The sequence below is a fragment of the Haloferula sp. genome, from assembly GCF_049672945.1.
Classification (GTDB): Bacteria; Verrucomicrobiota; Verrucomicrobiia; order Verrucomicrobiales; family Akkermansiaceae; genus Haloferula.
In genome coordinates this window covers 1-46,705 of the sequence record NZ_JBATWY010000171.1, presented here as the reverse complement: position 1 = coordinate 46,705, position 46,705 = coordinate 1, and the positions used below count along the sequence as shown (strand labels likewise).

The 46,705-nt window shown below is 59.0% G+C and carries 33 protein-coding genes and 1 tRNA gene; 17 read left to right on the top strand and 17 right to left on the bottom strand.

All coding sequences use genetic code 11. From position 1 onward, the window contains the following. The coding region (locus WBG04_RS15240; RefSeq protein ID WP_424315312.1) for a serine hydrolase domain-containing protein at nucleotides 1-928 on the top strand (928 nt) is incomplete at its 5' end. Nucleotides 929-1,053: 125 nt separating this feature from the next. Here the strand turns inward: WBG04_RS15240 and WBG04_RS15235 are convergent. The 4 genes from WBG04_RS15235 to ilvB all read right to left on the bottom strand — a co-directional run bounded on the left by WBG04_RS15235 (nucleotide 1,054) and on the right by ilvB (nucleotide 5,322). Next, nucleotides 1,054-1,707: a PEP-CTERM sorting domain-containing protein gene (locus tag WBG04_RS15235; RefSeq protein ID WP_424315311.1), complete on the bottom strand. Its 654-nt coding sequence runs from the start codon at nucleotides 1,705-1,707 to the stop codon at nucleotides 1,054-1,056. A gap of 168 nt (nucleotides 1,708-1,875) precedes the next feature. Next, nucleotides 1,876-2,601 carry a PEP-CTERM sorting domain-containing protein gene (locus tag WBG04_RS15230; protein ID WP_424315310.1) on the bottom strand — a complete coding sequence of 242 codons (726 nt, stop codon included), beginning with the start codon at nucleotides 2,599-2,601 and terminating at the stop codon, nucleotides 1,876-1,878. A gap of 359 nt (nucleotides 2,602-2,960) precedes the next feature. Continuing rightward, nucleotides 2,961-3,497 (bottom strand): acetolactate synthase small subunit, encoded by a 537-nt coding sequence (gene ilvN, locus WBG04_RS15225; protein WP_424315309.1) that lies wholly within the window; start codon nucleotides 3,495-3,497, stop codon nucleotides 2,961-2,963. Between the two features lie 97 nt (nucleotides 3,498-3,594). Continuing rightward, nucleotides 3,595-5,322: a biosynthetic-type acetolactate synthase large subunit gene (gene ilvB, locus WBG04_RS15220; protein ID WP_424315308.1), complete on the bottom strand. Its 1,728-nt coding sequence runs from the start codon at nucleotides 5,320-5,322 to the stop codon at nucleotides 3,595-3,597. Between the two features lie 405 nt (nucleotides 5,323-5,727). On the opposite strand from ilvB, the gene WBG04_RS15215 reads away from it, so the two are divergent. From WBG04_RS15215 to WBG04_RS15205, 3 genes are all read left to right on the top strand, one after another. Next, a complete protein-coding gene (locus WBG04_RS15215) occupies nucleotides 5,728-12,858 on the top strand; it encodes an SdrD B-like domain-containing protein (protein ID WP_424315307.1) in 7,131 nt (2,376 codons plus the stop codon). 91 nt (nucleotides 12,859-12,949) lie between these two features. Beyond that, complete coding sequence (locus WBG04_RS15210) at nucleotides 12,950-13,636, top strand: hypothetical protein (RefSeq protein WP_424315306.1); 687 nt, start codon at nucleotides 12,950-12,952, stop codon at nucleotides 13,634-13,636. 6 nt (nucleotides 13,637-13,642) lie between these two features. Continuing rightward, the gene (locus WBG04_RS15205; RefSeq protein WP_424315305.1) at nucleotides 13,643-14,539 is read left to right on the top strand and encodes a hypothetical protein; all 897 of its coding nucleotides are present in this window, start codon (nucleotides 13,643-13,645) and stop codon (nucleotides 14,537-14,539) included. 60 nt (nucleotides 14,540-14,599) lie between these two features. On the opposite strand, the gene WBG04_RS15200 is transcribed toward WBG04_RS15205, so the two are convergent. Next, on the bottom strand, nucleotides 14,600-15,583 hold the full coding sequence (locus WBG04_RS15200) for a glycosyltransferase family protein (protein WP_424315304.1): 984 nt from the start codon (nucleotides 15,581-15,583) through the stop codon (nucleotides 14,600-14,602). A gap of 52 nt (nucleotides 15,584-15,635) precedes the next feature. Next, nucleotides 15,636-16,676, bottom strand: coding sequence for an ROK family protein (locus WBG04_RS15195; RefSeq protein WP_424315303.1), 1,041 nt, complete (start codon nucleotides 16,674-16,676; stop codon nucleotides 15,636-15,638). A gap of 174 nt (nucleotides 16,677-16,850) precedes the next feature. On the opposite strand from WBG04_RS15195, the gene WBG04_RS15190 reads away from it, so the two are divergent. Further along, on the top strand, nucleotides 16,851-18,575 hold the full coding sequence (locus WBG04_RS15190) for a hypothetical protein (protein ID WP_424315302.1): 1,725 nt from the start codon (nucleotides 16,851-16,853) through the stop codon (nucleotides 18,573-18,575). A gap of 51 nt (nucleotides 18,576-18,626) precedes the next feature. Beyond that, nucleotides 18,627-19,700 (top strand): glycosyltransferase, encoded by a 1,074-nt coding sequence (locus WBG04_RS15185; RefSeq protein WP_424315301.1) that lies wholly within the window; start codon nucleotides 18,627-18,629, stop codon nucleotides 19,698-19,700. Nucleotides 19,701-19,764: 64 nt separating this feature from the next. On the opposite strand, the gene WBG04_RS15180 is transcribed toward WBG04_RS15185, so the two are convergent. Together WBG04_RS15180 and WBG04_RS15175 are read right to left on the bottom strand one after the other, a co-directional pair. Further along, nucleotides 19,765-20,379, bottom strand: a complete 615-nt coding sequence (locus WBG04_RS15180) for an HAD family hydrolase (protein ID WP_424315300.1) — start codon at nucleotides 20,377-20,379, stop codon at nucleotides 19,765-19,767. A 105-nt stretch (nucleotides 20,380-20,484) separates the two neighbouring features. Beyond that, nucleotides 20,485-21,588: an MGDG synthase family glycosyltransferase gene (locus WBG04_RS15175; protein ID WP_424315299.1), complete on the bottom strand. Its 1,104-nt coding sequence runs from the start codon at nucleotides 21,586-21,588 to the stop codon at nucleotides 20,485-20,487. Between the two features lie 74 nt (nucleotides 21,589-21,662). Between WBG04_RS15175 and WBG04_RS15170 the strand changes: the two genes are divergently transcribed. The 4 genes from WBG04_RS15170 (at nucleotide 21,663) to WBG04_RS15155 (ending at nucleotide 25,769) form a co-directional block, all read left to right on the top strand. After that, nucleotides 21,663-22,760 carry a hypothetical protein gene (locus tag WBG04_RS15170; protein ID WP_424315298.1) on the top strand — a complete coding sequence of 366 codons (1,098 nt, stop codon included), beginning with the start codon at nucleotides 21,663-21,665 and terminating at the stop codon, nucleotides 22,758-22,760. Continuing rightward, nucleotides 22,753-24,999: a sulfatase family protein gene (locus WBG04_RS15165; RefSeq protein ID WP_424315297.1), complete on the top strand. Its 2,247-nt coding sequence runs from the start codon at nucleotides 22,753-22,755 to the stop codon at nucleotides 24,997-24,999. The genes WBG04_RS15170 and WBG04_RS15165 overlap by 8 nt, the downstream gene beginning before the upstream one ends. Before the next feature lie 136 nt (nucleotides 25,000-25,135). Continuing rightward, the gene (locus WBG04_RS15160; protein WP_424315296.1) at nucleotides 25,136-25,609 is read left to right on the top strand and encodes a hypothetical protein; all 474 of its coding nucleotides are present in this window, start codon (nucleotides 25,136-25,138) and stop codon (nucleotides 25,607-25,609) included. Between the two features lie 85 nt (nucleotides 25,610-25,694). Continuing rightward, a tRNA-Thr gene (locus WBG04_RS15155) sits at nucleotides 25,695-25,769 on the top strand. A 69-nt stretch (nucleotides 25,770-25,838) separates the two neighbouring features. On the opposite strand, the gene WBG04_RS15150 is transcribed toward WBG04_RS15155, so the two are convergent. Together WBG04_RS15150 and WBG04_RS15145 are read right to left on the bottom strand one after the other, a co-directional pair. Next, the gene (locus WBG04_RS15150; protein WP_424315295.1) at nucleotides 25,839-26,918 is read right to left on the bottom strand and encodes a hypothetical protein; all 1,080 of its coding nucleotides are present in this window, start codon (nucleotides 26,916-26,918) and stop codon (nucleotides 25,839-25,841) included. Beyond that, nucleotides 26,915-28,192: an amino acid permease gene (locus WBG04_RS15145; RefSeq protein WP_424315294.1), complete on the bottom strand. Its 1,278-nt coding sequence runs from the start codon at nucleotides 28,190-28,192 to the stop codon at nucleotides 26,915-26,917. The genes WBG04_RS15150 and WBG04_RS15145 overlap by 4 nt, the downstream gene beginning before the upstream one ends. 91 nt (nucleotides 28,193-28,283) lie before the next feature. Between WBG04_RS15145 and WBG04_RS15140 the strand changes: the two genes are divergently transcribed. Beyond that, nucleotides 28,284-28,739, top strand: coding sequence for an EVE domain-containing protein (locus WBG04_RS15140; protein WP_424315293.1), 456 nt, complete (start codon nucleotides 28,284-28,286; stop codon nucleotides 28,737-28,739). 89 nt (nucleotides 28,740-28,828) lie between these two features. Here WBG04_RS15140 and WBG04_RS15135 read toward each other — a convergent pair whose 3' ends face one another. Then, a complete protein-coding gene (locus WBG04_RS15135; RefSeq protein ID WP_424315292.1) occupies nucleotides 28,829-29,554 on the bottom strand; it encodes a hypothetical protein in 726 nt (241 codons plus the stop codon). Between the two features lie 31 nt (nucleotides 29,555-29,585). Continuing rightward, nucleotides 29,586-30,926, bottom strand: coding sequence for an LptF/LptG family permease (locus WBG04_RS15130; protein WP_424315291.1), 1,341 nt, complete (start codon nucleotides 30,924-30,926; stop codon nucleotides 29,586-29,588). Nucleotides 30,927-31,161: 235 nt separating this feature from the next. Here WBG04_RS15130 and WBG04_RS15125 point away from each other — a divergent pair, with 235 nt between their 5' ends. From WBG04_RS15125 to WBG04_RS15115, 3 genes are all read left to right on the top strand, one after another. Beyond that, nucleotides 31,162-33,159: an ATP-dependent DNA helicase gene (locus tag WBG04_RS15125; RefSeq protein ID WP_424315290.1), complete on the top strand. Its 1,998-nt coding sequence runs from the start codon at nucleotides 31,162-31,164 to the stop codon at nucleotides 33,157-33,159. A 315-nt stretch (nucleotides 33,160-33,474) separates the two neighbouring features. Then, nucleotides 33,475-34,362, top strand: coding sequence for a hypothetical protein (locus tag WBG04_RS15120; RefSeq protein WP_424315289.1), 888 nt, complete (start codon nucleotides 33,475-33,477; stop codon nucleotides 34,360-34,362). Nucleotides 34,363-34,558: 196 nt separating this feature from the next. Further along, nucleotides 34,559-34,735, top strand: a complete 177-nt coding sequence (locus WBG04_RS15115; protein WP_424315288.1) for a hypothetical protein — start codon at nucleotides 34,559-34,561, stop codon at nucleotides 34,733-34,735. Between the two features lie 304 nt (nucleotides 34,736-35,039). On the opposite strand, the gene WBG04_RS15110 is transcribed toward WBG04_RS15115, so the two are convergent. The 3 genes from WBG04_RS15110 to pgsA form a co-directional block, all read right to left on the bottom strand. Then, complete coding sequence (locus WBG04_RS15110; protein WP_424315287.1) at nucleotides 35,040-35,603, bottom strand: anthranilate synthase component II; 564 nt, start codon at nucleotides 35,601-35,603, stop codon at nucleotides 35,040-35,042. A 173-nt stretch (nucleotides 35,604-35,776) separates the two neighbouring features. Further along, nucleotides 35,777-37,276: an anthranilate synthase component I gene (gene trpE, locus WBG04_RS15105; protein ID WP_424315286.1), complete on the bottom strand. Its 1,500-nt coding sequence runs from the start codon at nucleotides 37,274-37,276 to the stop codon at nucleotides 35,777-35,779. Nucleotides 37,277-37,485: 209 nt separating this feature from the next. After that, the gene (pgsA, locus tag WBG04_RS15100) at nucleotides 37,486-38,118 is read right to left on the bottom strand and encodes a CDP-diacylglycerol--glycerol-3-phosphate 3-phosphatidyltransferase (RefSeq protein WP_424315285.1); all 633 of its coding nucleotides are present in this window, start codon (nucleotides 38,116-38,118) and stop codon (nucleotides 37,486-37,488) included. A gap of 72 nt (nucleotides 38,119-38,190) precedes the next feature. On the opposite strand from pgsA, the gene gnd reads away from it, so the two are divergent. After that, entirely contained in the window at nucleotides 38,191-39,624 is a 1,434-nt protein-coding gene (gnd, locus tag WBG04_RS15095) for a decarboxylating NADP(+)-dependent phosphogluconate dehydrogenase (protein WP_424315284.1), read from the top strand. Nucleotides 39,625-39,779: 155 nt separating this feature from the next. After that, nucleotides 39,780-40,151, top strand: coding sequence for a VOC family protein (locus WBG04_RS15090; protein ID WP_424315283.1), 372 nt, complete (start codon nucleotides 39,780-39,782; stop codon nucleotides 40,149-40,151). Between the two features lie 75 nt (nucleotides 40,152-40,226). Here the strand turns inward: WBG04_RS15090 and WBG04_RS15085 are convergent, their stop codons facing one another. Continuing rightward, the gene (locus WBG04_RS15085) at nucleotides 40,227-41,690 is read right to left on the bottom strand and encodes a Gfo/Idh/MocA family protein (RefSeq protein WP_424315282.1); all 1,464 of its coding nucleotides are present in this window, start codon (nucleotides 41,688-41,690) and stop codon (nucleotides 40,227-40,229) included. 318 nt (nucleotides 41,691-42,008) lie between these two features. Here WBG04_RS15085 and WBG04_RS15080 point away from each other — a divergent pair, with 318 nt between their 5' ends. Next, nucleotides 42,009-45,122: a matrixin family metalloprotease gene (locus WBG04_RS15080; protein WP_424315281.1), complete on the top strand. Its 3,114-nt coding sequence runs from the start codon at nucleotides 42,009-42,011 to the stop codon at nucleotides 45,120-45,122. On the opposite strand, the gene WBG04_RS15075 is transcribed toward WBG04_RS15080, so the two are convergent. Next, nucleotides 45,123-46,705, bottom strand: a 1,583-nt coding sequence (locus WBG04_RS15075; RefSeq protein WP_424315280.1) for a sulfatase family protein, incomplete at its 5' end; no start/stop codon positions are given.

Genomic DNA, 46,705 nt, shown 5'->3' with positions numbered 1-46,705 from the left:
TCTTAGCGCCATGGATCAGGTGATGCGTCGCGACGGCTGCCGGGGGTGGGGGGCTTGGGAAAACGGAAGCTTGAGGGAATCGTGGCGGACGCATGAGAGTGGCGGGATTCTGAGTATCACGAAATCCATCGCCGGCTTGGCGTGTGCGCGGGCGGTGGGTGAGGGCTGGTTGCGGGTGGATGAAAAAGTGGCGGCGACGATTTCCGAGTGGCAGGGAGAGGGTGGCAAGGAGGCGATTACGGTGGCGATGCTGCTGCAGATGACGGCGGGCCTGGAAGATGGGGCGCGCGCACTTTATCGGCGGGATATTTCTGACAAGGGGAAGGTGGCGCTTGGCTTGAAACTGGTTGATACGCCGGGGGTACAGTTTCGCTATGGACCGGCTTGCTGGGAAGTTTTGGCGGAGCTGCTGCAGCGCAAGTCGGTGGCGCGTGGCGAGACGCTGGAGAGATTTTTGCAGCGGGGAGTGATGCGTCCGATTGGGCTGCAAAGCCGGGACTGGCGGTCCGATGGGAAGGGGCGGTTTTTTCTCTCCACCGGGGCGGAGCTGAGCGTGACGGATCTGGGTCGGCTCGGAAGAACGCTGGTGGAGCTGCTGTCCGGCCGGGATGCGGCGGGCATTCGGGCCGGGGATTTCCGGATGGTGACGAGAACCTCATCGGCCAATCCGATCTTTGGCGGTGGGCTATGGCGGAATCGGAATGCGGGACGGGGTCGACCGGTGGAACTGGAGGATGTGCTGGATTCCCCGCGACCTGCGTCGTTTTGGAAGGCGGCTTGTCTTTCGAATCGTCAGCCGAGTTCGATGGTGGCGCTGATCGGCTCCGCGGGTCAGCGGGTGTTCATTTGGCCGCAGGAGGGCAAGGTCCTCGTGCGACTCGGGTTTTCCGGAAGCTGGAAGGACCTGCCGCTGATGGCGGTGGTTTAAAACCGCTGAAGGCCGAAAAGTAATGACCCCGATCGGCCCAGTGGCCGAGCGGGGTCATCATCTGTGAGGGGAGAAGAGGGGAGACGGGGGGTTACCTAATGGGGGGCATTAGGGGGAGAATCAATTCAACGGCGGCGGCGAAGCATGCCGAGGATTCCAAGGCCACCGAGAAGGGCGACGGAGGGCTCGGGGACCGGGGCGACACCAAAGCCTTCAAGATCCGGGCCTGTTCCGCTGTCGAGAGGATCCTGCGCCACGAACTCAAAGCGCTCGCTTGGATCGGTCCAGCCGTCAGCGTCGCCAGTGGTGATGCCCGCCTTGAGTTGGATGTTCTGGTCGCGGGTGTCGACGCCTCCGCCTGTCCAACTGCTTCCAGGATCGTTGCCAACCAAGCCGAACATATCGATCACCACCCCGCCAAGGCTAAGGGTAAGAGCGTCATCGCCGTTGAAACTGAAATTGGCTTCCTCGAAGGTGATTCCACTGTCTGCCCAAATGGAGTTCATGGAGCCGTCTGCAAACACGAGCACTTGGCCAGTAGTGATAGAACCAGAACTTTTCGAGAAGGTAAACGTGGGTGACGTGACACCACCATTGTAGTTGCTTATTTCGAGAAGGTTGGTGGTCGCATCGAAGGTAATGGTCGATGGACCGCTGTTCCAGATTTCCACACCTTTAATATCTCCGTCTTCTGCGTATTGGCTGATAATGAGGGCTGACTGGGCGTGGCCGAGAAGCGCGAGGGTGGCAAAGGCAGTACCGAGGATTTTTCGTTTCATGGGGATCATTGGGATAGTATTATTCTGCTGTTAGAGACAAGCCTGTTGAAGAATTCGAGGGGAGGAAAGCAATCGATGGCTATGTACTGGTAAGTATTAGAAAATGTGGTGGAAGGTGATTGAATGGCCTTGGCTAGAGCGTTTGGAGGTCTTTCAGGTGGTAGTCACTTAGCGCCGTCGACAACCAAGGAAACCTAGAATACCAAGTGCGCTAAGGATCATCACAGACGGCTCGGGAACGTTCGTCGCTCCAGGTGTGGCTATCGAATCGCCCAATTCAAGGGGCGGCTCGAAGGTGCTTTGGGTCAACCAATCTCCAGCGGAGTCAGTATCGACTCCGTTGGGAATTCTGGATGCTGTATCAATCGCGAAACCTGATCCATCGCTGATATCTGTGGCTCCGAAGTAAATGTCGTCGTCAGCAGCGTCAATGTTGCCAACTGCGTCGATGAGACTTGCCGTGATAGCGTCGACGGAGGCTTGGGTCAGTTCATCCGTATCTACCAAGTCGTAAGAAATGTCGGCGGTTGGAACGAGTGCGTATGTCTGGCTGCCATTCTGGAGGAAGCTGGAGGTCTCAACCAAGTCGGCGACACCCGGTGCGAGTCCGAATCCAATTACAAAGAAGCCATCTGATGGCATTACCTCAGTGGTGAAGTCGTATTGTTCATTTACCCGCCTATAACTTGAACTGTCGGTTGATCCGCCAGTGTCTCCATCGACGACTATAAAGCTTAGCCCGCTGAGGCTTTCACCTGGGAGACCGAAGAGTTCTACAAATTCAGCGTCATCGCCAAATGCATCGTCAGCAAATATCTCGTTGATGACGATCGCAGAGTGCGCTGTGACTGCCAAACAAACGGCTGAGCAGCTAGTTAGGAAAGTTAGTTTCATGATGGTCGGTGTTGTTTGTTTGTTGTTTCGCTGGAAAGCAACCAGCTGGCGACGATCTCTTCGAACCTTCGAAGGGAACGAAACTGTCACGATCGGGTCAAGCAGGGAAGGGGCCAAATCTTAGAGAAAGCTCAGAAAAGCCGATGGAAGGTGAACAAAGCGGCCTTGGGAAGGGCTCTTGTTGAGCTTTTAGGGGAGCTGGCACAGGTTTTCGAAAGGTCGTCGGAACGAGCTTGCGGAAGGGTGTGTTTGGGGCGGGAAGCCTTCTCGGATAAGGATTCCCGAGGGCTTTTTTCGGGCTGGGCAAGCGGATTGATGCGGACCCGTCGACTCTTTGAGCAACGGGGGCGTCGATCCTCCTAGGTCGCGAGCTCACCGCGGGCCATGACGACTTTTCCGGTGCGGACGGTCTCGATGATCTCGAATTGAGAGAACATGGTCAGGGCGGCATCGACCTTGATGGTGTCGCCGGTGATCATGACGATCATGGAAACGGGGGTCAGATCGACGGTTTTTCCATTGAAATGCTCGCAGATCTGAAGGGCTTGGGAGCGGTCGGCCTGAGAGCACTTCAATTTGAGCATCATCAGCTCCTTGGAAACGGCGTTGTCGCTGGTGTGTTCGAAGCAGTGGATCACGTCGATCAGCTTGCCGACCTGCATGATGATCTGATGGAGGCCGGAAGGGTCGCCGGTGATGCCGATGGTCATGCGCGAGAAGCAGCGGCTGCGGCCCTGGGAGACGACGAGGGAGTCGATGTTGAAGGCGCGTCGCGAGAAGACCTGGCAGATGCGCATCAGCACGCCGGGCTCGTTGTTGACGAGGACGGAGAGCGTGTGGCCGGAGCCGGATGGGGTTTCCGTAACAGGGGTATCGGTGGTGGTGATGGTGGGCATGGAGTTAGTGCCGAGTGAGAAGTGAAAAGTAACAAGTGGGGATCAGCGGCGCGAGGCGCCGGTTGAAGATGGGCAGGGCGGGAACGCCCTTGCTCCCTCAGGTGGAACCGGTGGGTTTGGCCATCTTGTGCTTGGGTGGCTCGGTGAGCATGTCCTCGAGGGCGGCGCCGGCGGGGATCATCGGGAAGACGTTGTCGGTCTTGACGCACTCCGCATGGATCAGGATCGGGCCGTCGTTGTAGTCGAGGGCTTTCTGCAGCATGCGGGTGACATCAGCGGGGCGCTTGATGTTGACACTAGGGATGCCGTAGGCGGCGGCGAGCTTGCAGAAGTCCGGGTTGCCTTCGAGATCGACGCCGGATTCGCGGTTTTCGAAGAACAGCTCCTGCCATTGGCGGACCATGCCGAGGTAGTGGTTGTTGAGCACCACGATCTTGATCGGCAGCTTGTGAATGGCGGCGGTCGCGAGTTCGAAGAGGGTCATCTGGAAACCGCCGTCGCCGGAGATCGAGATGACGGTCTTGTCCGGGCAGGCGAGCTGCGCGCCGATGGCGGCCGGGAAGCCGAAGCCCATGGTGCCGGCACCGCCGGAGGAGAGCCATTCGTAGGGGCGGTCGTTCTTGAAGAACTGGGCGGCCCACATCTGGTGCTGGCCGACGTCGGTGGAGACAATCGCCTTGCCTTCAGTGAGCTGGTAAAGCTCGTCGATGACCTGCTGCATGCGCAGGCCACCCTGCTTCTTGTAGCTGAGCGGGTATTTCTTTTTGTAGCCGTCGAGCTTGGCGAGCCACTCGGAAGTCGGCAGGGCCTCGGCATGCTTGTTGAGTTCGATCAGTGCCGCTTTGGCGTCGGCGATGATCTGAATGTCCGGGCGGATCATCTTGTCCATTTCGGCCCCGTCGATGTCGATGTGGATGATTTTGGCGCTGGCGCAGAACTTGTCGGCCTGGCCGATGATGCGGTCGTCGAAGCGCGAGCCGATATTGATCAGCAGGTCGCATTCGACCATCGCCTTGTTGGCGTAGGCGGTGCCGTGCATGCCGAGCATGCCGAGGGAAAGCGGATGGGTTTCCGGGAAGACGCCTTTGCCGAGAAGCGTGGAGGTCACCGGGCAGTTGAGGCGTTCGGCGAACTTGATCAGCTCTTCCGCAGCACGCGAGATCATGGCGCCTTGGCCGGCGAGAATCACCGGGCGCTTGGCCATGCTGATCATCTGGGCGGCTTCGGTGATGAGGTCGGCGTCGATGTCGAAAGCGACCGACGGATCGTAGCCCGGGAGGTCGAAGGTCGGGTCGAGATCGCCGGTGAAGGGGCCTTGGGAAATGTCTTTCGGCACGTCGATCAGCACCGGACCGGGGCGGCCGGTGGTGGCGATGTGATAAGCCTCGCGGGCAACGCGCGGCAGGATGTTGGTGTCCTTGACGAGGTAGTTGTGCTTCACCACCGGGATGGTGATGCCGAAGATGTCGGCTTCCTGGAAGGCGTCCTTGCCGAGCATCCAGGTCACTTGCTGACCGCAGAGCACGATCATCGGCACGGAGTCCATCATCGCGGTCATCAGGCCGGTGACCGTATTGCCAGCACCCGGACCGGAGGTGACGAGCACGGCGGCCGGCTTGCCGGTGGCGCGGGCGTAACCATCGGCCATGTGGACCGCTCCCTGTTCGTGGCGGACGAGAATGAACTTCATCTTCGTCTTGACCGTTTCCAGAGCGTCGAAGATCGGGATGGCGGCGCCACCGGAGTAACCGAAGATGTATTCGATGCCGAGGTCGTCGAGCGTTTTGATGAGCGCTTGAGCGCCGTCGAGTTGTTCCTTGCTCATGAAGATTGGGGTTGGGCGGCGAAGTTGGGCTCTTTTGGCTGAATAGCAATCTGAAAATAGGGTGTTTTTGTTCAAGTTTGCCTTTTTTGGTGATTTCGAGTCATCAAAGTTAACGATTTCTCCAAGAGTTGGGTCTGAGTGGTTGGTGGCGCGGTCTGGTAGCGGGTGGGGCGCTTGGTCATGCCTGAAAAAATCAAGGCGGCAAAAATGGCGGGCAGGGAGAAACTTTTTTTAGAATCGGGTTGAAAATTTAGGAAAACTTAACAATAAAGCTTTCCGTTACATCGTTCCCCTCCTTCGTTGAAGCTTGATGAATTCCCAAACTGGTGCCGCGTGAGTGGGTGTCGGCGAGGGATTTCGGTCGGTTTGAAGATGAAGGCATCGCCCCACCCATTACTTGAAACCATGACGAATTGTCGCCGCCTTTTTGGCTGCCCCCTGCTTTCTGCTCTCGCGGTCTCGGCGCTCGTTTTCGCGGTGCCTGCGGTCCACGGACAAAACCCACCGCCGACGCAGAGTTTTTACATTCCGTTCTCGGAGGACGATCAGCTGGATGCGTTTGCTGCGATCAATGCGGCAGCCGGGAATCCGCTGGCGGTGTTCGTGACCTTCTCCACCGCCGCCGACAACACCGTGATTTACTATGATCACTGGGAGGACGGCTATGAGGTCAATCTGACCAATCCGACGCAATCGACGACTCTGGTCTTCGGTGATGGGAATCCATCGAATGGTTATCCGCCGGGGAATGCGGCCGACCTGATTCCGGCGGGGACGGTTTTCAATCTGCGGAACTTCGTGGATGTCGACACCCTGCAGGGTGTTCTTGATTTCGATGCGCGGGACAAGGTGGCGTCGTTCAAGCCGATTTCGCTGACCAAGACGACCTTCCCGGCCGGGACGAACACGCTGTTGGCCGGGTGTGTGGAGATTTTCGAGTACGGGCTGTGGGGGACCGACTACCGGGTGCCGGTGGGCGAGGACATGCCGACCACGACGGCTTCCGGAAACCTGACCTTTGATGAGGACTGCTTCAGCTATGTGGGCATCTCGGTTTCGGCCGGACCGGGCGGCGCCAGTGTCCAGATCGACAAGGACAACAACGGCAGCTACGAGGAGACGATTTTTCTGGCGGAGGGTGAGACGGCCTTCCGCGAGGACGTTTTGACGGGAGCCCGGGTGACTTCGGACAAGCCGGTGCAGGTCGTGCTTTTCACCGGAACGGTGGGTTCGAACTACGCGAGCCGGGACACGATGCTGCTGCCGGCCTACCGCTGGGCCACGAACTACTACGCGCCGGTGACCACTGATACCTCGGGCGGGACGGTGACCTTCCTCTATAATCCGGGGGCATCAGCCATCACGGTGAGCTACGACTACCGCGACAGTGACTCCAGCTACGTGACTGGCACGGTTTCGGTGCCGGCAGGCGGGAATGCGCGGGTGGTGATGAGTGAGAGCAATGGCACGAGTCATTTCGGGGCCTACCGGTTTTACACCACGGGTCCAAACCCCGAGGCATTTTACGCGATCAGCACCATCGATGCGGATGATGCGGCCGGGGACAACCAGGCGTGGGACGGTGGCTTCACGCTGGTAGGCGAGCCATCGCTGACGACTCAGGCTTTGGTCAGTCTTGGCATTGGTCGGGACCCGTATTCCTCGGTCAATCCTGACGAGAACGGCAACCCGGTGTGGGTCACGACGGCCGGGAACGGCAACTCGGTCGAGCGCGTGTATGTCGACTACAATGGCGACAATGCCGGTCTGCTGAGCGACCCGAACGGGAATCGCTACGACGTGCACTTCGATGTCCGCGAACTGGAGCAGCTCAAGCTGCTCGATCCGGATGGCGACCAGAGCGGGATGCTGATTTACACGCTGAATGCCTCGGTGAAGATCGCGGCGGTGTGGGGTCAGGACCCGACGCTTGCGGCAGGCGGACAGCCGGGTCTCGATGTCGCCGCGCTGGTGCCACCGCTGCGAGAAGGAAGCGCCGGCAAGACCTCGCGTCTTGGAGATGATGTGGATGGCGATGGCGTGGTCAGTGCGGGTGACGTGCTGGATTACCGGATCAGCGTGGTGAATACCGCGCGAACCGATATCCCGGGGCCCTTCCTGGTGACGGACCAACTCCCGGCGGACACCACGTATGTGGCAGGCAGCACCCGCTACCGCTTCACCGTCGGCGGTGCCTGGGGCGACTGGATCAACGTGCCCGATGATGCTTCGGGCACCGCCTTTCCGCTGGATGACTCCGGATTCCCGATCGCCATCGGCGCGGGCCTCAAGGTCGGTCAGGAAATCGAGATCGCATTCGATGCGGCGATCGATGACTACGGCGACCTGGATCCCTCGCGCACGGCGATCGTGAACACCGGGGATGTTGAAATTTCCCCTTACGGCTTGGTGATCCCAATTGAATGGTCCGACCCGCTTTATGGAAGCATCGGTGACCGGATCTGGGATGACCTGGATGGAAATGGAATCCAGAACGGCGGGGAAGCCGGGATCAATGGGGTCTTCGTGTTTGCGGATCTGAACGACAACGGCGTCCACGACACCGGTGAACCTTTCGATACGACGGCGGGTGACGGGGACTATCTGTTAGGTGGTTTGGTGGCGGGAAGCTACACGATCCGGGTTCGTTCGGCCGATCTGGCCGGGATCGATCCAGGCTACGGCCCGACTTATGATCTGGATGGAACGGTGACCCCTCATGTCGCGGTGGTGTCGCTGCTGACTGCGGAGTCGCGCCGGGATGTCGATTTTGGCTACAAGATCGACTCGAGTTTCGGGGATCGTGTCTGGGCGGACTACAATGGCGATGGTCAGCAGGATAACGGCGAACCGGGAATCAACGGCGTCCGGGTTTACATCGATGCCAACGGCAACAACAGCTTTGATAGTGGAGAGATCTTTGCGATCACCTCAGGAGACGGGGACTACTTCATCGGGAATCTCGAAGACGGGACCTACGAGGTGCGGGTCGATCTCACGACGCTTCCAGGTGGCGCGGCGCAGACGCATGACTTCAACGGCGGGCTCGATCACGAAGCTTCGGTGACCCTTGCCGGGGTGCAGCACGATGATCGTCTGGACTTCGGCTACCGCGGGGCGCTCTCGATCGGAGACCTCGTCTGGGAAGACACCAATGCCGATGGCGTCCGGGGGCAGGCCTACGATGTGATCAACGCTCGGATCGACATCAACCGCAGCGGAGGCGTCGGCAACTCGGACGATGGATTCATCGACGGATTTGAGATCATTGATGGCTATGTGGACATCAATGGGAGTGGAAGTATCAGCAACTCGGACGATGGCGTCTTTTTTGGGTTCACCGTGATCAACGGCGAAATCGATGTGAATGGAAGTGGCGGCACTTCCAACTCGGATGACCTTACAGATGCCGTCGGTGGCGAAGTGGGGATTCCCAATGTCCGGGTTTATCTGGATTCGAATGGCAACGGTGCGTGGGATGCCAACGAGGTGTCGGCCATCACGGATTCGAACGGGAACTACAGCATCGGGAACCTGTTCGATGGCGATTATCTGGTGCGGGTGGACTCCTCCACGCTGCCGGCGAGTTATGTCCAGACCTACGATTTGACCTTGCCGACGGATGACGACACGGCGGAAGTGGTGCTTGCGGGTTCCAGCCGCACGGATGTGGATTTCGGCTACCGGAATGATGCCTCGATTGGCGACCTCGTCTGGAATGATCGGGATGGCGACGGGATTCGTGATCCGGGTGAACCGGGAATCGAGGGCGTGCTGGTTTACATCGATGAAGATGGGGACAACGCCTTTGATCAGGGGGTGGAGCGTTTCACCTACACGGCGAATGACGGAAGCTATCGCTTCGAGAATCTGGCCGATGGCAGCTATGTGGTCCGGGTGGAGATCAGCACGCTTCCCCAGGGTGCGACGCAAACCTACGACCTCGACGGCTTGGGCTCCGGACATGAAGCGACACGGACGCTTGCCGTCAGCGAGGATGCCGTTGATGTGGACTTCGGTTATCGCGCTTCGGCGTCGTTCGGGGATTTCGTATGGAATGATGCCGATGGCGATGCGCAGCAGGATCCGGGTGAGGTGGGGATTCCCGGCGTCCGTGTTTATCTCGATGTGAATGGCGACGGCCTGTTTGATCCCGCGACCGAACCGTCGGACATCACGGATGGGAATGGGGCGTATCTCATCGGCAATCTGGTCCCGGGCACTTACACGGCCCGTGTCGATACCAGCACGCTTCCTGCCGGGGTGGTGCAGACCTTCGACCTGAGTGGACTGCTGGATCACTCGGCGACTTTCTCCCTGAGCAGCACCCAGCAACGGGCGGATGTGGACTTTGCCTATGCCGTGCCGATCACGATCGGGGATCTGGTTTGGAATGATCTCAACGGGAATGGGCAGCAGGATAGCGGCGAGCCCGGTCTGGAGGGAGTCACGGTGACCTTGCATGCCGCGTCGGATGACTCGGTCATCGACACGGTGGACTCCGCTTTGGATGGCTCGTACTCATTCACCGACCTGCCTCCGGGTTCCTATTATGTCAGCTTTGGTGAGCTGGATGGGTTTGTCCGGACGCTGGCGAATCAGGGAAATGATGCGAGCGACAGTGATGCGGATGCGTTGACGGGTGCGACCGACCCGGTGACCCTGGCGGCTGGAGGCTCGGACCTGACGCTGGATGCGGGATACTACCAACCGGCGGTTCTCGGCGACTTCGTGTGGCTTGATGCGAATGCCAATGGCGTTCAGGATCCGGGGGAACTGGGTCTTGAAGGCGTCGACGTCGAGCTTTTCCGCCCCGGTTTCGGTCCCGATGGGATCGCGGGCAATGGCGACGACGATGATCCGGTCGGCACCACGACGACCGATGTGGATGGAGCGTATGGATTTGGAGGGCTTGCTCCCGGCGACTACGTGGTTTCCTTTGGCGACGTGAGTGGCTACGCCCGCTCGGCCCAAGGTCAGGGGGACACGGATACCGATAGTGATCCGGATGCGAATGGCTCGACCGTTCCGATCGCGCTTGCCGCGGGTGAAAGCGTGGATTCCGTGGATGCGGGTTATTTTCCTGCGGGATCGGTCAGCGGTTCCGTGCGGGTGGATACGGACAACGACGGCGATGGGGATGACGATTTGGCCGGGGTTTTGATCCGCCTTCTGGATGAGCTGGGGAACCCGGTCCTCGATCTCGCCGGAGATCCGGTGACGACTCTAACCGATGGAAGTGGCAACTACCAGTTCACGGGCCTGCTTCCCGGCGACTACCGGGTGAGCCAGGATCAGCCTTCAGGCTATGCCAGCGTCAGTGATACGGATGGAGCGAATGACAACCTCATCGGTGCGGAGACTCCGATCGTCGTCACGGCGGGGGTTGAGAATACTGGCAACGATTTCGTGGAAATTCAATTCGGTGCCATTTCAGGCACGGTAAGGAGTGATACGGACGACGATGTAGATGGCGACGATCCGCTCGAGAGCGTGCTGCTGGCCCTGCTTGATGGGAATGGTGACCCGGTCCTTGATGGATCAAGCCAGCCCATCACCACGACGACGGATGCAGCGGGCAACTACTCCTTCACGATGCTGGTTCCGGGCAACTATCAGGTGGCCGAGACCCAGCCTTCGGGATATGGCAGCGTGTCCGATGTCGACGGCGGAAATCCTGACCTGATCGGAAACGTGACGCCGATCACGGTGCCACCGGGCGTGGAAGTGTCGGGTCGCGACTTTGTGGAGATCGAACTGGGATCGATCAGTGGATTCGTTCTGGTGGGTTCCGATCCGCTCGGTGGCGTGACGCTGACCTTGCTTGATGAAAACGGCGATCCTGTCGATGGAGATCCTGTGACCCCTGGCGTGCAACCGATTACCACGGTGAGTCAGTCGAATGGATCCTACGTCTTCAATGAGGTCGTCCCGGGTATCTATCAGGTCGGTCAGACCCAGCCTTTTGGTTATGAAAGCGTCAGTGATATCGACGGTGGTGACATCAACATCATTGGCGACGTCAGTCCGATCACGATTCTTCCCGGCCAGAGCAGCGAGAACAACAACTTCGTGGAGAAGGTCGACACCTGTCCGGACAATTGGGCGGAGTGGAAAGCCCAGCATCCGGGTGAAGAGGCCGACGGAAACCCGGATGGCGACGACTACGACAACCTGACGGAGTTCGCTTTCGCGATGAATGCCGGAAGTGGGGCGGGGGATCCGTGGGAGATCAGGCCGTCGGAAACCGTTCCCGGAGCCCTTGACGCCGTCTTTACCCGTCCGAAGGGAGCTCCGGAAAATGTCGTCTACACCCTGGAGTATGCGGCAACGCTCGGCAATCCGGTGAGCTGGACGAGTGTTGAAATCACGCCATCAATGATCACCAGCGCGGTGGACAACGGCGACTGTACCGAGACGATCACCATCGCCGACATCGAAACGGTGACGGGCCTAACAGGCGGCACGGGGGTCGTGCGGATTTGTATTGCACTCGATGAAGAGAACGACAATTCGGTGGACCATGCCGCCTGCACCCATGTGGAAGGCTGGACTGCGACCGACTTCGGGATTTGCTGCCAAACCTACAACAACCCCTACCTGCGGAGCCGGGTTTTCACGGGAACGGTCGAAAGCGGAGGCGTCAGTGGTCAGACGCTGGACTTCACCTTGAGCGCGGGGGGCGTCGACATCGGTTCGCTGCTTGGCTCTGGCGGAACGTATTTCCTCGAAGTCACCTCGGGAGTGAATGAGGGACATCGCTTCGATGTGGTCTCGGCCAGCGGATCGGTCGTGACTTTGGCGAACGATGCTGATTTGAACGCGAAGGAGCCGCCCTACAACACACTGGCGGGGGCGTTGCCGAGTTCTCTCGAAGGGGCGGAAGTGGAGATTCGAAGTCACTGGACTCTCGACGAGGTCTTTCCTCCAAGTGCCTTCGGCGCCGCGGCGAGCGAACTGGATGCCGATCAGGTGCAGATCCACTCGGGGGGTGGCTGGACGATCTACTGGCTCAGCAACGATGGAGGGACACCCAAGTGGGTGGAGATGGGCGGCTCGATGGATGATCAGGGCGACACGATCGTGCCACCGGGTCAGGGCATGTTCTACAACAGTCGGAATGCTCCTTCGTCCCTGCTCGTGTTTGGAGAGATTCGTCAGAACGACTTTCGTCGCCCGCTCGCTGTCGGCATGAACCTGGTCAGCGGGGGCTACCCGATGGATCAGTCGGCGAACGGAACCGCGACGCGGGAGATGACCAAGACGGTATCCTTTTTCGGCAGCCTCGACTTCAAGACCGCCGACTCCTTCTTCGTCTGGCGGGGGGATGCCTCGCCGGGGAGCGGGAACTACGACAGCTACTATCTGGCGGACGGGTCCCCGACAGCGCCGACCTTGCTTCGTTGGGTGAAAATCGGTGATGCCGGTGCGGCTCCGCGGGACGGTGAGATCCTGCTGCTTGGAAATCGCTCGGTCTTCGTTCGCTCGGCAAGCGGACTGGAAAGCTACGGATATCCACGTCCATGGGCACCCTAGCGAAAGTATTTCGGATTGCTTAACTATATTGAAAACCTTAGTAATTGACGTCATTCACCCCCTGGGATCCCCCTCCAGGTCTCATTTTCCGATGAAATTTCTCGCATACTACCTTTGCCTCGCCGCGTGGCTTCTGCCGCCGAGCAAGGTTTCGGCCCAGAATCTGAACTGGGGGAGCGTGATCTACAGTGACCTCGTTGACAGTGAGGGGCAGGTCCTTGACCAGACGTATGTCTTCCAAATGGGAGCATTTGTCGGAGGATTCGTACCCGACGAGACCAATACCAGTGATTGGCTCAGCAACTGGCAGGTCTTTGATGCGGCCGACTACAATGGGCTCGAAGACCCGGACGACGGGATCTTCGGTTACTTCACTTCAAGTGCCGGCATGATGGATGACGGTCTGAGCGATAGTCCTGACCAGAGTTCGCTGGCTTCAAGTTTCGAGGGTTTGGATGCCTACCTTTGGATCAGGAATTCGGATCTCGATGCTCCGGGAAGCGAGTGGTTCCTGGGTCGTGCCGGAGACTGGATCTTTCCGATGGCGGTTCCGGGTTGCTGTGACAACGACGGAGTCCTCGAATGGTCGACCTCTGATTTGCTGGCCGGCGATGTGCCGGTCTGGGGAAGTCAGGGTGGCACGGTGGGGAATGGCGAGTACAGCGTGAACGGGAGCGATACGCTTCAGACCTTCACCTTTGTTCCCGAACCGTCGACGGCGATGTTCGTGGTGATGTTCGGTACCCTGATGATCCTGCGCCGGAGGCGTAGCGAATGAGTGGCTATGATTCCATGGGTCTGGCGTCTGTTGAGTGGAGCTGTGATGATGGTCGCCATTCAGGCGCAGCCGATATTATGGGCGAGTGATTCGGGGCAGACCAACCGGGATAGCACCGGGGCCTTGATGGACTCGGGATTTCTTTTTGAGCTGGGCAGCTTCAGTGGGGGATTCCAGCCGACGGCGGGAAATGTGGGGGAGTGGGCAGGTCGATGTGTGGTGGCGGATTCCACGGGCTATAACTCGACCGATCAGCGATTCAATCGGCTCCATGAGGTGACAGCCAACACGGCGCCGTTCACCGTGGGTGCCGCTGCGTGGATCATGGGCACCAAGGTGGGACCGACGGGGACCGAGCGCATCCTGTTCCGGAAAAGCACGTGGACCTGGCCGACGCCGAATCCGATCAACCCGGTTCCGCTGCAATGGAATGCCAAGTTGGCGGATCAGGTGGTGCTGGGGACGGTGGATGCGGATGGATCTCCGTTTCTGATGAAAGCGGCAAGGACTCAGTCCTACGCGCAGTGGCAGATGGTCGAGTTGATGGGTGAAGACGAGGACGCCGCTGGTGAGGATGCCGACAACGACGGGGCGGCGAATGAGTTGGAATTTGCCTTCGGGACGTCACCGACGGATGGGAGCGAGGTGCCGGAGATCATGGTGGAAATCGTCGAGCTCGGCGTGATGGACTACCTGCAGGTGAGTGTCCCGAGACGGATCGATCGGGAGGCGATGGTGGTGGTTGAGGTCTCTGGGAATTTGACCGACTGGGACTCGGGTCCGGGATTTACGACGGTGGTGAGTGATGCGGCGGATTTGCTGTTGGTTCGGGATCTAACTTCAGAGGCCGAATCGGGTGGACGGAGGTTCGCGCGGGTGAGGGTGAGTTTGATGGGGATGTGAATGGCTAGCGCGACTGCAAGTCGCCTTGCCCACCCATGGCGCTTGGAGAGCGCTACTCCTTCAGGTGAGCGTTCCTTCGACGATGATGCGGGCGACTTCGGTGCCGTTGTAGTCGCGGTGGTTTCGTTCCCAGCCTTTTCGGGCGATGGCGCGTCTTGCGTCGCAGTCGGTGGCGTAGTGGTGGGCTTTTCCGACGAGGTCTTCGAGGTCGTCGTAGTAGACAATTTCGTCTTCGGCGTAGAGTTGCTCAAGTCCGGCTCCTCGGGGTGTTAGAGTGAGGATGCCGTTGCCCATGAGCTCGGCGATGCGTGATGAGGAGTAGAGTTCGACGTCGTTGCGGCGTGAGAGGTTGAGCGCCATTTTGGAGCGTCGGATGACTTGCTCCTTTTCCCAACCCATGATGAGCGGTTGGTCGAGGCAGCCGTAGTAGCCGATGTTCAGATCGGGAAGTCGGTCGCGAAGATCGGAAAGGAAGGCGCGGCGATCGGGCTGGCCTTTGTCGCGACCGAAGAAGAGCAGGTCGTGGAGGATTTCGTCTTCAGGAGTTTCGAAGGCGCGGTGGCATTCGATGCCGGCATCGACGGCGCTGGGGATGAAATGGGCGGGGCAGTTGGTGGTGGCGAAGCTTTCTAACAGCGGGCCGCCGGTCGAGCAGAAGAGCGCGTCGAGGACGGGCGTGCGATCGCGCAGGTGCTGGGTGGGTTCCTCGTCCCAAAGCGGATCGACATACCAGAGGCCGATGCGGATTTTGGGGAGGAGGAGACGGATTTCCTGAAGGGTTTCGGCGGTGATGTATTGGGCGTGGCCGAGGATCAGGAGGTCGGGGTGGACGTTGCGGCAGGTCTTGATGAGGGCTTTGTTGGTCTTGCCCTTGCCGAAAGTCTTGCTGCCTGTGGGCGACAGCATGCGGGCGCGGTCGTTGATCGAGAAGGGGTAGACGAAGTGCCCGAGCCGGATGAGGCCGTGGTGGATTTTCTGATCCTGATTCCACAGGTGTGCGCCGTCTTTATCCAATTGGAGGTTGGCGGCGTGAACGATGCGCATGGGTTTCAGGGTCCAGCGTGGGAAAACGTAGGGTCAACCGAAGGCGTGAAATTTAGTTGGGGGAAGATTGGACGACGAGGCGGGCGACGAGTGCTGCTCCGATGGCTTGCGACTGTTCGCCGAGTGATGCCGGGATGATGCGCAGAACGTCCTTCTGAGTGGGCCAAACGTATTCCAAAGCGGTGGACTTGATGAGGCCAAGGTAGCGATCGCGGAAAGTTTCGGTGGTGGCTTCGGGGTCGATCAGGCCACCGCCGATGACGAAGCAGGATGGATCGAGGGTCATGGTGAGTTGGGCGACGAGCAGGCCCATGGCCTTGGCTTGAAGATCGAAGAGTTCGAGCGCGAGCGCGTCGCCATCTTGAGCCAGGCCGCGGAGTTTGAGGACGCGTTCCTTTTTCCCAAGGGTGGGATCGGCGAGGGAGTGGCCGGGGTGGCGGGGGAGGGCGAGATCCAGCAAATAGGGAAGTCCGGCGAGGCTGGTGTACATTTCGAAGCAGCCCCAGGTGCGGCCGCAACCGCAGGTGAGGGCTTCGACATTGAGGAGATGAAGGGGGGCCGCCATGTGGCTGATTTCCATGCCGGCGAGGGTGTCACCATCGAGGCACATGCCGGTGGGATCGATGTAAGCCCCCCCCAGGCCGGAACCGGGTGCGAGCATCACCACGCCGGCTTTGTCATTGCCGATGGCGCTGTGGGCTTCGGCCACGCCGCCCATGTTGCCGTCGTTCCCCAAGGCGAGGGAAAGCGGGCGTCCTGCAGCCTCGCGCAGGGCTTCGAGGAGATCATGCTGGACGTCCCAGCCATCGAAACTCTCGGGAAGGTTCGGGCCGGTGGCGAGCACGCCGTAGCTACGGCGCGGTCCGGGGACGGCGAGGCCGACACCAGAGATCTGGTCCCAATCCATTCCATGCTCGGCCATGTAGTCGGCAATCGCCCCCATCCAGGCCTTGATGACGCCCTCGGGTCCTCCTTCAGATCCGGTGGGACGCTGCAGGAGATCGCTGGGAAAGATTGAGCCATCCGCCCGGACGGCGGCGATCTTGGAGGTGGTTGCGCCGCTGTCGATGCCGAGGTAAAAAGTGTCGCTCATGGATTTGGAGGCTATGGGGCTGAAGAGGGGCTGACAAGCGCGGGAACGAAGGGTGGGCGACGACCGGGGGAAGGTTTGGCGAGCGAATCACTGGCAGTCCGCGTGAGGTGTGACGAACTTGCCATCTAGGGAGGGTGTTCATGGGCCTTGGGTGAGGTTTCTCTAGGGATTTTGATGCCACCGGGTCTGCTGCTTATCGATGCCATCGGTCCCTTTTTCCGGGGATACGAGAAGGGGCGCATCAACTGGTCGAAGATTCCCTTCACTCATCTGTCGACGCAGGGTGCCGAGCGGGAACGGCAGTGGTCGCAGATCCGGTGCGATCTGCACTGCTTCGCGAAAGAGGTATCGGCCCTGGGATACAATGCAGTGACGCTGGACGACCTGGCGCACCTGGCTCCTCACAAATTTCACGAAGTGGAGGTGGCGGAAAGGGTTGCCGTATTCCGGGAGGAGTTTGCGAAGTTGTTTCCGATATTCGAAGAGTTCGGACTGAAGGTCTATCTGACTTCGGATGTGATACCGGTGACGGCGACCGTGGACGAGGCGATCGGCTCGGATCGGGAGGCGCTCGAAGTTTACTATCGCGAACTGGTTTCGGATCTGCTGGTCGACTTTCCCAGGATTGCCGGGCTGATCCTGAGGATCGGAGAGAGTGACGGGGTCGATGTGAAGGATCCGATCCGGACGAGGCTTCATCTAACAACCGCAGCCGAGACGAATCGGTTTCTTAAGGCCTTGCTTCCGATTTTCGAGGCGCACGGTCGGGATTTGATCTTGAGAACGTGGACGGTGGGGGCGTATCGGATCGGTGATCTGATCTGGCACCGTCAGACTTTCGCAGAGACTTTGGACGAGGTGGATTCCCCGAATTTCATTCTTTCGATGAAGCATGGGGAGAGTGATTTCTTCCGCTATCTTCCCTTGAATTCCGCATTCTTCCGGAGTTCGCACAAGAAGATCATCGAGCTTCAGGAGCGGCGAGAGTATGAGGGAGCGGGAGAGATTCCCTCCTTCATTGGTTGGGATTGTGAAAGGTTTGCGAGCGGGCTGGAGAAGGCTGAGAACTTGGTGGGGATGTCGGTCTGGTGTCAAACGGGAGGCTGGCACCGGTTCCGGCGCCTGGCCTTCCTGCCGGATGCGGGGGATGATGTCTGGATCCGGCTGAATGCGATGGTGGCGGTGAGGGTCTTCAGGGACCGGGTCTCACCTGAGTCCGCGATTGAGGACTTCTTTGGCGCCGAGCGTGCAACGGCGGTGATCGAGCTACTACGTAGCTCGGAGTTGGTGATCAAGCGGCTGATGTACGTTGAGGAATTTGCCGAGCAGAAGCTGTTCTTTCGTCGTGTCAGGATTCCGCCGCTGCTGCAGATCTACTGGGACTGCCTGTTCATCAATCATGCGGTGCGTAAAGCGCTACGGCACTTTGTGAAGGATCCTGGAAGGGCCGTGCGCGACGGGGAGGAGGCGTATGAGTTGTTTCCTGAGATGATAGAGAACGCCCGGAGCGCGGGTCTGCCGGTGCGGGATATCGAGCGCTGGCGGGATTTCTGTCGGCTGGTTTGTCTGGCGAGGCGTTATTATTTCCTGCCCTTCGATGAGGAGATTGTGGAACAGATCAGGAGCGCGAAGGCGGACTACAAGGTGGCCTGGCCGCGTGAGAAGGGAGAGCGGTATCGCATCAAGTTGTCTTTCGAGCCGTTTCGTGTGAAGCGGCGGACCCTTGGATGGGTGACCGCTCTCTTGCTGCGTCGACGCCGTGGGTATCGTCTGATTGACCACGTTTTCACGCTGAATTTGCTGGGTCATCTGTTCCGGTGGGTGAAGCCGAGGAGGAAGGAGGACATGCCGAAATTTCTGAGGAAGTCGGCGATGGGGGTGGATTCGCTGTTCAAGTAGCCTTGGGAATTGGCGCTTGGCAGGATTTGGGCAGCGGTTGAGGCTCTCCGGGTGTTGCGGATTTGTCATGTGCTTGCCAGTGTCGGGGAGAAGGGCGGTCTGGAGAAGAATGTGATCGAGCTGGCGAACTGTCAGGCGGCCCTCGGGCACGAGGTGAGTGCGGTGGCGGACGAGACGATGCGGCAGCACTTCGACAAGGAGGTGAGGTTTTTTGATCATCCGATGAGTGGGGGGAGGTTGAATCTGTTTAATTTGATGGGGCTGAGATCGAGGATTTTGGAGGCGCTTGTTGCTCCGTGTAAGGAGTTGAAAACTCCTTCTCCGTATTGCCCCATCGTCCATGCGCATGCGAACAAGGCGGGGGCGATGGTCAGATCGCTGCGTGGTTTTTTGCCGGGAATCAAGCGGGTGGCGACGGTGCAGAACATCAAGCGTAGCTCGCGACCGTTTCAGGATTACGATGCGGTGATCACGGCTTCGGCGCAGGTGAAGGAATCGCTGGGGGGGATTCCGGCGACGGTGATCTGGAATTCGATCGCGCCGCCGCCGGCGGGGACGAAGGAAGCGGCTATGGCGACGAAGCCGCCGTTCTTGGAGGGTGCCGAGCCGGTGTTCTGCACGGTGGGGCGACTGGTTCCGGCGAAGGGGATGGACCTATTGTTAGAAGCGATGGTGGAGGTGCCGGGCTTCAAGTTGTGGCTGGTCGGTGAGGGCTATCAGCGCGAGGAACTCGAAGCGATCATCGCCAGGTACGGTTTGGCGGAGCGAGTTTGGATGGCGGGCCACCGGGATGACGCGGTGGGGCTGATGGGCTGCGCAGAGCTGTTTATCGTGGCCTCGCGAAACGAAGGCGGGCCCTACACGCTGGCGGAGGCGCTGCACATGCGGGTGCCGAGTATTTCCACCCGGGTGGGCTTTGCGGCGGAATTTCTGCCGCCGGAGGTGATGATGGAGACGCACTCGGTTCCCGAGCTGGTGCGTGGTCTCAGGATGGCGGTCGAGGATTTACCCGGCTTGAAGGTGAGGTGTGAGCCTTCGTTTGAGCTGGTGGCAAAGGAGGTGACGCTGGAGGCGATGACGCGGAAGGTTTTGGAGGTCTACGCGCGGGTTACGGGGATGGCCTGATTGCCTGGTCAGACCGCGAGGGGAGAAGGGATCGCCTTGGTCATTCGTCCACCTGAAGGTGGAACTACGAACGCTTGGGGGGCTCCAGTTCGTTGTCTAGCCATTCTTCGAAGGCAGCGTGATCGGCGAGGTCATACTGGTGGGTGCGGAAGCCGAGTTGCCTGCCGGTTTCGATATTGGCCGGGAGGTCGTCGATGTAGAGGGTTTCGGTTGGTGTCAAGCCGTGGGCTTCGATGGCGTGATGATAGATCTTCTCCTCGGGTTTGATGGCGCCGACTTCAAAGGAGAGCACGCCGGATTCAAATTTACTAAAGATCTCGTAGTTCTCAAAGATCCACGGGCAGTGGATGGCGTTGGTGTTGGAGAAGAGGATCAGGCGGTGGCCGTCGGCATGAAGCTTCTCCACGATGCGCCACATCGGAGGGTTGGGGGTGAAGATGTTCTGCCAGGCTTCGGTGAAGGCTTCGTGGGTGATTCCATGACCGAGGACGTCGAGTGCCCAGGGAATGTAGTCATCCGGCGAGACGTGGCCGCTTTCGAATTCGTCCTTGCGCTCGAGCATGCGGTCGAGGCGTTGGTCGATTTCCGAGTCAGGGGTGCCGGGTGGCAGCAGGCGGCGGAGGGAGGTTTCAAAGTCGAAGTCGAGGAGGACTTTACCGATGTCGAAGAGGAAGGTCATTTTTGAAAAACTGAAATGCTGAAAAACTGAAAAACTGAAAACTGAAAACTGAAAAGCTGAAATTTGGAAATGGGAGATTGAAAACTGTTGAAGGGGAAATGTGGCTCATCCGTCGCACTTCTTGAGGATGTAGTGGGCGGCGGTGGTGGCGCCGGAGTGGTGGCCGTGCTGTTCGAGGGCACGTTTCATTTGGCGCCAGCGGCTGGCTTTGTCGGCGAGCAAGTCGGTGGTGAGTCGGGTGATGGCTTCGGGGCTGTTGGCGAGGGTGCCGCCGCCGATTTTTTCGAGGAGTTGGAGGTTGCCTTCCTCCTGGCCGGGGACGAGATGGTGGACGAGCATCGGGCAGCGGGCGGCGATGGCTTCGTGGACGGTGGCACCACCGGCTTTGCCGATGACGAGGTGGTGCTTGCAGAGGAGTTCGGGGACCTTGCGGGTCCAGCCGCGGATGCGGACTCTCCCGGGAAAGCGGTCTTTGATCTCTTTGGCGCGGTCGTAGAGGAGTCGGAAGTTTTTCCCGAGGACGATGGTGATCTGTGTCCTCGGGTCGGCGTTGAGAACGGCTTTCGAGGTGCGGCGGACGTGGGGGAGTTTCGGGGTGGCGAAATAAAGCACCTGGAAGGGATCGATTTCGGAATCGGCGGGGAGGAAAGGGAGTTGGGAAAAGGAGGGGTTCACCGGGAATCCGGTTTCGATGATCCTTTCGACGGGAATGCCTTGCTTGACCATTGAGTCGCGGGTGAAGGCATCGGTGACGATCCAGGCGGTAGTGGGGGCGTCGATCCAGGCGGAGTTGATCTCGACCGAGTCGGTCACCACGGTGAAGACGGGGGGAGGGTCGGCGCGGTCTTCGAGGATGCGGTCGAGGAAGTAGGGATAGATGGGGTAGGTCGCGACGATGGCGTCGGGCTGGAATTCGGCGACGAGCTCGGCGAGTTTGTTTTCTGGCTTGCGCATCAGAGGCATTCGCTGGCGGGAGAAGTCGACCTTGCCGGTGGAGCGGTAGATTCGGTGCCAGAGGCCGGGGGCGTGGGTGGTGACGAGCCGGTAGGCTTTGCAGATCGCGTTGGTGCTGACCGGGGCTCCCAGCAGGCAAGGATCGGCGACCAGGGTAGTGGCGCCGAGGTTGTCGAGGGCCAGCGCGAGATTGCGTGCGGCGCTGTTGTGGCCTTCGCCGAAAGCGGCGGTGACGATCAGGATGCGGGCTGACATTCGCTTGGGGCGGATCTTTCTAAGTCGACGCGGGGATTGCGTCGAACGGCAAATGGGGTTTTTGTGAGAGGCAAGTGGAGGAATCGTCCGACAAGAAGAAGCTGAAGGTGGTTGAGGAGGAACCATCCGAGGATGTGCTGCGGCTTGGAGACAAGGGGAGCAAGCCCCAGACGGTGGGAAGGATGCCCTTGCCTCCGACGCCCGAGGTGCCCGCGCGCCTGGAGCAATCGGGGAGTCTTGAGGATGTGGAGCGGAGGAGCATTGAGCCCGATATTGATTCGATCATTGATGGAGGAGCGGGAGCTGAGGAGGACTTTGAGTGGATGTCGGAGAAGACGGCGCATCCGACGCACTACGGCTGGTTCGTGCTGGTGTTTCTGTTGATCGGCGGATTGGCGCTGACTTCGGCCATTTTGATCCTCCGATCTCCAGAGAGCGAAGCTGAAGTCTCCAAGCAGGCCGCTGTGGAGCGGATGGAGGAGGATGAAACGGCTGATGCCGAGGCACTTGCGCTGGTGGAGACGGTAGAAGAGAGCTTGAGGCGATTCATGGCGTCCGAATCGATCGAGGAGCTATTGCCGACGGTTCGTGACCCTGAGCGGGTGGAGCCACTGATGAGGGACTGGTATGCCCGGCATCCGATGCCGTCTCGTGAGTTTGTCCGACTAGGAGTGTTTCAGCCGCTGGATCTGGAGGGGCGAACGTTCTGGCTGGTCACTTGTGAGGTGACGGGAGGGCAGTCCGAGACCCTGCTGGTGGAACAGAAGACGGACGGTCGTGTGCTGGTCGATTGGGAGACCCAAGTCTGTTACCAGCCCATGTCATGGGACGAATACGTCAAGAATCGGCCGGAAGGTGATGCCGTTGACTTCAGGCTCTACCTCCAGCCGGATCGAGGAGGATTCTTCAGCCATGAATTTCGATCCGAAGAGGATTGGAGTGTTTATCGACTCACGGCCAAGGACGCCGAGGACTACCTTTTTGGATATGCTCCGAAGGGCTCGGAATTGGAGGAAAGACTGAATGCTCTTGCGAGCAGGAATCGCGGGTTGCCGGTGGCGCTCTTGCTGCGGATCAGGATTCCCGAGGGTACGACTTCGCCACGTGGCGTGGTCATTGAGGAAGTGCTCAGCGAGCGCTGGGCTTTGATTCGGCCCGTGGCTGATGAGTGACTCGTCTTGCCTGCCGGGGAAAGCCCTGCGATGTTCCGCCTTCGTGAATCGGGGATCGGAACAGAAGCAAACGGGAATCGCCTGGCGGGTCGCCCTGGGGGTGTTGCTTTTCCTTGGCTGGAACTATGCGTCGGGTCTGTGGCGGCTGGCGAATCAGTCCGGGGGAATGGAGACGAAGTTCAGCCGTTTGGCGGTCGAGGAACATCGCGCCTATCTCATTGGTCAGAACCTGCTGGTGCTGGTCGCGTATGCGATTCTTGGGGTGGTGGCGTGGCTGATCGTGATGCCACTGGTTTCGGAATGGCGCAAGCGTTGGAAGCGGGAGTTGGGATGGCGTGAGGTGGCGGTCGCCTTGGGTGGCTGTATTTTGATCCATGGCTACTTCATGTTTCGCCTGATTCATTCGCGTCCGTATTTCACCGGAGATGCGACCTTTGGCGATTGGTATTACCAGATTCTCGAATGGCCACCGGAAGTGCTGCAGCCGGTGATCAATGGTTTTTTGTTCGTGGCGCTTCCCTGGATCGCAGGAGCGCTGGTTTGTTTTTGGTGGTGGAAGCGGAGCGGTAAACCCGGGCGTGCGGTGATGCTACTGCTGCTGATCGTTGGGCTTGTTGTTTCGGTATGGAAGCCGTCGCGAGGGGAGGCGGCCACAATTGAAGAAGGCAGCGAGAAACCAATGAATGTCCTGATCATTGGTTCGGACTCGCTGCGCGGCGATCGTCTTGGCTTTGCGGGATACACGCCGGAGCGAAAAGATGGGGAAGCCGCTGGCGGTGTTTCGCCGTCCATCGATGCCTGGGCGCGCGATGCAATCGTTTTTGATCAATGCCGGACGTCGATGGGATCGACCCTTGAGTCGAGCATTTCGATGATGAGCTCGACTTATCCTCACTCACACGGCATCCGCCAGATGTTTGCGAGTCGCGAAGAAGTCGATGCCATGAATCAGCGGGTGATCCCTTTGGCGAAACTGCTTGCCGACAAAGGTTATGATACGGCGGCGCTCGGCGACTGGTGCGCGGGGTTTTATGAACTGGCTCCCCTTGGTTTCGAGGAGATCGAGGTTTCCAGTTTCGATAGTTTCCGTATTTACATGAGTCAGGCCGTGTTCCTGTCGCACTTCGTGGTGCCGCTCTATTTTGACAATGCGGTCGGTTACCGTCTGTTTCCTCAGATCCGCTCCTTTGCGCAGTTCGTGACTCCCGATGTGGTGACCGAGCGGGTGGAGGAACGTTTGGCGGAGCAGGCTTCAAGTGGGCGTCCGTTTTTCTGGCATGTGTTTTATTCGAGCAATCACCTGCCCTACCGGGCGGCGGAGCCCTATTGCCGGATGTTCTCGGACCCGAATTACTCGGGAAAAAATGCAACGGGTGTGGATTTTGACATCGATCAGTTCATCGGCGGAACGGATGTCGAGGACAAGTGGTCGGCGCTGCCTGAAGTCGAAGTTCGTCAGATCGGGGCGCTTTACGATGGTTGCACGCGGCAGTTCGACGACTGCTTCCGCAGGATTATCGAGGCGCTTGATGCGCACGGGTTGAAGGACAACACCATCGTTGTTCTGACTGCGGATCACGGTGACGATCTGTATGAACCAAGGGTGACCTTGGGTCATGGTCTGAGTTTCAATGGGGCAGGCCATTCGTTTCATGTGCCGCTGGCGTTTCATGTGCCGGGCCGAGGAGCGCTGCGCTTCGATGAGCAGGTGCGGACGCTGGATATCGCGCCCACTCTTGCCGATCTAACAGGTGTCGAGGTGCCGCCGGAGTGGGAAGGTCGGAGCCTCGTCCCGTGGATGGACGATCCTGAAGCGGCTGAGGAACTGCCATTCTACGGTGAAACCCAATTTCCGTTCATCCAGTTGAAGGTCGAAGGCATCGAACGTCCGCATCTTCCGCCGATGGACGAGCTGACGCTGATCGATCCGGACTTCAATTTTCAGTTCGTCCTCAAGGAGGAGTATCGGGAGAAGGTGCTGGCGGCGAAGCAGTACTGTTTGAGGGCACGGGGGTGGAAGCTGGTGTGCACGCCGACGGCTGAAGGGACGCGCCACTTTGAGTTGTTCGATACCAAGACGGATCCTAATTGTCTTCAGGAGATTTCGGCGAAGCATCCCGCCTTACTCCACCCGATGATCCGAGCGCTTGAGCGGTGGATCGATGAGCAGGAGGAGACCCCGGTCAGCGAGATCTTTGCCGACGGGGTGGCCTCGTCCCGGTCCGGTGGATCCGATTAGGTCCGTGGCATCCTCGGGGTCCTCGGATGGGTGATGGATGCTTTCTGTCGAAAGCTGGGTTTGCATGGCTCGGCGGGATTCGCTAGATCCGGCGGCACCAAGTGGCTGAAAGGGGCTTCTTAGGAACTGGAAGACCATGAGATTTGACTGTCCGAAATGTGATCAGGGGATCGAGGTGGAGGCTCGATTTATCGGTAAACTGGCCAATTGTCCTCATTGCGGGCAAGAAGTTCAGGTTCCGATGATGCCGGGCGATCCGCCTCCTGCGGCGCTGCAGGTCGCTGGTGGCGAGGAACTGCCGGCGGTGAGGTGGACGAAGCTGCCGTGGAGGGAATCCGCTTCGGTGGCGAATGCCCTGCGGATCCTTTTGCTGCTTGTTGGGGGCGTGATGGCGCTGCTGCTGTTCCGTATCGAGCGGCAACTTGCCTCGATCCCGAGAATGGCCGACATCTACGCCGAGAGGGGCGAGCTGGTGCCTCACGGGGTGACGGATGCCGAAAGTCAGGCACCGGTGATCCACGTGGGGACCGAGGTGAGGATTGAGGATGGGGCGGAAGTGAAGATTGGCAATCTGGCGGAAGAGCCGGTGCCGGTGAAGCTTCGCGATTGAGATGATTTTCCGCTTTCCCCGGAAGCGGATCCGAAGATACTCCGCCGCGTCGCGCCTGACGGTGCGGCAATCAGCCTTTGGTAACGCCGGATTAGCTCAGGGGTAGAGCAGTTGATTTGTAATCATCAGGTCGTCGGTTCAAATCCGACATCCGGCTCCAGAGCCCCGATAGCGGAGACGATCGCGGGATTTTTGCCGCCCATCCTTCCGTCTACGGTGAAAGGGTGAATCACTTCCGTTTGAAGACCTGAAGATTGGCATCGCGAATTTTGAGGTGGTAGCCGGAGCCAAAGGGGACTTCTTCACCGCGACCGCCGATGGCGTCGTAGGCGGCGGCAAGGTCGGATTGCTTCCATTGGGCAAAGAGCGGGATCGGGCGGTCGTAGGTTCCTAGCAGGGTGGCGTTCCACTGACTAGAGTCATAGTAGCGGAAGGGAATGCCGGAGTCGTCCTGGAGGACGGCGCGGCAGTTGGAGAGGACCCAATTGCGGACCTGTGAGAAGGCGGGGTCGTGCATCAGGTAAGAGGCGGCCTTGAAGTAGGCGGTGGAGCCGCTGTAGGATGCCAGCCAGGATTGGAAGGAGCCGTTGAAGCCGGAGTTCGAGAGATTTCCCGAAACGTAGATGACTTTCTTGTAGCCTCCGTTCGCGGCCTTGTAGCGGATCTCAACCCCGGGGTAGCCACCGGCATCGATTGATTGGACGCTATCGACGCGGGCACCCATGAGGCCGAGCGAGGTGAGGAGGATGGGAGTGACGGGTGGGGCGACACGCATTTCCTTGGTGATGAAGTAGCCGCGGCGCAGGGGTTCATCCATGACGCTGGCAAGGCGGTCAACGAGACGGTTGGGGTTCTCGCCGGGGAGCTGAGGGACGGATCCGACTGATTCGAGTCCGACGAGCACGTAGGTCGAGGCATTGGGGAACATCGATGAGACGTAAAGAATGTCGGGTCCGCCGAAGGGGTAGAAGATGGTCGATGGCGATCCAAGGAGAGGCTTGAGGGTATCCTTGTAGTAGATCGCCTGGCGGGTGGTGCGTTTGGCGGCGAACTTGCGCCACTCGAAGTCGAAGTTGAGGGCGAGGGTGTGGTAGTCGCCGGAGGTCTGTTGCCACTGGGCGAGGGCGGCACCGTTTTTCACAGGTCGACCGGCGAGGAAGCGGGCGACGTCGTCGGGGCCGGGATCGCCCTTGGCTGGCCTGAAGTCTCTGGCGGGGTTCAGAGACGCTTGTTCATCTGAATTTGGTGTAGGATTGGAAGCGCAGCCGACCAGAAAGAGGGCGGCGAGAAGAAGGATGGAGCGTTTCATTTTCGAAATCGTTGTAGCGGGAACCAGAGCAGCGCGCAGGCGAAGGCGGTGGTGAGGCCGAGGAGGGTGGTGGTGGGTTCGGCAAAGATTGATCGGACGATGGCGAAGGCTGTCATGGCGAGGAAAATCATCGCGGGAAGGATGAGTCGGCGGAGGGTGGAGGGCGGAAGTTTTTGCCGGAGGAAGAACAGCCCGGCGACGGTGAGCATGGTGCAGAGGGTGAGGCCAGTCTGGGTGTAGTTGACGAGATCACGGAAGTTGGCGAGCAGGACGAAGGTGAGCGCCAGCAGGCATTGGATGGCGAGGGCCGTGTGAGGGGCGCCTTTGGTCGGCGTGAGAAATGACAGGCCGGGGGTGGATCGGCCCATGGCAGCCAGCACCCGTGGGCCGGCCCAGAGCTGGGCGCTGACCGACGCAAAGAGGCCGAGTGCGAACAGCGCGGCGATCGGGCCAGCTGCCGAGTCGCATAACAGCGAACGCGCGGCGATTTCACCGACGGCCGTCTGGTTGCTCATTGCTTCGACCGGGGCGGCATGAAGGAAGGCGGCATTGAGGGCGACGTAGAGGACGGTGACGAGCAGGGTGCCGCCCACCAGCGCGCGGCGAATGGTGCGGTCGGGTTGATCCCATTCCTCCAAACCGTAGATCGCGGCATTCCATCCGCTGTAGGCGTAGAAGACGAAGAACAGCGCGATGGCGAAGGCGGGCTGGAAAATGGATGTGAGGTCTGAGGAGGGATCAGCCTGCCAGGAGATGTCGCCTTTTCCGGGGATGAGCATCGCGGCGATGAGGAAGGCGAGGATCAGCAGGAGCTTGAGGGCGGTGGAGGCGACCTGGACGCGGGCACTGGTGGCGGCGCTGAAGGAATGGGCGGCGGTGCCGAGGAGGATCACCACGACCGCGGAAGTGGTGACGGGGACTCCCGGGAAGGCCTTGTGGAGGTATTCGCCAAAGGCGATGGCGCTGAGGGCGGTGGGGGCGGCGAAGCCGACGATGGCCGACAGCAGTCCGGCCATGAATCCGAGGGCGGGGTGGTAGAGTTCTCCGAGAAAGTGGTGCTCGCCGCCGGATTTCGGGAGGGCTTTGGCGATGACCGAGTAGCAGAGGGCGCCGCAGAGGGCGATGATGCCGCCGAGGACCCAGAGGAAGAGGATCTGGGGGCCAGTGGTGAGGGTGGGTAGTTGGTAGCCGAGCGAGGTGAAGACACCGGTTCCAATCATCGAGGCGACGACCAAGGAGAATGCGGAGATGGCGCCGGCACGATTCTGTGGCACGGGACGTATGAACCGCCAAGACGCCAAGGACGCCAAGGAAGAAAGTGGGGTGGGCTTTTGACAAGGCGACCGTGGTCGTTAGCTTCGGCGGATGAAATACTGGTTGATCAAGTCGGAGCCGGATGTGTTTGGCATCGACGATTTGAAGAAGGCGAAGCGCGAGCCTTGGAATGGGATCCGGAATTACCAGGCGCGAAATTTCATGCGCGATGAGATGGAGATCGGGGACCTGGCGCTCTTTTATCACTCCAACGCGAAGCCACCGGGAGTGGTGGGGATCGCGGAGGTGGCGAGCGAGCCGTATGCGGACAATCTGCAGTTTGATGAGAATTCAAACTATCACGACCCGAAGTCGAATCCGGATGATCCGCGCTGGATGATGGTGGACTTCAACTTCGTGGAGAAATTTCCGGAGATGGTGAGCCTCGATCAATTGAAGGGGGAGAAGGCGCTGGAGGGGATGCTGGTGACGCAACGCGGGACCCGGCTTTCGATTACGCCGGTATCGAAGAAGCACTTCGACAAGGTCTGCAGGATGGCGCGGTGAGTGAACAGTGAGCAGCCTGTCGCGGCGTAGTGCAGCGTTGCGCGGTTGAGTAGGCAATTACTACGAGATACGTAGGTCGTAGCTTGAGGCTATTTTGACTCCTCTTCTTGTGGAGTTGGCTCGTTGCTCGGTTCCTCTGGATTTTCGGGGTCAGATGAAGCCAGTGCATCGGCCTCTCCGGGCTCGCTGTTAGATGATTCGACGGCCTCGGGTTTCTGCGTATCCGATTCAGGATCAATGATCACTGATTCCGCGTTGGCTTCCGGCTCTGCGGTGGTTTCAGGTTCCGCTTCCGGCAGGCGGCCGCCGGACTCGAGAAGGGCGAAGACTTCTTCCTGGACGGTTTCGACTTCGGCGAGGGGGATGTCCGGGTCCCGAACGATGAAGACGTCGCCTTCCTTGCGGTGTTCGTAGATCCGGAGGATGCCGGAAGGGGTGCGCTGGGAGTCGGTTTCGCGCAAAAGTTTCTTCCGCTCCAGCATCACGGCGAGGATGTATCGGACGTTCTCGGTGTGCTCTTCATCTTCTTCGATCAGGCGGCGGAGCAGGGTTTCAGGATCCTCTTTCGCCATTGGATCGACCTTTTCGTGGGTTTCGGTCGGGACATAGGTGCTGCGCCAGAATGAGAAGGGAGTTTCTTCGGCTTCGCTACGGGCGTTCCAGGCGTCGGTCTTGAAGTCCTTTCTCAGGTAACCGCTCGATTCCGGGTCGGGAAAGAGCGCGGTGATGATTTTTTCACCTTCGGAAAAAGCTTGTTCGGTGAGGGCGCATTGGCGGGCGCGGGATCGGATATGCCAGGTGTCTGCGAAAGCCATGAGTGGGTGAGATTCGGAAAATGAGCTGAAGTCAATTCGGGGTCATGCGCCGCAGGGTCTGATAGATCGGGCGTCCCGAGAGTCGGCGTTGGAAAAGGAATATCGCAAGGCCTCCGAAGGCAAGGTTCGGGAGCCAGGCGGCGAGCATGGGAGGGAAGTAGCCGGCATCGCCGAGGCTCAGGGAGATGGACGTGAAGAAAAGCATGCCGACGCAGAGGAAGACGGTGACGGCGACGCCTCCGGTGGTGCCCCGGCGTGAGAAAACGACGCCGAGCGGGGTGGCGAGCATGACGACCACGAGGCAATTGAAGGGTTGCGCCCAACGGTGGTGCCACTGGGTGAGGTAGGTCTCGCGACGCTCGTGGGAGCCCTGGGGATGGCTTTTCAGCCAACTGATCAGGCTGGGCACTCCGAGTTGGCTGGCCGGCAGGCCGGGTTGGATGATTTCGGCCGGAGTCTCCCGCCAGGTTTTGATGATGTAGGGGTTCGGCAGGTCCTGGACAAACTCGGGTGGCTCACCATCGCGAAGCTTTCTCAAGGTGGCATCGAAGAAGGACCACTCGCCATTCTGTGGATTCCATGAGGCGGACTTCGCGACGAGGATGCTTTTCAAGGAAGAGTCTTCGTTTTCGCGGATGACCCGCACCTGCTGAAGGGGGGCACCCTTTTGATAGTCGGGTGGGAAGGAACCGACCATCCACAGCCGTCGTGCGCGCGGGTTACGGAATTTGACGACTTCGGCCGCGACTTCATCGAAGCCCCGTGCGGTATCGAGAATGACCTTTTCGGCGGCAGTGGCGCGCGGGGCCCATTGGTAGTTGAGTCCGGCACAGAAAGCCGCGGCGAGCAGCCCGGTGATGAAGAATGGGGCTGTCAGTCGCGCGATGCCGCGCCCGGTCTGAGTCATGGCGACGATTTCTCGCGATGCGGAAAGCCGACCGAGGCAGAAGAGCAGGGAGAGCAGCAGCGCATAGGGGAGCAGGGTAACGACGATTTCCGGAAAGCGTGCGGTGTAGAGCTGGACGGCGGTGGATGCGATGTTCTGGCTCTGCTTCAGTTCGTCGAGGTTGTCCTGGAAATCCATCAGCAGCCAGACGGTGGCCAGAGCGGCAAATCCGATCGCCAGAAGACTGAGGAATTGCCGCGTCACGTAGCGGGCCAGAATGCTGCCGAAGGCGTAGAACAGACCTCCGATGGCCGGGATGAAGCAGAGAAGGGTCATCACCACTGGACGAAACTGATGGGCGAGGGCGTCGGCGTCCGGGAACTCCCTGAGTCGTGTCGCGACTTCGAGTTGCTCGCCTGGCACGATCTTGAGCGCAAGGAGCAGTCCGGCGACGGAAAGGAGGATGGGAATCAGGAAGCGCCGCATGGTATCGACGGGGTGGAGAATGGCGGGAATGGTGCGGATGGGAAGGGGAAATCCGAGGGGCGCTGCAAGTGCTCGGGGGGCGGAGGCTGCGGCATGCGAGCGGGGCCGGTCATCTTGATCCTGACCATGGCGCTGGCGAGGGCCGGACTTTGGGCATGGGGCTTCGGGTGGGCTTCTCTTCAATTTCGAATTTGAGGATTGGAAAGTGCGCGTGGTGAGGGAGAAATGAGGCCACATGATCGGCTTGGGGGAAGGACACGCGGAGACGGATCGATTCGTCGAGGAGATCGGCCGTGCCTTTTCGCCCAAGGGGGTGATGTCGAAGTCGAGCGACTTTGAATTTCGGCCCCAGCAGCAGGAGATGGCGATGGAGGTGGCAAAGGCGCTGTCCGAGCGTCGCTCGCTGGTCGCGGAGGCGGGGACGGGCGTCGGCAAATCGCTCGCCTACCTGCTGCCGGCCGCCCGCTACGCGCTTGAGAGCGGGCGCAAGGCGATCATTTCGACGCATACGATCAACCTTCAGGAACAACTGATCCGGAAGGACATTCCGATTGTGCGTAAATTGGTCGGTGAGGATTTTCCGGCGGTGCTGCTGAAGGGGCGGCAAAACTACCTTTGTCCCGGTCGCTTGAAGCGCGCCTTCGAGCAGACCGGCGACCTTTTCACTTCAAGCGAAAACGAAGAGCTCAACGAAATCCGAAGGTGGGCTGAGGGGACGAATGACGGCACCCTGAGCGATCTGGAATTTCAGCCATCGAGAAAAGTGTGGTTGCAGGTTTGTTCCGAGGCCCACCTCTGCACCGCGCGCTACTGCGGGCCTCGGGGAAATTGCTTTTTTCAGGAAGCCCGGAAAGCGGCGGCTGAGGCGAAGATGCTGGTGGTGAATCATACGCTGTTCTTCGCCCTGCTCGATACCGGTGAGTGGTCGGACGAGGAGAAACCGAGTGGATTCCTTTTTCCGAATGACTTCGCGGTGCTCGATGAAGCGCACACCGTCGAGCAGGTGGCGGCGGTGCAACTCGGCTTGCGTGTCAGCCAGGCCGGGCTGAGGTTCGATCTGCAGCGCTTGTACGATAGCCGTCGTAGAAAAGGGCTGCTCAAGAGCTACGGCAAGGCATCGATGCTGCGCGCGGTGGAAGAGGCACGGATCGCAGCGGAGCGGTTCTTCGAGGAAATGGGACAGGTGGCGAAGTTCGGCGACTGGTCGAAGGAATGGCGCGTGCGCGAACCGGATATCATTTCGAACAAGGCCGCCGAGCCCTTGCGTCGTTTGTGGCAGGAGATCGATGCGGTGGCTGCCGAGCAGGAGCACGAACCGAGTCGCCTCGAACTGCAGGACGCCTCACGCAAGCTGCGCGAAGCCCACGGCGGGATCGCCGCATTTCTCGATCAGAGCGACGAGGACTGTGTCCACTGGGTCGAGCGTGGTGGGCGGGAAGAGAGCTTCATTTCACTGCATGCCGCGCCGATCCGGGTCGCGGACAAGCTGCGTCCGCTGCTTTTCGCCGAAGGCAAGACCTGCATCATGGCGAGTGCCACACTTGGAGTGGGGGATCCTTCGCTGGCCTGGTTTCGGGGTCGGGTCGGGGCCGAACATGTCGAAGCGAAGTCGATTGGCAGCCCTTTCGACTATCCGAGCCAGATGCGAATCAAGCTCTGGAAGACCATGCCGGAGCCGAACTCGCCTGAGTATGGCAAAGCGATGATCAAGGCGATCGGTGAAGCGGTGAAGATGAGCGAAGGGCGCGCTTTCGTGTTGTTCACAAGCTACAAGATGATGCGCGATGCCGCCAGCGGGTTGCGCGATGGATTTGAGCGTCGTGGTTGGCGACTGCTGATGCAGGGGGAGGGGATGCCACGGCACCGGATGATCGAGGAATTTCGTCGTGATATCCACAGCGTGATCTTCGGCACCGATAGTTTTTGGACGGGTGTTGATGTGCCGGGCGAGTCGCTTTCCAACGTCGTCGTGACGCGCTTGCCCTTTGCCGTGCCGGACCATCCTCTGACCCAGTCGCGACTGGAAGCGATCGAGGCGGAAGGCGGCAATCCCTTCATGGATTACTCCGTGCCCGAAGCGATCCTCAAGCTGAGGCAGGGCGTCGGACGCCTGATCCGCACCGCGAAGGATGAGGGTTTGATCTGCCTGCTCGACAACCGCGTGCTGACCAAGCGCTACGGCCGGGTGTTTCTCGACGCGCTCCCCGATGCCCCTCGGGACATCGTAGGCTAGTGATGAGAAGCTTGGAGAAAGTCACACCAATCTGCCTGAAGCCTTGGGGCCGATCTTCGATCAGTTCCGGTCCTGTTTGGTTCCGCTTAGGATTTTTCCTCCTTTCAGCCTCGCCATGGAGCGCGTTCATTCTGAACGCTTCGGCCGTGGACATCCTGTCCATCCGCGCCAGTTCTGCGTCCCTAATCATTTGTAATGAAAGCTTTGACTGACCCTGGTTTCTGCTCGTTTCTGACCCTCGTTTTCTATTTCATTTCCTACATCCCATGTATCAGAAAATGATCGATCTGGCAGAACTTGATGAAGACTAAATCAATGAAAACGATAATTAATCTAATATTCGGCTTGATCCTGATGGGAGTCGTCTCCTGCCAGGAAACCCGTAAGGTCAAAGTCACCGTGACCGCAGAAGATGGAACACCGCTTAAAGATGTGACCTCGATAGTGACGTTCATGGGATACACCGGAGATGACACCAAGCGAGAAAAAGGAGAAACGGATGCAAGGGGAGTTTTTCAAGCGAGCGGAGAGCCTCAACTCAGGATGTATGTCAGATTGGAAAAAAAGGGTTACTACACAACAGTATCAGGCCGTCTGACGCGTAAGCAAGACCACGACGTGGCTTACGTTTTAAGAGAAATAAAAAATCCCATACCGCTTTATGCGAAGAGGCTCCAAGTCTTCGCACCAGTTGTAGGCAAGGAATTCGGCTACGACTGCGAGGTTGGGGATTGGGTACAACCTCATGGAAAGGGCAGAACAAAGGATTTAGTTCTCACTGCAATCATTCACCATGAGGCCGACAGATATACGAACCACCATTACGAATTGGCGGTAAGTTTCTCAAACGAAAAAGACGGCTTCGTCAAGTTTGAGCAAAACAGGGAATCGGAATTAGAGGCGCCATACGAAGCGCCTGCAAATGCGAATTTTCAAAGCTCATGGAGGTATTTCAAAAAAAGAGAACCGGGTAAAGGTATCGAAACGAATCGTGAGCCAGATAAGGGATATTTTTTCAGATTGAGAACTCAGGTTGATCGTAATGGTGATATAATCTCATGTCATTATGCGAAAGCTTTTGGAGATTTTCCTGATCTGAAAATTTATTTCAACCCAAGTCCCAACGACCGGAATCTTGAATTCGATCCGTCCAGAAACCTGTTCACCGATCTTGATCCGACCGAGCAGGTTCGTGAGCCATGATGGAACGGCGTCCAGAAGACCGCGAACTATGGAAGGCAAAAAAGGTATCAGGTGAGAAAGTTTGCAATCTGCTCCGGTGGCGATTGTCGATTTCTTCTTGGGGCGGGGGCCGAGAATCGAGTTTTCGGGGGCGATCTACCAAGTGTTGCGTTTGATGCTGGGGAGAGAGCCTTGTTTGTTGAATGGCTAAAGGTGGGTGGCTGACGTCATAGAGGATGAGGAAAGGCGGGCGGACCTCTTTTACGGAGAGGGAGTGGATGTGGCGTTCGGCCTGGGCGTGGGCGCGTTCGAGGGCTTTGTCGAAGGCGGCGGTGCCGCGCTTGTCATGGCCGCCGGATTGGGTCGGGGCTTCGCCTGGGAGTTCGAGGAGTAGGCAGAGTTTGAGCAGGAAGTGCTGACCTGCGCCGCGTTCGTGGCCACCGGATTCTTTCTAGGTCGCGATGAAGGCGTCGATGGCTTCGGGGGCTGGATCCGGACTGATGTTAGGATGGTCCTAATCGCCGTGGAGAGTCAACGCGGGGGTGGGACTGGCGTGGGGGGCGTCCAGAGCAATCGATCGATGGGCGTGGATCATCGTTGAAGTCTTCAAGTCGGAAGACAAGCGGTAGGGAGATTGGGAATCGTGCCAGCAGACGTGCCGGAAGAGACCGTTCCGTGGGTGGGATCGCCCACGTTCCTCAGAACGACAGGAAGTTCTTCAGCATCGTCTTTCCTTCCTCGGTCAGGATCGACTCGGGATGGAACTGGACGCCGTGGACGGGGTGGACCTTGTGCTTCACGCCCATGATCTCATCTTCGGCGGTCCAGGCGGTGATTTCGAGGTCATCGGGGAGGGTGTCGCGTTTGACGATCAGGGAGTGGTAGCGGGTCGCGGTGAAGGGACTCGGCAGTCCTTTGAAGACGCTCTTGCCTGCGTGGAGGATCGGCGAAGTTTTGCCGTGCATCAGGCGGTCGGCGCGAACGACGTCGCCGCCGTAGACCTGGCCGATGGATTGGTGGCCGAGGCAGACGCCGAGGATCGGGGTGGTCGGGCCGAACTCCTTGATGACGGCGCAGGAAATGCCGGCTTCGTTCGGCGTGCAGGGTCCGGGGGAAACGCAGATGCGTGAAGGTTTGAGTGCCTTCACTTCTTCGACCGTCATCGCGTCGTTGCGGATGATCTTCATCTCGGCACCCAGCTCGCCGAAATACTGGACGAGGTTGTAGGTGAAGGAATCGTAGTTATCGATGATCAAAAGCATGAGTCGGAATGTCGGTCGCGTAAAAGGCTTCGCCTCACGCGATTGTTCTTGTGGAGAGCTAGAAGGTCTAAATGTCGAAGGTCTCGTGGATTGGAGGTCTGAGGATGGCGGTTACCGGTGCGAATGGTCAGCAGGGGACCTTTAGACTTGCGACCTTCAGACTTTAAGACGGTTTACTCTTCGATGGTGCGGGCGAGGGCGATGGCGCGGAGCATGCCTTTGGCCTTGTTGACGGTTTCGTTGTATTCGTAGGTTGGGTTCGAGTCGGCGACGACGCCGGCCCCGGCCTGGACGTAGGCTTTGCCGTCTTTGAGAAGACAGGTGCGCAGGGTGATGCAGGAGTCGTGGCCACCATCGAAGCCGAAGTAGCCGACGGCTCCGGCATAGGCGCAGCGTTTGCTTTTCTCGAGCTCGTTGATGATCTGCATGGCGCGGATTTTCGGCGCGCCACTGACGGTTCCGGCGGGGAAGGTGGCGCGTAGCACGTCGTAGGCGCTGTGGTTGCCATCGAGTTCACCGGTGACGTTCGAAACGATGTGCATGACGTGGCTGTAGCGCTCGACGATCATGAAGTCGTCGACTTTGACGCTACCGTGTTTGGCGATGCGGCCGACGTCGTTGCGGGCGAGGTCGATGAGCATCAGGTGCTCGGCGCATTCCTTCGGGTCATCGAGAAGGTCCTGCGCGAGGGCATCGTCTTCTTCCGCGGTCTTGCCTCTCCAGCGGGTGCCGGCGATCGGACGGATGTCGATTTTTCCCTCGATCGCGCGGACGTGAACTTCCGGTGAACTGCCGACCAATGCGAAGTCCTCAAGTTCGAGGATGAACATGTAGGGTGACGGGTTGACGTGGCGAAGGGCGCGGTAGAGGTCGACCGGTGATTTTTGAAACGGGGTCTCGAAGCGTTGGCTCGGGACGAACTGGAAGACGTCGCCAGCAGCGATGTATTCTTTTCCCTGAATGACCATCTGTTCGTATTCGGCCTGCGTGGTGTTGCTGGTGGCATCGCAGGGTTCGACGCTTGTTAGACCGTTGAGGGCGGGGACGTGCAGCGGTCGATTGAGCATCTCGACGATGGCCGAGACTTTCTCGCGTGCCGCGACGTAGGCTTCCTCGGGGTTGTCGTGCTCGGCGGGGAAGGCGTTGGCGATGATCTGGAGGCGGCGCAGCTTCTGGTCAAAGACGATCAGGGTGTCGGCGAGGACGAAGACGGCATCGGGCACGCCGAGTTCGTCTTTTGGCGGGGCCGCGACGGTCGGCTCGAACTGCCTGACGGCATCGTAGGAGAGGTAGCCAACCATGCCGCCGCAGAATGGGGGCAGGTTGCCGTGGAGCACCGGGCGGTAGGGGGCCATGTGGCGCTCAAGCGCGGCGAGCACATCGTCTTCGACCGTCTCGGTCGTGGTCTGACTGCCTTCGCGAATGGTGATTTCCTTGCCGCGGGCCTCGATGATGCGGCGTGGGCCGCTTCCGAGAATCGACCAACGACCGCTCTTGTCGGTACTCTCGGCACTTTCGAGAAGAAACGAGTGACGGCCGTCGCGCACCTTGAGGTAGGCGGACAGGGGCGTTTCGAAATCCGCGGCGAGCTGGGTGAAAACCGGGATCACATTTCCCTGGTCGGCCAGCTGCGCGAATTCCTCAAGGGAGGGCTCGATCGGGATCGGATTCACGTCGCGCGGGAGTGTGCCCGGCTTCGATCCGGTTGCAAGCTCAAGGGAGTCATCGTCGAATTGCCCGCGCTTCTGAAAAATTGAAACGCCAAGACACCAAGTTCGCCAAGTAAGGCACTGTTGCAGCGGTCTTGGAGATGGGGACGGGATCTGGATTCCTCTTCAACTTGGCGTTTCCTCAATTGGGAAAAAGCGGATGATCGCCGAGGCTACCCTAATTTCAGCAGCTTGCGCCCGCTCCAGACGTAGTTAAAGCCGGAGATCGCGGTCAGGGCGACAGCGGCCCAGAGTGAGATCGGCATGATCCAGCCTTCCGGCTTGGTGAGCATGAGGATGAAATGGACGATGTCGGCGGGGGCGTGGATGTGGTCGAAGGTCAGCCAAACCAGTGCATCGATGACGAAGATGAGCTGGAAGGTGGTTTTCCACTTGCCGAGTCGATCGGCGGCAAGGACCTGACCGGCTTCGATGGCGATCTGGCGCAGGCCGGTGACGAGGAATTCGCGGCCGATGATAAGTGTGGTAGCCCAGACGGGGGCAATGGGCTGGCCGTTGGACGATTTTTCCAATGTGGAAAGGAAAACGAAGGCCGCGCAGACCAGAATCTTGTCTGCCAAGGGGTCGAGCAGCTTGCCGAGAGGGGTCACGAGGTTCATTTTCCGCGCCAAATAGCCGTCGAGCCAGTCGGTGGCGGCGGCGACCGAGAAAGCGGCGAGCGCGATCGAATAGCCGGTGAGGCCGGGAAATTCCATCGCGCCAACGAAAATGGCGGCCAGAACCAAGCGCGAGAGGGTGATGGCATTCGGGAGGTTCACACGAGGAATGTGGGGAATGCATGCCATTCTGGCAACAAGGGGTTGCGCTCTTTGTCGGAGTTCCTTAAAGCGCCCTGTCCACCAAATCTATCATACAACATGAGCAACAGTGATTTCGGCCTCATCGGCCTGGCCGTTATGGGCCAAAACCTCGTCCTCAACGTGGAGTCCCGCGGCTTCCAGGTCTCCGTCTACAACCGCACGACTTCCGTGATGGAGGAATTCATCGCCGAGAATCCCGGTAAAAAACTCGTCGGCTGCAAGACGCTTGAGGAGTTCGTCCAGTCGCTTTCCTCTCCGCGCAAGATTCAGATCATGGTCAAGGCCGGTGGTCCGGTTGACGCGGTCATCGAGTCGCTGATTCCGCTTCTGGATAAGGGTGACATCATCATCGACGGCGGCAACTCGCTCTACACCGACACCGAGCGTCGTGACAAATACTGCGCGGAAGCCGGCATGCGCTTCATTGGAGCCGGCGTTTCCGGTGGTGAAGAAGGTGCTCTCAAGGGGCCATCGATCATGCCTGGAGGTCCTGCTTCCACTTGGGAAGTGATGAAGCCGATTTTTGAAAGCATTTCCGCCAAGGTGGATGGCGAGCCGTGCGTGGTGCACATCGGTGAAGGCGGTGCCGGTCACTTCGTCAAGATGGTGCACAATGGCATCGAATACGGCGACATGCAGCTCATCTGCGAAGCCTACAACATCTTCAAGGCTGCGGGTTTCTCCAACGAAGAGCTCGCTGACATTTTCGCTGATTGGAACGAGGGCGACCTCGAGAGTTTCCTCATCGAGATCACCGCCAACATCTTCAAGCAGAAGGATCCTGAAACCGGCAAGGACATCGTTGACCTGATCGTCGACAAGGCCGGCCAGAAAGGTACCGGACGCTGGACGGTGATGGAGTCTGTTGAGCAGGCGGTTCCGTTCTCGACGATCGCCGGCTCCGTCGAAGCTCGTATTTTGAGCTCGATGCGTGATCAGCGCAAGGTCGCCAGCGGCGTGCTCCAGGGTCCCGACAACTTGAGCTTCAAGCTTGAGGGCATGAGCAAGGAGGAGCTCGTCGCCAAGGTGCGCAACGCACTCTATGCTTCGAAAATTGTTTCCTACGCGCAGGGTCTCGACCTCATCAGCAAGGTCGGTGTTGCGAAGGGCTGGGACCTCAAGCTCGGTGAGATCGCCAAGATCTGGCGCGGCGGATGCATCATTCGTGCCCGCTTCCTCAACCGCATCACCGAGGCCTATCAGAGTGCCACGCCTCCGACGAACCTGATGCTTTCCCCATTCTTCACCGCGGTCCTCAACGAGGGACAGCAGGATTGGCGCGAAGTGGTTGCGCTTGCGGCAACGAACGGCATCCCGGTCCCATCCTTCGGCGGTTCCTTGTCTTACTACGATGCCTACCGTGCCGAGCGTCTGCCTGCCAACCTGCTCCAGGCTCAGCGTGACTTCTTCGGGGCTCACACCTACGAGCGCACCGACAAGCCCGAGGGTGAGTTCTTCCACACGGAAGACTGGCCGGATCTGATCAGCTGATCGGACTTCAAGGATTCCTCGGCCCGCCACTTCGCAAGGAGTGGCGGGCTTTTTCGGAGCATCGACATTCCTGTCGATGAGCCTCGCAAGCGAGTTATCTTGCAGTCGGACTCCCGCATTGCAGCGGATTGCCAGACCCCTCAGTATTTTCACAAATGAAGATCCAGGAAATTGCCTTCACTGTCTATCCGGTCACCGACATGCCCCGTGCGCGGGAGTTTTATGAAGGAGTGCTCGGTCTAACAGCCACGATGGACCACAAGATGGAAGGTGGTCACTGGGTGGAATACGATATCGGTGCAGGCACGCTGGCGATCGGCGTCGCACCGGGAATGGAGCCGAGCAAGGATGGCTGCAGCGTCAGTCTTGAGGTGGACGACTTTGAAAAAGCGGTGGCTGAACTGAGGGAGGCGAAGGTCGAGTTCAATTTCGGACCGATCGAGACTCCTGTCTGCCACATGGCCTTCGTTCGTGATCCCGACGGAAATTCAGTCGGAATTCATAAACGCAAGGAAGGCCATGCCTGATTCTTTAGATGGTCGATCAAGACTCGGACTTGTCGGCCCATCCGAGGCATTTGCTGAGAGAAGCTCGGCAGAAGCTCATGCTTTTTCGGGAAGAGTGAAGCCCTTGCGATACTGGGGATTGGCGAGGGGTGAGTTGGCAAGTTCGCCGCTCAACTTTCCGGTCGAGGGATCGACCGTCACATCGGAACCCAGGATGTACGGAGTTTTTGAAGTGTCGACCGACCAACGATCGAGTTGGGCTTCCTGACGATCAAGCACTTCGAGAAGATCGGGGGAAGAGGCGAGCGCTCCTTCGCGCAGTTCTTTGCCGGTCGCGGGTGAGCCGGACCGATGGGAAAGGTTGGCCAGATGAGAAAGTGCGGCGGTTTGGGTCGAGCGCGCCAGCTTGCCATGGAGTCCGTCGGAATTTCGCGAACGAACGGCATCGATGAAGTTCTGGGCGTGCCCATTGCCGGCATCACCCGGAAACTTCTGGATCTTGTTCTTCCCGTCGAGGCTGAAAATATTGCCTCCGCCGCGGCCGCCGCGGAATTCGCCGCCTTCGCAGGTGACGATCATGCCGACACGTGTGCCCTTGTAGGATGGTGCTGCGTTGGTGCCTGGTTTGATCCAAAGATCGTTCAGTTCGAAGATGACGGGCACGTCACCAAGTTCGAACCACAGGGTCTGCATGTTGGGGCTCTGGCCGGCGTCATCCCAAACGAACCGCTGGCCGAAGGAATTCATCTGGGCGGGCAGGCCGGGGTCACCGAGAAACCACGAGATGATATCGAGTTCATGCGGAGCCTGATTGCCGATGTCGCCATTGCCGGTATTCCAGATCCAGTGCCAATCGTAGTGGAATCTCTTGCGGAGGAGGGGAAGGTCGAGTGCGGGGCCCAGCCAGAGGTTGTAGTCGACGGTTGATGGGGGCTTGAGCGGCGGGTTCTTGGCTCGTCCGATGGAATCGCGGTTGCGGTAGCACAGGCCCCGGACGGCGGTGATTTTGCCGATCTCGCCGCTTTGAATGAAATCGAGAGCGTCGATCAGGCCGGTATCGGATCGGTTCTGGGTGCCCGCCTGGACGATCCGGTCGTATTTTTCGGCGGCTGCGATCATGGGGGCGGACTCCGACATCTTGTGGGTCACCGGTTTTTCGACGTAGACATCTTTTCCTGCCTGACAGGCATGGATGCAGTGCAGCGCGTGCCAGTGATTGGGGCTGGCGATGACCACGGCATCAATGTCTTGGCGATCAAGAAGGTCGCGGTAGTCCTGATGCTGCCCAACCGGGGTTTTCTGCCCTTGCGACTCCAGCTTCTTCACTCCTTTTGCCATGTGGGCGGTATCGGCATCGGAGATGGCGACGAACTCGACGTTCTTCAGGCCGCTGAAATAAGCGAGGTGAGCCTCGCCCTTTCCTCCACAGCCAATGAGTCCGAGGCGGACCTTGTCGTTGGCTCCTTCCACTCCCAATGCGGGGAATCCAGCGAGGGCAGAAGCTCCGATGGTCTGGATAAAGCGGCGGCGATCAAATCCGGAAAAGTGAGTGGTTTTCATGGTGCTGGGACTCATACGTTCACGAATTTGCCATTTTTACGGTGGTTCTTCTCTTCCCTTTCCGAGTTGGGCCTCTGATTCTTCGACTTGGACGACGGAAATCCTGATCTTTCAAGATTTCGCAAAATACCCAAGAATTATTCCACTCAACAACATTGCTACATCAAGAGTATTAACGTAAACCCATCATCAGTGAAGGCGAAACCCGTTGTTTTCTTGGTCCCAGCTTCGTTGTTGGCAGGTGTTGCTCTGTTTAGTGTCGTCGTAGTAGATGATCCCCACGAATCAGGAGGGGCTGCGGTTACAAAAGTCTCCCGAATGCCTTCGGTGAATGCTTCTGACGAGACTCCTGTGCGGGATCGTTCCGGATCGCAGACGTCCGCTGCAATCTCCACGAGTGAGGAAGTGGAGGCTTCCGAAGAACGGAATGGCCTGCTCACGCTGCTGGATGAGGAAGCGCTGGCAGAGGTCTTTCAAGAACTGCCCAAACATGGACAGAAGCATCGTCACGAGGAGTTCGATGTTCCTGAAAAATACCGCGGACTGACTCTTGACGAGTGGGTGGCGATGCTTCCGCCGGAAGATGGACGGCGTCTTCAGCAGTATCGCAATGACTTGGCTTCGCTCGATCCTGATCTGCGTCGTTTCAAGTGCTGGGCACCCGGGACTGCGCCGGAGATCGTGGCTGGATATCGACTTGCGGAGGTGGAGGGCGGATTGGCTCCTGGTGAGATGAAGACGAAAGCCACCCAGTTTCTTGATCCGGAGCGATGGACGGAAACCGCGACACAGGCGAACGGCAGCAACGCCCAAGGGACTCCGGTGACTTTGACCTGGAGTATCGTGCCCGACGGAACCCGGGTTCCCGGGGACAGCGGAAGCCTCGGTCCCTCCAATTTTCGCGCCTGGATCCAGGGGATTTATGGAGGTTCGGCGACGGCTGATCCGACCACCCAGGTTTGGTTCCCGCTGGTTCAGGAGGCCTTCGATTCGCTCGGGAACCAGTGCGGCATCACCTTCGTTTACGAACCGGAGGATACGGGTTCTTCCTTTTCAAGGACGGTCGACGGGCGATTGGGAACCCGGGGGGATATCCGGCTTTCTGCGAGGGATATTGATGGGAACAGCAACACCCTCGCCTTCGCCTACAGCCCTGGCTACGGGGATATCGTGATGGATTCCGCCGATAACTTTTATGAAAACACGTCGAGCAACTCGCGGCGATTCGTCAACGTACTTACCCATGAAATAGGTCATGCGATCGGTCTCGCCCATGTCTGCCCTATCAACGAAACGAAGCTGATGGAGCCTTTCGTCACCGAAAACTTTCGGGGCGCCCAGTTTGATGAGTTTCAATCCACTCAACGTCAGTATGGGGATCCGTTAGAAGGGCTTGGTGGCGGCATCAACAATGATTCGGCTGCGGCTGCCACGGATCTGGGTTTGGAACCGGACGCGGCGTTTTCGAGGCAGTGGCTGAGTATCGATGGTAGGCTCGACAGCGACTGGTATGTGCTCAGTTCCCCAGCGAATGCTCGCCTCACCATTCGAGTGGTGCCGGCTTCGGGTACTTATCTGGAAGGTTCGCAAGGATTTACCTGTTCGGAGGGTACGAACTATAATCCCGCGATTCAACAGGACCTGACGCTTCAGGTCCTCCGCGGTGGTGGGGCGGTTCAAGTGGCGACACGCGATGCCACCGGGCCGGGTGGTACCGAAGTGCTGGCGGGTGTCCAACTCTTTCAAGAAGGGGAATACTTCATCAAGGTTGCCGGCAAGGCTGCGGATGCGGCTCAGCTTTACAGCATGCAGATCCTGCTGGAATCAGCTCCTGCGGGGGTCGATCTCCAAGTGGTGAAGACTCGTTTGTCGGCCGAATCGAATGTCGGACAAAATGGCAATGTGGACCCTGACGAAACGGTTCAGCTGGGGATCACCTTGATCAACGATGGCTCCGATGATGCGCAGTTGGTCACCGGGCAATTGACGGGGCCGACGGGTTTCCTCGATTTTGGTGGGGTGCAGTCAGTGGCCACGATCGGTTCAGGACTTCAGTCAGAGCTCTTTTTTACGGTATCGGTTCAAGGTGAATGTGGTGATCCGGTGGCGATGAGTCTGGAACTCCAGTCCAATGGAGGAACGGCGACCTTCCCGATCAACGCGCTGATCGGATCCGCATTCGGAACGAAGATCGAGGGATTCGATGACTCAGAGGAGCTGCCTGAGGATTGGGCCACCAACGAGACAGGAAGGGGAGCCCTTTGGGAAATTGTATCGACCCGCAAGAGCAGCATTCCGAATTCCGCTTATATCGCAGGGCCGCGACAGATCGGCTTGTCGAATTTGGAGTCGCCTGCGATGGGGATTGGCCCGAGTGGAGCGACACTTAGCTTCCGTCACTGGTACGATCTGGAATCGGGGCGCGACGGTGCCCAGCTTCAAGCTTCTCTTGATGACGGTGCCTGGTTTGATCTTTTGAACTCGGCGGCGACTGTCATTGAAGGTGGCTACAACCTAACCATTGCGGAATTTGGGGGTAGTGACATCGCAGGTGAACAGGCGTGGTCGGCGAACTCGGGTGGCTTCAGGACGACGACCCTTCAGATCCCCTCAGCGTGGTCGGGAAGCGAAATTCGGTTGCGGTGGACATTGGCGAGTGACTCGAATGTGGCCAGCACCGGGTGGTGGGTTGATGCAGTAAGCTTCGATACCGACCTCCTCGCTTGTGATCCCTACCTGCCGATGGTTTCGCTTTCCTTGGAGGAAGGGAACTTGTCGGAGCGTTCATCGGTGGATCCCTTGAAGCTGACTTTGTCGACACCGCTGCCGTTGAGATTTCCGGTCAATGTTCCACTAACCCTCTCGGGAACGGCAGAACTGGCTGATCTAACAGCAACTCCGGTGGCGAGGTTGGAAGTTGGTGAGTCGGAAGCGGTATTTGAACTCGCTGCGAAGCTTGACCGACTTGATGAAGGGAGTGAGAGCCTGACTTTGACGACTCCCGAGTCTTCGACAGAGTACGTTTTGGATGGAGAAACCTCCTACACCGTGTCCGTCGAGGATTCCGAGTATTCCGAGTGGGCGGGGACGGAGTTCGAACCGGGTGCGCTTCTGACCGGTCCAGATGATGATGCCGACGGAGATGGATGGTCGAATGTTGCGGAATATCTCTCTGGAACGAATCCGAACGATCCGGATTCACTGCCCCAGACACAAACGGTGATCGGAGAGTCAACAATTGAGATCCAGACGGGCCCCGAGTTGGTGGAACGTGACGATGCGGAGATTCGCGGGGAAACGTCCACCGACCTCATCAACTGGACGGATGAGGATGTTGGCAGAAACCCGAACGGATTCGAAATCACGACCGATGGCGAGATCGGATTCCTCAGGGTGGTGTATGAGTTCCTCGATAGTCCGGACGAAGAATGATCAGCGCCCGTTCCTGTTCAGGTAGGGAGACCGATCAAAGGCGTCGTTGTCGAGCCTTGGGTCGTGGCGTGATTCAAGTTCGCGGACGAGTTGGGTTCGAAGCCTCGCTTTGACTTCGCGGTATTCGGGATCGTTGGCCAGATTGTGGATCTGATGGCGGTCCTTGCGCAGGTCGTAGAGTTCTTCGGCAGGCCGCTTGCCCCACGCAAAGTCGGTGTAGGTGACGTTGTCTTCATCGTTCCGGTGTTCCACCAGCCACGCCTTGGTTGGCCCCGCATCGATGTCGGCGAAGGCCACTCTGGTGTTGTTAGTCAGCGTCTCGAAGTCGGGAGCGCTGTCAGTGGTCACGGCCAACGCATCGCCCATCGGTGATCGCTCCGGCTTGAAGTTGATGATGTAGAGATGGTCGGAGCTGCGGATCGCCCGAACGGGGTAGGGGAGCTGTCCGCGGCGGGCCGAGCCGACATGGGCCTCTCTCCCGATCAATGCCCATCCTCGCAGCTGCTCATCCGTGGCTCCCTTGGCCAATGACGGGAGAAGGTTTTCCCCATCGGGATCGTCCTTGGATGGGACTCCGGCCGCTGCAAGGAAGGTGGGGGCGAGATCGATGAGTGAGACCGGAACTTTGACCTCGCGACCGGGTGCAATGTGCTGCGGCCAACTCATGGCGAGGAGAACCCGCGATCCAAAGTCATGGACGTTGCACTTTCCCATCGGGAAACCGGGAGCCCCGTGGTCACCGGAAATGCAGATTAGGGTGTTTTCCAGTTCACCAATCTTCTTCAGTTCGTCGAGGATGACTTCGCATGCGGCGTCGAAGGCCATGCCCTCCCCAAGATAGTCAGCGAAATCCTCACGCGTGACTTCGTTGTCCGGCATGAAGGGAGGAAGCTTTCCTTTCAGACGGTCGGGGTCGAGCCCCCACAGAGCCTTTCCTGAACCCTTGATCCATTTACGGTGGGTGTTGGTAGGGTTGAAGGAGTAGAAGAAGGGTTGTCCCGCTTTCCGTTTGGCAAGGAAGTCACGGAAGTTGCCGCGGACTTCGTTGAGGATGGCAGCCTTGGTGGAGTCTTTGTCTTTCGCCTTGCTGAGGTTCTGAGAGTAGCTGTTCAGGCGGGCTCCAGCCTTGTTGTAGATGTTTTTTTTACCACCGATGATGCGTTCGTCCATGTGCAGCTTGTAGGTCAGCCCGATGTGGTAACCCGCATCCTGAAGCGACACCGGCATTCCGGTGATCTCGTCAAAGGGGTCGGGTGCCTCGTCTCGCCAGGGATGATGGAGTTGCGAATGGGATCCGTTGCGGAAGAAGTGGCGGCCGGTGTTCAGCGAAGTGCGCGACGGAGTGCAGGAAGGAACGGAGACGAAGGCGTTCTCGAATAAGGCTCCTTCGCGGGCGACCCGATCAAAAGCCGGGGTCGAGGTGATGTCATTCGGAGATGGAAGCGATTCATCCGCGTAGGCCGAGGCGTAGCGGCCAAGATCATCGGCAAAGAGCAGAAGGATATTCGGGCGATCTTCTTCAGCAGCAAGTGGCAGGCTGAGGAGGAGCGGCAGCAGGAGGAAAGCTCTCATCATCAGCTTCT

What these genes read in the sequence shown, in the direction of transcription:
- WBG04_RS15230 (WP_424315310.1), bottom strand. Translation starts at nt 2,601, where the DNA reads ATGAAACTAACTTTCCTAACTAGCTGCTCAGCCGTTTGTTTGGCAGTC.
- WBG04_RS15085 (WP_424315282.1), bottom strand. Translation starts at nt 41,690, where the DNA reads ATGAAAACCACTCACTTTTCCGGATTTGATCGCCGCCGCTTTATCCAG.
- WBG04_RS15195 (WP_424315303.1), bottom strand. Translation starts at nt 16,676, where the DNA reads ATGAGCGACACTTTTTACCTCGGCATCGACAGCGGCGCAACCACCTCC.
- WBG04_RS15180 (WP_424315300.1), bottom strand. Translation starts at nt 20,379, where the DNA reads ATGACCTTCCTCTTCGACATCGGTAAAGTCCTCCTCGACTTCGACTTT.
- WBG04_RS15080 (WP_424315281.1), top strand. Translation starts at nt 42,009, where the DNA reads ATGCCTTCGGTGAATGCTTCTGACGAGACTCCTGTGCGGGATCGTTCC.
- WBG04_RS15175 (WP_424315299.1), bottom strand. Translation starts at nt 21,588, where the DNA reads ATGTCAGCCCGCATCCTGATCGTCACCGCCGCTTTCGGCGAAGGCCAC.
- WBG04_RS15200 (WP_424315304.1), bottom strand. Translation starts at nt 15,583, where the DNA reads ATGCGCATCGTTCACGCCGCCAACCTCCAATTGGATAAAGACGGCGCA.
- WBG04_RS15090 (WP_424315283.1), top strand. Translation starts at nt 39,780, where the DNA reads ATGAAGATCCAGGAAATTGCCTTCACTGTCTATCCGGTCACCGACATG.
- WBG04_RS15150 (WP_424315295.1), bottom strand. Translation starts at nt 26,918, where the DNA reads ATGAAACGCTCCATCCTTCTTCTCGCCGCCCTCTTTCTGGTCGGCTGC.
- gnd (WP_424315284.1), top strand. Translation starts at nt 38,191, where the DNA reads ATGAGCAACAGTGATTTCGGCCTCATCGGCCTGGCCGTTATGGGCCAA.
- WBG04_RS15210 (WP_424315306.1), top strand. Translation starts at nt 12,950, where the DNA reads ATGAAATTTCTCGCATACTACCTTTGCCTCGCCGCGTGGCTTCTGCCG.
- WBG04_RS15190 (WP_424315302.1), top strand. Translation starts at nt 16,851, where the DNA reads ATGCCACCGGGTCTGCTGCTTATCGATGCCATCGGTCCCTTTTTCCGG.
- pgsA (WP_424315285.1), bottom strand. Translation starts at nt 38,118, where the DNA reads ATGGCATGCATTCCCCACATTCCTCGTGTGAACCTCCCGAATGCCATC.
- WBG04_RS15160 (WP_424315296.1), top strand. Translation starts at nt 25,136, where the DNA reads ATGAGATTTGACTGTCCGAAATGTGATCAGGGGATCGAGGTGGAGGCT.
- WBG04_RS15205 (WP_424315305.1), top strand. Translation starts at nt 13,643, where the DNA reads ATGATTCCATGGGTCTGGCGTCTGTTGAGTGGAGCTGTGATGATGGTC.
- WBG04_RS15130 (WP_424315291.1), bottom strand. Translation starts at nt 30,926, where the DNA reads ATGCGGCGCTTCCTGATTCCCATCCTCCTTTCCGTCGCCGGACTGCTC.
- WBG04_RS15120 (WP_424315289.1), top strand. Translation starts at nt 33,475, where the DNA reads ATGAAAACGATAATTAATCTAATATTCGGCTTGATCCTGATGGGAGTC.
- ilvN (WP_424315309.1), bottom strand. Translation starts at nt 3,497, where the DNA reads ATGCCCACCATCACCACCACCGATACCCCTGTTACGGAAACCCCATCC.
- WBG04_RS15215 (WP_424315307.1), top strand. Translation starts at nt 5,728, where the DNA reads ATGACGAATTGTCGCCGCCTTTTTGGCTGCCCCCTGCTTTCTGCTCTC.
- WBG04_RS15125 (WP_424315290.1), top strand. Translation starts at nt 31,162, where the DNA reads ATGATCGGCTTGGGGGAAGGACACGCGGAGACGGATCGATTCGTCGAG.
- ilvB (WP_424315308.1), bottom strand. Translation starts at nt 5,322, where the DNA reads ATGAGCAAGGAACAACTCGACGGCGCTCAAGCGCTCATCAAAACGCTC.
- WBG04_RS15235 (WP_424315311.1), bottom strand. Translation starts at nt 1,707, where the DNA reads ATGAAACGAAAAATCCTCGGTACTGCCTTTGCCACCCTCGCGCTTCTC.
- WBG04_RS15165 (WP_424315297.1), top strand. Translation starts at nt 22,753, where the DNA reads ATGAGTGACTCGTCTTGCCTGCCGGGGAAAGCCCTGCGATGTTCCGCC.
- WBG04_RS15140 (WP_424315293.1), top strand. Translation starts at nt 28,284, where the DNA reads ATGAAATACTGGTTGATCAAGTCGGAGCCGGATGTGTTTGGCATCGAC.
- WBG04_RS15110 (WP_424315287.1), bottom strand. Translation starts at nt 35,603, where the DNA reads ATGCTTTTGATCATCGATAACTACGATTCCTTCACCTACAACCTCGTC.
- WBG04_RS15135 (WP_424315292.1), bottom strand. Translation starts at nt 29,554, where the DNA reads ATGGCTTTCGCAGACACCTGGCATATCCGATCCCGCGCCCGCCAATGC.